Genomic DNA, 54,876 nt, shown 5'->3' with positions numbered 1-54,876 from the left:
TGATGACGGCTGCGCGGGCGCTGGTGAGTTCGGCGAGGAAGCCGACGGCGGCGTTGCCGAGCGCGGGGGAGACCGTCGCCTGCACCAGCCAGAGGCTGCTGACCCGGCCTCGTAGCCCGTCCGGTGTGCCGTGTTGGAGAAGTGCGGAGCGCAGGGTTTCGGAGATCAGATCGCCGAGTCCGGCGAGGGCGAGGAAGACGAGCGCGAGCGGTAGACAGGAGCTCGCGCCGAAGCCGGTCAGCGAGACGCCCCACAGCAGTACGGCCCCGATCAGCGCGTGGCCGCCTGCGCGGGCGGTCCAGCCGCTGGTGGCGGCGCCGACCAGGGCGCCTAGCGCGGGGGCCGCGTACAGCAGGCCGACGACACCGGGCCCGCCGCCGAACTGCTGGTCCGCGAGGACGGGGTAGAGCGCCTGCGGCATGGTGAACACCATGGCGGCGGCATCGATGAGCAGCAGTGCGACGACGAGGCGCTTACCGCGGACGAAGCGCAGCCCGTCGGCGACTGAGGCGAACACCTGCCGGACGCCGTTGCTGGGGCCGTCGGCCTCCGCTGGGTTCGGCTTCTTCGGTGGCGGCAGCGGCCGTACGAAGAAGAGGACGGCGGAGAACACGAGGAACCCGGCCGCGTCGAGGGCGTAGCAGAAGGCCACTCCCGGTCCGGCTATGAGCAGGCCGCCGATGGCGGGACCCAGTAGTGCCGCGAACTGGGTGGAGGCCGCGGTCAACGCCCCCGCGGCGGCCAGGCGTTCGGTGCCGACGAGGGCGGGGATGGCGGCGAGCATGGCCGGTCCGCCGAGCCCGGCGAACAGACCGGTGAGGCCTGTCGCCCCGTAGATGACCCAGAGCCTGGGGTCCGGCAGTAGTGCGTTGACGGCGAGCGCGCCCGCGACGAGCGTCAGCGGGAGGCGGGTGACCAGCATCAGCGCCCGGCGGTCGAAGCGGTCCGCCAGAACGCCGCCGATCAGCAGGCCGACGATGAGTGGCAGCGCCCGCGCCAGGCTGACCAGACCGATCTGCGAGGGCGACCCCGTGGCGTCGTACACCTGCACGGCCACCGCCACGCTGGTCATCAGAGTGCCGAGCAGAGCCCCGAGGAAGCCGCAGTACAGCAGCCGGAAGTCACGGTTCTCGCGGAGGGGGGTGAAGTCCATGACGAGTCCGGCCATGCGCATTGATGTCTCCCGCGGCAGCTGTGGTGGGGAACAGGTGAGGGTCCCCTTACCGAGAGCACCTTGGCGCCCGCCGCTCTTAAAGTCAACATGTGTGAAGTTCAATCGGATGCGGTGGCCGGACTTGCTAGCCTCGGGGCTCTGATGAGCATGAGCAGCGAACCTCCGGCCCGACGCCGGCCCACCCATCGCAAGGGCCGCGCGACCTTGACCCGTGAGTCCATCGGCCGGGCCGCGCTGGACTTCCTCGGTCGCCGGGGTCCGGCCGAGCTGACCATGCGTTCGCTCGCGACCGATCTCGGGGTGTCTCCGCGCGCGATCTACAACTACGTGGAGGACCGACGCGATCTGATCACCGTCGCGGCCGAGATCTTTGAAGCGGACTGGCAGCCCCCGCAACTGGTCCCGACCCCGGACCGCTGGCGCACGGACCTACGCGCGTACTGCGCGGACCTGCGAGCCCACTACCGCCGCCATCCGGGAATGACCAGCCTCGCCCTACGCGAGAACATCACCCTGGCCCGCCATCCCACGATGCTGCGCAATGTCGACGCCCTCATCGGTTTCTACGCGACCGTCGGACTGCCGCTCCCCGATGCCTACCGCGCCTGTATGGAGACGATCCGGCTGGTCGTGGGGTTCGTAGAGTTCCAGGACAGCCTGCACGATCACCCGCCGGCTCATCTGGACCCCGCCGAACACTCCCAGCCGCTCCCCTCATGGCTCCAGCCGGACGGGCCAGGAGGGGACCTGCCCCATCTGACCCGGCTCCAGGAAGACACCCGGCAACCCGATTCCCCCGACACGCTCTTCGCGTTCTCCGTGCAGATCCTGATCGATGGGATCGGAGCACGAGTGGCTGGCGGAGAGTTCTGATCCCGCCCCGGTGTTCCCCCGCGGGGTGAAGTCGAAGCCGCGGGGGGCTGCCCCGCCCGCTTCCGTTCGCGGGGCCGCTGTCGCCCATGCCCTCCGCTGGGCCGTCACGGTCGGTCGATTCCCTCCATGGCGGCGACGGAGTTCCGATGGGAGACGGGAACCGGGAATCAGAGGGCCGCAACAGCGGTACGTTCCCGACTCCTTGGGGCCGGCTCCTCGGGGGCTGAGGCCAAGAAGCTCGATCGCCCGGTAGGGGCCCGTACGCCAAAGGCCCCGACCGATGGAAGTCGGCCAGGGCGGCTGCATGGTTTCGGGCCGGGGGTCAGAGGGCGTTTTCGCCGGGTGTCCGCGGGTGGCGCCCGCACGGATCCGAGCCGCGAGCAGTGAGGGTCGGGGGGAGCGGCATCGGGGGAAACCGCTCCCCCCGTCGTGGGATACCGGCCCCACCAGCCCGGTGCCGCGGAACGGGGGAAACACGCGGCGGTGGGCCCCGCAGTGTGGGGCCGGTCCCTCGCCCGCTGGATTCCTGCCAGATCCCTGCGGGCTCTCCTCCATGGTGCGTCTTCGACGGACGGTAGGGGATCGGCAAAGGGCCCCGATCGCAGGGCCCTTGGTCCATAAAGGCTCGGTTAGACTTCCGCGACTCTCCACGATCACCTGGAGATCGGAGAGCCACAGGGGTCGCAGGGGGCCGCAGGGGTCCGACGGGGAGGCAGGGACTGATGGTGCAGGCGAAGAGGGTAATTCTCTACATTCTTGTCGTCTTCGTGCTGTACACGATCATCACATCCCCTTCCAGGGCTGCTGACCTGGTGGAGATAGGCTTCGAGGGCATGTCGGACGCAGCGAAGGGCGTCGGTGAGTTTATGACCCAGCTGGTCAACTAGAACCCGGCTGGTGAACCAGAACCCCGGCCGCCCTCCGGACCCCTGAGGAGTGCCCCCTTGATCCGCCACCTGGTCCTCTTCAAGCTCAATGAGGGTGTTCAGCGCGATGAGCCGCGGGTGATCGCCGCCGCCGAGGCCTTTGTGAAGCTGGGCGGGCTGGTGCCGGAGCTGGAGTTCTGGGAGTGCGCCTGGAACATCACCGACCGGCCGATCGCCTATGACTTCGCGATCAACTCCGCCGTGATCGACCACGATGCGCTGAAGCGCTATATCGACCATCCGGCGCATCAGGCAGCGGCCGGACAGTGGCGCGAGTTCGCCACGTGGGTGATCGCCGACTACGAGTTCTGAGCCTTGGGCTCTTGCCGCCCCTATCACCTCGGGCGGCTCTCAGCCGTCTCTGATCTGCTCGGGACGACTTTCCCAACCGTCCTCAAACGGCCCCTCGCCCGCATGGGCGAGGGGCTTTTTGAGGTTTAAATCCCAACTTGCCTTCAACACGGCGTTATCTGGTGCTTGCACACAGTGGACATGTCTTGTGATGCTATGACCGCTTTTGACGGATGAATTGACCGTAGTTGACCGCAAAGGGGTGGCGTAACGTGCCGGCCAGTACCGCACCTCAGGCGCTGCCCCAGAACGAGCGCCCTGACGAACCCCCGTCCGTGACCCCTCCGCTCCCCGCCCGTTCCCCGGCGCCAGGGGCGGCCCCTGCGCCGGGCCCGGGTGGAGGCCCCGTCCGGGCGACGACCGCTGCCTCGACCCCTGGACTGTTCGCCGGCTCGGCGGCAGCCCCGCCGATGGCGTCTGGGACCCCCTCCGCGGCGATCTCCGCCGCGGACGGGCCGCTGTTGGTCGAGTCCGAGGACGAGGACGCTCCCCGAGCCCGGCAGAGCAGGGGCGCTGACACCCGGGCGCTCACCCAGGTGCTCTTCGGCGAACTGAAGTGCCTTCAGCCGGGAACCGCGGACCACTCGCGGGTGCGCGGCGCTCTGATCGAGGCCAATCTCCCCCTGGTGCGGTACGCGGCGGCCAGGTTCCGCAGCCGCAACGAGCCGATGGAGGATGTGATCCAGGTCGGCACGATCGGCCTCATCAACGCGATCGACCGTTTCGACCCCGATCGAGGCGTCCAGTTTCCGACGTTTGCGATGCCAACGGTCGTCGGCGAGATCAAACGATACTTCCGGGACAATGTGCGCACCGTCCATGTCCCCCGCCGCCTCCATGAACTGTGGGTGCAGGTCAACGGCGCGACCGAGGACCTGACGACCCTCCACGGCCGCATCCCCACGACCGCCGAGATCGCCGAGCGGTTGAAGATCGGCGAGGACGAGGTCCTCGCCTGCATCGAGGCGGGCCGCTCGTACCACGCGACCTCGCTGGAAGCGGCGCAGGAAGGAGACGGGTTGCCGGGGCTGCTCGACCGTCTCGGCTATGAGGACCCGGCGCTGGCCGGGGTCGAGCACCGGGATCTCGTCAGGCATCTACTCGTACAACTGCCCGAGAGGGAGCAGCGGATTCTGATGCTCCGCTATTACAGCAATCTGACGCAGTCCCAGATCAGCCAGGAACTGGGCGTATCCCAGATGCATGTGTCAAGGCTGTTGGCCCGCAGCTTCGCCCGATTGCGATCCGCAAATAGAATCGAAGCGTAGCTGTAACGGGTACAACCCATTCGGGCGACTTTCGGCCAAATCAATAACCGCACACCCCTTGCTGGCTGCGGGGATTCATCAAACTCATATCGACAAATCGTTTCGACGTGTTGCCGACATGTGACATTCTGCGGGAGACGCGTTTGCCGCAGCCTCGACGCCGGTATCTCAGGTGCAGGCTGCGTTCCTCCGTTGGTCGCGGCCACCGCGACCGTCCGCGACCTCAAGGGGGTGGCATGTCCGCAGAACAGGGCAGCTCGAAGGTGCTTACGCTCACAAAGAGCGCTCCCGCACCTGTCACGCCTGACAGCTCGGAAGTCATCGACACTCGTACGCTCTCCCGTTCGTTGTTCCTGCGCCTACGCGCGCTGGATGACTCGGGAACGGGCGACAGCCCCGAGCGTACGTATGTGCGTGACACGCTCATCGAGCTGAACCTCCCTCTCGTGCGGTACGCAGCGGCCCGGTTCCGCAGCCGCAACGAGCCGATGGAGGACATCGTCCAGGTCGGCACGATCGGCCTGATCAAGGCGATCGACCGCTTCGACTGCGAACGGGGCGTGGAATTCCCCACGTTCGCGATGCCGACGGTCGTGGGTGAGATCAAGCGTTTCTTCCGCGACACCTCGTGGTCGGTGCGTGTGCCGCGCCGGCTTCAGGAGCTGCGACTCGCGCTCACCAAGGCCAGCGACGAGCTGGCGCAGCGTCTGGACCGCTCGCCCACCGTGCCCGAACTGGCCGCCGTACTCGGTGTGTCGGAGGAGGACGTGGTCGACGGCCTCGCCGTGGGCAACGCCTACACCGCCTCCTCGCTGGACTCGCCGTCCCCCGAGGACGACGGCAACGAGGGGTCCCTCGCGGACCGGTTGGGCTACGAGGACACAGCGCTGGAAGGCGTTGAGTACCGCGAGTCCCTGAAGCCGCTCCTCGCCAAACTCCCCCCGAGGGAGCGGCAGATCATCATGCTGCGCTTCTTCGCCAACATGACGCAGTCGCAGATCGGGGAAGAGGTCGGCATCTCGCAGATGCATGTCTCCCGGCTGCTGACGCGCACACTCGCACAGTTGCGAGAAGGCCTGATCTCCGACTGACGCCCTTCCAGGGGTTTGCTAGCTGACGGCCGGCTTTTCTGGGGCCCGTTGGCCAGCAGACCTCTGGAAGTACCACCGGGCGCACAGGGGCTTCTCGTTGGACGGCCGTGTTGGACGACCAGGCGTGAGGCACCTTGCCGCGATGCGGCGTGCGGATCTCCGGCATCGGCTCGGGTGGTGCCCGTGCTCCGGGACTGGGTGGTGTGGCCGTCCGCATGGGCGAGTGAGTCGACTCGGACGGCCCGGCGGGCTCCCAGGGCCGTATCGCATGAGCTCTCGCGGAACGCGCGAGCGAGGTTCTGGGACCAGCACGGGTTCGGCCGGGCGCCCATGGCGTGCCAGTAGCCCCGGTGACACCGGCCAGGGCGTACCCGACGCGGTGCTGGCCCTGACAAGGCGTCCGGGCCCTGACAGAGAGTCCGGGCTCCCCGGCGTACCCGTGAACGGGTGAGATGAGCGGGTCGGCCCCTACCTGATGGCCAGCCAGGCCACCGCCGCGACCACCACGACCGCCGCGACCACACCGATGATCAGTCCCATGCTGGGGCCGGACTTCGGAGCCGCCGCGCGTCGACGGCCACCCTGGGGTGCCGCCTCGTCGACGAACGCGCGGAACATCTGGGTGCTGCCCGCGGGGTCGTAGTTGCCCTCGGGGCCCTGGCCTTGGGGAGCATGCGGGTTGTGTGCCATGGGCCACGACCCTAGCGAATCCCTCGTTTCCCGCCCAACCCCGGGGCGACCGAATTCGAACGGTTGCAGCACTGTGCGGGGCCACTGGATGGGCGAGAGCTGTTGTCCTTGAAGACTCTTGAGGGCTCTGAGGGCCCTTGAGGTGCTTGGGCTTGATGGGAATCAGTGCGATGCGGGCGTGAGTGTGGTCAGGGGTGGCCACCGTACCCAGGGCGAGGAGCTGACGCGCTTGCCCAGGCCAGATGGTGCGGGCCGTGGAATCATCGGAGCCGCTGAGCACGATCCCTGTGGATGACGGTGGGCGGATATGGCTGCTGACTGGGTGTGGGACGACACGCTGTTCCTGGGTGCGGCCAGTTACTACGAGCGCGGAAGGCTCCCCTACGCACCCGGACTCGTGGATGTGCTCACCGGGGCGCTGGGGCTCGATGGGCGTGGACGCCTTCTCGACGTGGGGTGCGGGCCGGGGACCCTCGCTCTGCGGCTGGCCGAGGTGTTCAGCGAGATCGTCGGGGTGGACCCGGACAGCGGGATGATCGCCGAGGCCGAGCGAGGGGCCAGCGAGGCGGGAGTCGCCGGAAAGGCCCGATGGGTGCGGGCCCGGGCCGAGGAACTGCCCGCGGGTCTCGGCACCTTCACCGTGGCGACCTTCGCCCAGTCCTTCCACTGGATGGACCGGGAGCTGGTGGCGATGACCGTACGGGGGATGCTGCGACCCGGCGGGGCGCTGGTGCATATCTCGGATGTGAAGACAGAGGTGAGATCCGTCGCCGGGCTGCCCTACCCGGCCGTGCCCTATGCCGAGATCGACGAGCTGGTCAGGCAGTATCTGGGGCCGGTGCGACGAGCCGGCCAGGGCGTGCTGCTGGCTGGGACCCCCGGTGGTGAGGCCGCGGTGCTCGCCCGAGCGGGTTTCTCCGGCCCGGAGCGCCGTGTCGCTCCCGGCGGGCAGGCATGGGAACGGACATCTGACGACGTGGTCGCCTGGGCGTTCTCGATGTCGTCATCGGCTCCGCATCTGTTCGGAGCCCGCCGGGACGACTTCGAGTCCGACCTTCGCCAGCTGCTGCTGGAGTCTTCCCCGTCGGGCCGGTTCTCCGAGCGCCAGCCGAGTACCGAGGTCTTCATCTGGCGGACTGGGACCGACCCCGTCGAGCGCTGACAGCCAAGGGCCCCACCGCGACATCGACATCACCGACCCCGGATCCGACCGCCGACCCCGCGCCGAGAACGCCTACCTCCGTTCACGACCCAGCACGCCTCCCTCGGTTCACGAGGGATGGGAGGGGCGAGAGGGCCCGGGCCTTTCGAGGGTGGGACTTCTTTGGGCTTCCTTTACTCCTGTAAGCCCGCATTTCATTTGCCTGTAGCAACCAACAGTCTCTATGGTTGCCCTAAGCAACAATCAGGGGAGGGTCGGCGGAGTGGCCGCAGACAGTCATTACGCGGAGTTGGCGCGTGAGCTCAGCGCCATCGGAGCACTGCGGCGAGCACTCGCGCGGACGCTTCCGGTCGACTGCCCTTCCGGGCCCGCCGCGGTGCTCGCCCTGCTTCATCGCAACGGCCAGATGCGCCTCAGCGCCATGGCCGAGTTGCTCGCCGTCGATATGTCGGTGACCAGTAGGCATGTCGCCCACGCCGCTGAGCGCGGCTGGATCGAACGCTGCCCGGACCCCGGTGATCGGAGGTCCCGCATTCTGCGGCTGACCCCGGCGGGCAAGGACGTGATCGATGAACTCGCACGGCGTACGACCGAGATGTTCGCCCGCACGCTCCACGATTGGTCCGATGACGACGTGGGCCAGCTCAACGCCCTGCTCGCCCGGCTGCGGGACTCCTTCGGGGACTGCCGGTCGCTCTCCACGATCCGGCATCCGCGCGATTCCACTGACGCCCTCCCCACACAGCCCCCGGTCCCTCGGACTCCGGACCCGGCCGCGCAGTCTCCGGCCGATCCCCTTGCGGACCCCGACGTGCTGCCCCCGGCCGATCGGCTTCCGGCGGACCCCCTTGCGGACCCGGCCGTGCAGTCTCCGGCCGACCGGCCTCTGGGGTCCGTCGACTTCCCGACCTGCCAGGTACTCGATCACGCCGAGCTCCAGGCTCCTACTCCCCTTCGGGCCTAGTGCCGCTCCGGGCCACCGAGGCCCGGGCCCTTCGCCCTTCCCGCACTTCCATGTGACGGCCACGCCCACGTGACGCAGCAGAAGCAGAGGATGCCCATGGCCACGACCGCACCATCCGGTGTACGAGGAGGTCATAGTCCGGTCGACATACCGCCGATGACCCATCGACAGATCATGGAGGCGCTCTCCGGGCTGCTGCTCGGCATGTTCGTCGCCATTCTGTCGTCCACGGTCGTCACCAACGCCCTGCCGCAGATCATCGGCGACCTCGGCGGAGGGCAGAGCGCGTACACCTGGGTGGTGACGGCGACGCTGCTCTCCATGACGGCGACCACACCGCTCTGGGGCAAACTGGCCGATCTGTTCAGCAAGAAGCTGCTGGTCCAGATATCCCTGTTGATCTACGCGGCGGGTTCCGTACTTGCCGGGCTCGCCCAGAGCACCGAGGCGCTGATCGCCTGCCGAGTCATCCAGGGCGTTGGGGTCGGTGGCCTCTCCGCGCTGGCGCAGATCATCATGGCGGCGATGATCTCCCCCCGGGAGCGTGGCCGGTACAGCGGCTATCTGGGAGCGACCTTCGCGCTGGCGACGGTGGGCGGACCGCTGCTCGGCGGTGTGATCACCGATACCGAGTGGCTCGGCTGGCGCTGGTGCTTCCTGGTCGGTGTGCCGTTTTCGTTGATCGCTCTCTTCGTCCTCCAGAAGACGCTGAGCCTGCCCGTGGTCAAACGCCCCGTGAAGATCGACTGGACGGGAGCGTTCCTGGTCAGTGCGGCGGTCTCGCTGCTGCTGATCTGGGTGACCTTCGCCGGTGATCGGTACGCCTGGCTGTCCTGGCAGACGGCGGCGATGATCGGTGGAGCGCTGGCGTTCGGCCTGGCCTTTGTCTACGTCGAGTCCCGGGCCAGTGAACCGATCATCCCGCTGCGGCTGTTCCGCAACCGCACCATCACCCTCGCCTCGCTGGCATCGCTCTTCGTCGGCGTCTCGATGTTCGCCGGCACGGTGTTCTTCAGCCAGTACTTCCAACTGGCCCGGGGTGAGTCGCCGACCATGTCCGGGGTGATGACCTTCCCGATGATCGGCGGTCTCTTCCTCTCCTCCACACTCTCCGGTCAACTGATCACCAGGACGGGTCGCTGGAAATCCTGGCTCGTCAGCGGTGGAGCGTTGGTCACGGCGGGCCTGGCCCTGCTGGGGACGATCCGGTACGACACCGACTACTGGCTGGTCGCCCTCCATATGACCGTGCTGGGGCTCGGCCTGGGGATGGTGATGCAGAACCTGGTGCTCTGCGTCCAGAACCAGGTGGCACCGCAGGACCTGGGTGCGGCGTCCTCCGTGGTGACCTTCTTCCGCTCGCTGGGCGGCGCGATCGGGGTCTCGGCCCTGGGCGCGATCCTGAGCACCAGAATCACCCACCATGTGGAGACCGGAATCGCCGATCTGGGCCCGCGTGGCGCGGGATTGGGCGAAGGCGGGACCGCGGGGGGCGGCATCCCCGATCTGACGGTGGTGCCCGAGCCGATGCGTACGGTGCTGGAAGGGGCGTACGGGCACGGCGTGGCCGATGTGTTCTTCTACTCGGCGCCGTTCGCGCTGGTGGCGCTGGTGCTGATGATCTTCATCAAGGAAGTCGCGCTGAAGAACCACCAGACGCCCGACCCCGTGGCCAGGAAATCCTGATCCCTGGGGCCCTAAGCCCGTTCCCTGGCCGCCATGGCCTCGATGCCGGCCACCAGGAGCTCAAGTGCGCAGTCAAAGTCCTGGTCCTGTTGCTGCGACACCGTGTTCTCGCTGCGGGTCTCGTTCAGATACGCCATGGTCTCAAAGCTCTCCTTCAACCCCGGCTCCTCGTTGACCGTGACCATCGCCTCGCGGATGAACTCGTCCTGGCTCATCCCCGCGGCGTCGCACCGCTGGATGAAGTGCCCTTCGTGAGTGCCGAATCCATAGATGAACTGGAGTACCGCGGCGAGGGCGCCCCGCTGCCCGCGCGGTGACAACCCCGTGTTGCGCATGACCTGCTGTGTGGACAGGGCGAAGGCGATCGAGTGGGGGCCGATGTTCAGAAACGTTCCGATCAGCGAGGAGGCCCAGGGGTGGCGTACCAGCGCTGCCCGATAGGAGACGGCGAGCGCCCGCAGTTGCTCCCGCCACTCCCCTGGGGTGGAGACATCAGGCGCGCGTACCGTCGCGAACACCGCGTCCAGGGCGAGTTCCAGGAGATCGTCCTTGGTGTCCACGTACCAGTAGACCGACATCGCCGTGACCTCCAGTTCGGCGGCCAGCCGCCGCATCGAGAAGCGGGCGGCCCCTTCCGAGTCGAGCAGTCGTACCGTCGCGTCGACGATCTTGGCGCGGTCGAGCCCTGCGGGCTGGGCCTGTTTGCGGGTGCGGCCCCGCTGTTCATCCAGCCACACACTGGACCGCGCGGGCCCCTTCGCTCGGTCGGCCGCACTCACCATCGCGCCATCCTCCTCGATTGGGTCAGAAGGTCGGATGGGTGGGGAGAAATGCCCTGGTCCATCCGGCTCTCGATGCTATGCCGTGGCCGGGGGTCCGCTGACTCCCGCACCCGGGCGATCTTCCCAGCGGGCTACTGCGCGGCCTTGAGGGAGTCTGCCCGCTCAGCCCGGCGCAGCAGCAGGGCGGCCAGGAGTCCACCGGCCAGCACGGCGACGGCCCCGACCAGTTGGCTGGTCTCCAAACCGGCGGCGAAGGCGTCCGTGATCCGTTCCCGTTCGCCGTCGCTGGTCGCCGCGGCGAGTGCGGCCGGCAGCGAGGCAGCACCCATCACGGTCGGTACCAGCGCGGCGAAGCGGGAGTTGAGCACCGCGCCGAGGATGGCGACGCCCAGGCCGTTGCCGAACTCCGCCAGGGTGCCGTTGATGCCCGCCCCCACGCCTGCTTTCGCCGGTGGGATCGCGCTCATGATCGCGTTGGCCATGGCGGGCATGGAGAACGCGACTCCCGCGCCCATGGCCACCAGCCCGAGCAGCATTCCGCTGTAGTCGTCGCCGAGAAGGGCGACGGCGGTCAGTCCGGATGACACCAGGACCATACCGATGGCGATGGTCGCCGGCGTTCCGATCCGGCGCACCAGCCGTGCGCCGACCCCGGTGAGGTTGAGCGCGACGATGGAGAGCGCGAAGGGCGCTGTGCGCAGCCCGGCGTCCAGCGGTCCGTATCCCAGGACGAACTGGAGGTGCTGGGTGAGCAGGAAGAGGGAGCCACCCATGCCGAACGCGACGAGGATCGCTCCGGCGACCGCCCCGATGAAGCGCTGGTTGCGGAAGAAGTGCATATCGAGCATCGGATACGGAATGCTCAGCTCCCACCGTACGAAGGCGCCCAGCACCAGGACGCCCAGCGCGGCCGAGAGCAGTACGTGGGTGGAGGTCCAGCCGTGCTCGGGGCCGGAGATGATCGCGTACACCACCGCCGTCATCCCGATCGTGGAGAGCACCGCGCCCAGGAGATCGGGGCGGTCGCCCTGCGGGTTCTTGGATTCCGGTACGAGTACGACGGCGGCGAACAGTCCCAGCGCCACCACCGGGAGGTTGATCAGGAAGATCGCGCCCCACCAGAAGTGGTTGAGCATCATTCCGCCGATCAGCGGGCCGGCGGCGAAGCCGAGGGAGTTGACGGTCGCCCAGAGGCCGATGGCCTTGACCCGCTCGGTGTCATCGAAGATGGTGACGACGACCGCGAGGGTGGTGGTCATCAGCAGTGCGCCGCCGATGCCCATGCCCGCCCGGGCGGCGATCAGTTGGTCGGAGGATTGGGCGAGCCCCGCGGCCAGCGAGCCAACGCCGAACAGGGCGAGTCCGGCTATCAGCATCTTCTTGCGGCCATAGCGGTCCGCCGCGTTGCCCGCCGTGAGCAGCAGGCCCGACTGGACCAGCGAGTAGGCGTTGATCATCCATTGGATGTCGGTGGCGGAGGCGTCGAGTTCCCTGGTGAGGGAGGGGATGGCCACGCTCAGAACGGTGTTGTCGAGCAGTACGACGAGCTGGGCGAGGCAGATGACGCCGAGGATCAGCCAGCGTTGGGGGTGCCCCCCGGTGGTGGCCGGGTCGGTCTCGGCGGTGGTGGCCGTCATGCCAGCTCCTTGTACGGTGCCCGATTGTCTCGTACACCGTACAGGTACTGTCCTACGCCGTATAGCTCCGGTGGTCCTACTCCCCGGGCTTGATCAGATAGCCGGCGCCCCGACGGGTGTGGATCATCGGGGTCCGACCCGCGTCGATCTTCTTGCGCAGGTAGGAGACATAGAGCTCCACCACATTGGCCTGGCCGCCGAAGTCGTAGGACCAGACGCGATCGAGGATCTGCGCCTTGCTGAGCACCCGCCGTGGATTGCGCATCAGATACCGCAGCAGCTCGAACTCGGTCGCGGTCAGATGGATGGACTGACCGGCGCGGCTCACCTCGCGGCTGTCCTCATCCAGGAGGAGGTCGCCGACGCAGAGCAGCGACCCCGGGCGCACCGCCGTGGCCCCTGAACGCCGGATCAACCCGCGCAGCCTGGCCACCAGGTCCTCCAGCGCGAAGGGTTTGGCGACGACATCGTCACCGCCGGCGGTGAGGCCGGCGATGCGCTGGGTCGCCGCGTCTCCGGCGGTGAGGAAGAGCATCGGCACACCGGGGATCTCCCGCCGTAGTCGGCCCAGGGCCGAAAGCCCCTCCACATCGGGGAGTAGCGCATCGAGGACCACGGCGTCCGGCCGAAAGTCCCGCACCGAACGGACGGCGTCGGCACCGTCATCGGCGCTGTGTACCTCCCAACCCTCGTAGCGCAGGGCCATCGACAGCAGCTCGCTCAGCGCCGCCTCGCCGTCCACGACGAGAACACGGACGGGTGTGCCGTCCTGCCTGAGCATCTCGGTATGTCTCCGGTGCGAAGTCGTGGTCATGGCGGCCAGCTTGGGCGCCCGCTCTGAGAACGACCTTGCCTCGATCTGTGATTTCTCTGAGAAAACGGTGGCTTTCGCTCCTTGGGCCTCTGCGCTGCCACAGGCCGACCCGGGACCCGGCCCGTGAACGACCGGCGCCGGGCGCCGGAAACCGCGACCCCGGCCCGTCGTCACCAGCCGGTTGCGGCACCCCCCAGCGGCCCCGCCGGGCCGAGCCCGGATGCCCGCGGCACCCGTCAGAAGAGCCCGTCCTGGATGAGGCCGTCCCCGTCGGAGCTGACCGCGCTGGCCATCGGCACGGACACTCCGGCCGTGGGGCCGGCACCGATGAGGGACCATCCGGTCATCAACCGGGTGTCCAGGACGACCAGGCCATCCCCTGCGGTACGCAGATGGAGATCCGGTCCGGCAACGGCGATCAGGGTGCCGGCGACCGCTCCGCCGTCGATGAGCCCGCGGACGAAACCGGTCGGCGCCGGGAGGCCGCCGAGCCCGAACACCGCGGTGTGATCGACGATTTCACAGCCGAGCGGCTCCAGGGTCTCGGTCCAGCGCCCCAGCTCGGTGGCCCGCCGATGCAGTTCCTCGACCTCGGCCGCCCGCTCCCGGGCATTCGTGGGGAGGGTGGCGAGTACGGCGCGTTTGGCGGCGTAGGGAATCCGATCCGGCACTCCCAGCGCACCACGCAGTAGCTCTTCGGCCCGGCGGGCGGCCATCAGCGGGCCGCGCCCGAGCCAGCTGAAGACAACCGCTCCCTGCTCCAGCAGCCGGGCGGAGCCCCGCTCCTCGCCGGTGATGCCGACCTTGACCAGACCAGGGCCGAACCAGGCGAGATAGACGCGATAGGTCCTGGGGTCATCGGCGAGGGTGTCGGCGGCCACCGAATGGGCTCGCTCCAGGCGCCCGCACTCCGCACAGCGCGCCGCGGTGAGATGGGCCGCCACCTCGATCCGCGACGGACAGGGGTTGCCCCGTGCGCCGACGCATCGGCGCACGCCCTCGGCCCGGAAGCCGAGGCTCTTTCCGGCGATCAGGGGGCTCACCCGCCCCCCTTCCCACCGCAGAACAGCCATCCGCGCTCCCTGGGGCCAGCTGAGCCCGGAGCACCGCCACGTCATACCCACCTCCGGGTGTCTGCTGCTCAATCGCGTTGCTGGGAAGTAGTCGTTGGAGCAGTGGTCGTTCGAGCGGTAGGGGGAGTGCGACAGAGAGTAGGCGGAGAGTACCCGACCCCACTGACACCGCCGGGTCTCCCTTCCCCCCCGGCGCTCCCTTCTCCCCCCGGCGCTCCCTTCTCCCGCGCTCCCCGCTCTTCGCTCTCTCCGCGCTCTCCGCTCATTGGGGAGTCCCCTCCCGGCGGATGGACGCCTGGAACACCTGGCGTCCTTCGGGCCGGTCGGCCCCGACACCACCGCACGCCGCAGGGGTCGCACCGTGGGAAGCCGAGGTCAGACAAGCGGCGGGCCCGGGCTCGCCGGTTCCTTCCCTCCCGTGAAACCAGCTCCCCCTTTCGCAACACCGGTTGAGGTAAACCCCGTTGTCAGTGCCGCGCACTACCGTGGGACTCATCCCAACCGCGCTTCTGGCTGCTGCGCGCTACGGACCGAAGCCCCGCCGACGGCAGTGCCGTCGGCGGGGCTTCGCCGGGATGGGCGTAGAGGCGGACGAGCTGATGGGGCGGAGACACAGGAGACGCAGGAGACACAGGAGAGCGGCTAGGCCGCCGCAGCCGTCGGCGAGCCGGGTACGGCGATCGTCACCGGTGTGGTCGACCTGCTGTGACCGACCTGGTCACGGGGGCCCGCGGCTGATTTTCGGGGCCGCTCATCAGGCCACCCACCAGTAGGCGTCCGAGGGCTCGGCGAGAAGTAGCGGAGACCTCGCGAGGATCCTGGCGTCCAACTCCCGCACCAGGACTCGCAGCTCACGAGCCGGTCTCCTGGGTAGCGCCCGCAGGGTGTCCTCCAGCTGATCGCGGGGGAACGCGGTCGGCTCGCAGCACTCCGGTGCCTCGCAGTAGGAGCAGTCCGCGAATGACAGCGGGGCGTACCACTGCCGGGAGCGATGAGCCAGTGCCCACCAGTCGCGGAATGCCGCTGCCGTCTCACCGGGCCGGAAGCGGGTCTGCTCCAGCCGCACGATCTGAGCCATGCAACTGCCGGAGAGCCCGTCGATCACCGAATAGCGGTGCCGGCCTTTCACGCGTACGGGGATGCCGTCCCGCACCACGGATGGGCGCCTACGCGGCATAGCCCTTTCTGAACTCGGTCATAAGCGCACCGTGACACCCCCGTGGTGAGCCTCGCCAGGGTCGTTCCGGAGGCTCCAGAATACCCCCGGGGGTAATTCTGTTACGGTGAAACACATACCCCGGGGGGTAATCTTCGAAAGGATCAGGCCCGTGTTCTTCATCGACACCATCGAGGTCCCTGGCCTCGGAAACCGCAGCTATCTGGCGGGCGGCGCACACAGCGCCGTGGTCGTCGATCCGGCCCGTGATGTCGATCGAGTCCTCGCCGCCGCTACTCGGCGCGGGGTGCGCATCAGCCATGTGGTGGAGACCCATGTTCACAACGACTATGTGACCGGTGGGCTTGAACTGGCCCGGATCACCGGTGCCGAATACCTCGTACCGGCCGATGCGAACGTCTCGTACCAGCGCGTTCCCATAGCCGACGGTGACCAGGTGGAGATCGGCGCCGGCCTGGTTCTGCGTGCCGTCGCCACCCCCGGGCACACTCCGCATCACACCGCGTACGTCCTGGAAGAGGGCGGGCAGCCGGTGGCCGCCTTCACCGGGGGATCGCTGCTGATCGGCACCGTCGGCCGACCCGATCTGGTCGAGCCCAGGCTCACCGAACGGCTCGCCCGCGCCCAGCACGCCTCCGCGCATCGACTCGCCGATGAGCTGCCCGATGACACTGCCGTTCTGCCCACCCATGGCTTCGGCAGCTTCTGCTCGTCCAGCCAGGCCACGGGCGATGCCACCACCATCGGCCGGGAGCGTCAGGCCAACGAAGCGCTGGTCAAGGACGCCGACACCTTTGTCGCCGAACTGCTCGCGGGGCTCGATGACATCCCCGCGTACTACACCCATATGGGCCCCATCAACGCCCGCGGTCCCGCCCCGGTCGATCTTGCCCCGCCCGCGGTCGCGGACGCGGAGGAGATCGCTCGACGACTCGCCGAGGGGGAGTGGGTGGTCGATCTGCGCAGTCGGATCGCGTTCGCCGACGGCCATGTCGCCGGCGCGCTGAACTTCGAGGCCTCGGGGCAGCTCGCCACCTATCTCGCCTGGCTGATCCCGTGGGGCAAGCCCGTCACGCTCCTGGCCGAATCGGCCGAGCAGCTCGCCGATGCCCAGCGTGAGCTGGTACGCGTCGGCGTCGACCGGCCCGCGGCGGCTGCCACCGGGTCCCCCGATGAGTGGGTGCGGGACGGTGAGCAGCCGCGGTCCTTGCGCCGCGCGACCTTCGCCGAGCTCGCCGCCGATATCGCCGCTGACGGCACCGCGGACGAGGGCGGGCGGGTGGTGCTGGATGTACGACGGGACTCCGAGCGTGCCGGCGGATACATCGCCGGTTCGGTCCATATCCCGATACACCAGCTGCGTTCCCGCCTCGCCGAGGTGAAGCCGGGCACGGTCTGGGTGCACTGCGCCGGGGGAATGCGTGCCGCCATCGCCGCATCCCTGCTGGACGCGTCCGGGCGGGAGGTGGTCGCCATCGACGACGGATTCGATGCGGCCCGTACCGCCGGACTGCCCATCCGGGAGGGCTGACGCATGTCCGTCTTCCGGGAACCCCGGCTCCATGTGGCCCAGGCACGGCGCCATACCCACGATGAGACCGGTACCCGCCCGGCCATCCGCACCGCTGATGCCGAGCGGAGGACGCGACCCGAAGACGGTGCGGGTGGCGGCACCCCCACCGAAGGCGACACCGGCCGGATGGCACGGTCCAAGAGGGCCCGGCGGCCCGTTGCGGCCGGGGACACACCGGGCGCCCAGGCGGGTGTACCGGCTGGGTTTGCCGTGGCGGCCGGGGCGGTGATGGCTGACGGGCCGGACGGGATTGCCGGGGCGGCTGCTTCCGCCGTGCTGCTCGATGTTCGCGAGCCCCACGAGTGGGCCGCGGGACATGCGCCCGGCGCCATTCCCCTCTCCCTCTCCGCCCTGGTGGCCGGGTCGCCCCTGCCCAGGGCAGCACGAGGGCGCCCCCTTGTGGTCATCTGCCGGTCCGGCAACCGGTCCCGGGAAGCGGTGGCGCTGCTGATCGCCCGCGGCCTTGACGCCGTCGATGTCATCGGCGGGATGCGTGCCTGGGCGCTCGCCGATCTCCCGGTCATCGACGCACGGGGCCAGGGCGGCTCGATAGCGTGAGCACCCTGCTTCTCGCACTCGTCGCCGGAGGAGTCGTCGGGCTCTGTCTGGGGGCTCTCGGCGGCGGTGGCAGTGTTCTCGCCGTCCCGGCCCTGATCTATCTGCTGGGCTTCAGCCCGCTGGCGGCCACCACCGCGAGCCTGGTCATCGTCACCGCCACCTCGGCCACCGCGCTCTTCGCACACGCCCGCGATGGACAGGTCCGCTGGCGCACGGGTGCGATCGTCGCCGCCGCGGGGCTCCTTCCCGCGGCGCTCGGCGGAGTGCTCGCCGGGCAGCTGCCGCCCGCGCTGCTGACCGCGGCCTTCGCGGTCGTCGCCGCCGGTGCCGCACTGATGCTGCTACGCCCCGCCTCCGCTCGGGAACCGGAGGGCATCCGGGGACGGTGGCCGGTCGCCGCCGGAACCGGTGCCGGGCTCGGGGCGCTGACCGGCGTACTGGGAGTGGGCGGAGGCTTCCTCGCCGTGCCCGCCCTGGTGAAACCGGTCGGGCTGCGGATGCGCGCCGCCATCGGCACCAGTCTGCTGGTGATCACCGTCAACTCGCTCGCCGCGCTGACGACCCGGGCGGGCACCGCCGACGGGCTCGACTGGGCGGTGATAGCGCCCTTCACCGGGGCCGCGGTCCTCGGTGCCTGGGACGGAAAGCGGCTCGCGGCAAAGGCGCAGGGCCGAACGCTTCAGCGGATCTTCGCCTATGTGCTGCTCGCGGTGGGGGCCTTGATGCTGCTGGACAGCCTGCTGTGAACCGAAACCACTTCCCGCGCGGAAGTCCGCTGTCTGAGGCCAGGGGCGCGGCCAGGGCGACGATCGGGCCTAGGCGAGCGAGAGGAAGAGCTTCTCCAACTGCGCCATCATCTGGGCGCGGTCCTCCTCGCTCTTCTGGCCCGACTCGACATCGGCCAGACACTGCTGAAGGCCCGTGGCGATGATGGAGAAGCCCGCGCGATCCAGGGCGCGCGATGCGGCGGAGAGCTGCATCACGACCTCCGCGCAGTCGCGGCCCTCTTCCAGCATCCGGATCACCCCGGAAATCTGGCCCTGCACCCGGCGCAGCCGGTTGAGAACGGCCTTCAGTTCGGCACCAGCGAGATCCAGCTCCACAATGACTCCTTGGTCGATACCCCTAGGGGTATTTTACCCTGTGGGGAGCACAGACGAATTTCTCCGGCAGTTTCCCTCAAGGAACGAAGGACGGCAGTACCCATGAACACCGCCCCAGCACTCGACATCGACCAGGCCCGTACCCGGCTTGATCAGCTGACCGTGATCGACGTCCGCACCCCCGGCGAGTACGCCTCAGGCCATCTGCCCGGCGCGCTCAACATCCCCCTCGACCAGTTGCGTCGCGCGCTGCCCGAGTTGACCGAAACCGCCCGGCGCGGCGAGATCCTGGTCGTCTGCGCCTCCGGCGCCCGTTCGGAGAGTGCCTGCGCGCTGCTCGCCGATCGGGGAATCACCTCGGCGACACTGGTCGGCGGGACCAACGCCTGGGCCGCCCAAGGCCAGGATCTCGCCCGCCCGACGCCAGGCCCGGCCGGCGCCACCCGCGGCGTCTGGGCCATGGAGCGGCAGGTGCGGTTCACCGCGGGCTCGCTGGTGCTGCTCGGGATCGTCCTCGGTCTGCTGCATCCGGCCTGGTTGCTGCTCTCCGCGGGAATCGCCGCCGGACTGGTCTTCTCCGCGCTGACCAACACCTGCGGCATGGCGGTGGTGCTCGGCAAGCTGCCGCACAACCGCCCCAAGGCCGCCGACCTCAGCGCCACCCTGGACCGGCTGCGCCAGGGCTGACGTGCCCTGTCCGCTTTCGGTGATCGTCGGCTTCGGCCCCGTGGTGGTCGGTCTCCCGGCGGTCAGGCGTCTTCCGCCTTCTTCTGCCCCGTCGGTGAAACCGAGTGCCAGGTCCCGGGGTACTCGGGGACCTGGCAGCTGAAGCCCGAGAGCGGCGCAGCGGGGCCGCGTGATGACTCCGTCGATCCTGCCCAGGCCCCCGCGCCCTGCCTACCCGCTGCCACTGCGGTGGCCGCCTTCGGTCGATCTCGCCCAGCTCACGGTCGTACCGCGGTGGCTCTCGGCTGTACGGCGCTCCGCCGCAGGTGCCGCGGCAGCGGTCAGCCGTTGGTGGAACGGCGGGTCGCGAGTCCGTCGAGCACGGAGGCCAGGCCCTGGTTGAACTTGTCCACCCGGGCGCCTCGCACATCCGCACCCCGTATCGCCGCGTACTGTCGCCGGAGCCGGGGGTACGGCTGAACCGCCGCCTCCGCGGCCGGCCACACCTGCTCCGTCCACTCCTGTTCGCCCTGGCCGCTGCGGGCGAGCGTGGTCAACCAGGCCGCCTCCGTCGTCGCCATGCCGACGACAAAGGCAAACACCGTGCTCACAGCGTTGTCAGCCGCGTCGAGCTCAAAGCCGGCCGATTCGAGCACGCCAAGCATGTCATCGGATAGCCGCATCATGTTCGGCCCGAGATAGGCCATCCCCGCCGCCCCGAACAGTGACGCGAGCCAGGGGTGGCGCAGGATCGTCGCCCGCAGACTGTGTGCGACCGCCTCGGTTGCCTCCCGCCACTCCTGCGCTCCGCTCGCGGCCGGGACCTCGATCTCGCCATGGACCTCGTCCACGACCAGTTCGATCAGTTCGTCCTTGTTGGCCACATGCGAGTACATCGAGGTGGCTCCGGCGTTCAACCGCGCGCCGAGCTTCCTCATGCTCAGGGCGTCCACGCCATCGGCGTCGAGTAGTCGGATGGCCTCGGAAACGATCTGCTCTCGGCTCAGCGCGGGCTGGTCCCGGCGCCGCCTCGGCGGGCGGGTCCACACGGATGGATACGCCGTCTGCTCGTCGGCCGGCACGCGGCCTCCTCTCCTACCGTTGCTCACGTCCCGGGGGATCTCTGCGGGCCCAGAGTAGCGCAGGCCTCGCACGACGTACGGCCGTACGAACACTGTGCGGCGAGGGTAGGCGGTGTTCGGTGTTGGAGAACGTCATACGGAGCTGGCCGAGCCACCCGCTCTCAGGAGAGGTCCATGAGGGAGCGTCATACGGCGCGCCGTATGACGAGGGAGACCGGGTCCGGGCCGGAGAGACGGTGGCGGCCCCATCCTCGGGTTCCGCCACCGTCACGGGGGCGAGTGGGAGTGTCCTCAGACCGTGGTCGGCTCCCAGACCGGCAGCCAGACGTCATTGGCCGCACCCGCGCTCGTACAGCTGTACTGGATCAGCCGGTTGCCCTGGCCCGTACCGCCGCGGACATTGAGGCACTTGCCGCTGTGCCGGGCGGCAATCTGGTAGCCGTTGCCCTTCGCGACGAACCGCCATTGCTGATTGGTCCCGGTGCTACAGGTCCACTGGATGACGTCGCTGTCATCGGCCGTGGCCGCGCCCCGCACATCGATGCACTTGCCGCTGTGTACGGCGGCGAGCCGCACATAGCCGCCGCCCATGTCCTCCGTCGTCCAACGGGCGTTGCGGCCGTTGGACGAGGCCCACTGAATGACCTCGGCGCCGTCCGCCTGGGAGGCTCCCCGTACATCGGCGATCTGCCCGGGGTCGGCCGCCAGTCGCAGGGTCAACTGCTGGAGTGGGGGAGGCGCCGCCTGCCGCTGGGCCGCCGTGGCGTCGGACGGGGCGGCCGGGACCGCGGCCAGGGCCGCCGCCGCCATCGCGACACCCACTCCGGCCAGCCATTTTCCGCGTACAGGCATATCCAACTCCCTGTGATTGACGACCTTTAGCGTCGTGATCATTTCGGTGGAGTGAAGGGACCGGCCGTGCGGAACCGTTCCGGCATCGCGGAGGGGTGAAAGAGACCACCGTATGGCCGCTCGGCGGACGCGCCGCGTTGACGCGCACGTCCGGCCACCGCTGCTCCCACGCTCCCAACCACCCCGTCCGGTCGGCTTCATCGGCTGGTTCGGTACGGTGTCCGCGCCACTCGCTCCGTGTTCGAGTGGGGGCTGGAAGGCCCGAAGGCGGGGCCCGAACCACTGAGCGCACTCGCCGGTTACCGACGGGCGGCGGGCGGTGGGGTGGCCTTCGGGGTGGAGCTCCCCGTGTGGGGACCGGGGAAGCTCTCGGTGGGGGATGACGTGGTGGTGTCGGCCTGGGGCGAATCGGAGCTCCAGCCGTCCCGGCGTCCGGGGCGGAGCAGAAGCGGAAGTTCCTGAAGTCGTACCCACCACTGGCCGGGGTCTCGGCGATCAAGGACGACCGGATCATCGTGCTGGACTAGGTGGACTCGTGGAGAGCCCGCGCAATCCCGGTGCGATCGTCAAGCCGGCGAAGGAGTTCGGGGCGTTCGCCCGATAGGGGAGCCCGGCTGACGACCCGATGCCCCGGCCCACCCCGCCCTGGCTTGGGTAACCGCGGTAGATGAATTTTTTACCGACTTACCTGTGTTTGCAGGGGTTTCGATGCCTACCGTTGGCGGGTACATCTGGCGGCGTTGATGTTCGCGGCTTGGAGGCAAAGCACGATGGCGGTACAGGGCAATGTGAAGTGGTTCAACGGCGAGAAAGGCTTTGGGTTTATCTCGCAGGACGAAGGGCCTGATGTCTTCGTCCACTTCTCCGAGATCCAGGGCACCGGATACCGCCAGCTGGAGGAAGCGCAGCGCGTGGAGTTCGAACTCGTCCAGGGCCCCAAGGGGCCGCAGGCCGGCAGCGTACGCGTCATCCAGAGCTGACCGCGCCCCACACCCCCGCACAAGGGTCCCGACGGGGTTAGCCGGGTTTCCCGCCAAGGTCCCGACCGATTCACGGGTCGGGGCCTTCGGCATGCCGCGGCCGTGAAGAGCACGGTGTGAACTGCGGTGATGCCGGTACACCAGTTCCTTTGTACTTACATCGATAGGGACAAACGTGCCAGAGTGGCTGGATGGCGCCTCTGGGGAGTAAGTGATGAGAGAGCTCGCAAAGGGTGGAAACGCATCGGTCGAGGGCTCGCTGCTGACAGTCGAGCTTCAGCGAACCAGCGAACCCGTGGATCTCACCGCACTGCTGATATACGCGGACGGCAAGGTCCGGTCCGACGCGGACATGGTGTTCTTCAACCAGCCCAGCGCTGGAGACGGCGCCGTACGGCATATGGCGGCCGAAGGGGACACCTCCGAGCGGATCATGGTGGAGCCCCTGGGCGTGTCCCCGTCCGTGGAGCGCGTCGTCCTGGTGGGCAGCTGCGATTCGGACGATGCGAACCGTACGTTCGCCCAGGTGGCGGAGTTGTCCATCCGGGTGACCCAGGAGGGCGCGGAGCCCCTGCGGTTCCAGGTCCCGCCGATGACCGATGGGGAGCGCGCAGCCGTACTGCTGGAGCTCTACCGCCGGGGGGACGGCTGGAAGGTGCGGGCGGTCGGCCAGGGGTACAGCTCTGGTCTTGCCGGGGTGGCCACCGACTTCGGCATTGAGGTCGAGGAGGAGCCGGCGGAGGAACCGCCGGCCCAACCGGTCACTCTGATACCGGCCCTCACCATCCCACCCGGCGATCCCTCGGTCGCTGCTACCGCGCCCGGCGGTACCGCGGCACCCGCTGCTCCGGCTGACCAGGGCGGCGCTGCGACGTCTGCGGTTGCCCCTGCCCCCACCGCGGTCTCCGCCCCTGAGCCCGGGGCCCCGCTTCCTTCGCCTCCGATGAGTCTGACCAAACCGCCGCTCGGCCGGCTCAGCCTCGACAAGGGCTCTCAGGCGGTGTTCAGCCTGGACAAGAACGATCGGGGCCTGGAGATCGTCGCCACGCTCGACTGGGACGGCGGCAGCGACCGTCGTCGTGCACGCGGTGCCGACCTCGATTTCTACGCCCTCTTCGTCCCGGCGGCGAAGGCCCTCCAGGGTTTGTCACCGGCCGGAACGCGGGTGCAGTCAGGTCACGCTCCGAAGGGCACCCCCTTCCGCCCGTCGAGCGAGGTCCCCCCGCCCGCCGTTGAAGAGCCGGAGGGACGCAAGAGATGGCGGCGCTTCAAGCAGGCGAACATCCCGAAGAACGCGGATGTCGTCTACTACAAACGCCTGGGGTCGCTGGAGAGCGGACCACACATCCAGCTTGACGGGGATTCCAAGACCCCGGGCCGCGAGACGATCCGGATCACCCGCCCCGATGAGCACGGATACGTACTCTTCTGCGCCTACTCCGCACTCAGCAACGGCTCCGGGTCGTTCCTCAGCTTCGGCGCGAAGGTCGTGATCGATGACGGCCATGGCTCGGTGGTCACGGTCCCGCTGTTCGAGGAGACCGAGACCTCCTACTGGGTGGCGATAGCTCTGGTGGACTTCACCACCCCTGAGGGCGCGGCCATTCGCCACATTGAGGCATACAGCAACGAGGCGACCGAGAAGCGGCCGGTGCTCCATCTCGATGGGACGGTGGAGATGGATGCGGGCCCGGTGGAGTTCAAGAACTTCTGACGAGTCAGGGACTCCTGAGGAGTTCAAGAACTCTTGAGGTCGCGGTGCTTCCGGGGAGTTCCAGGGCTCTGTGAACTCCCCGGGCCGCTATGGCGTGACCACCGGGAAGGCCGGATCCGGTGCGGTGACGCGGGAGAGGAGCCGATCGAGGAGCCCGGGGTCGCCTTCCGTCCGCACACCGGCCAGACCCTTGCCCGCGAGAACGCCGAGCAGTTGGGGTCGGGTGAGGGAGAGGGTGAGTCCGGCGGTGTGTGCCGGCTCCCCGGAGAGCTTCCGATGGGTCAGGGCGCCGTTGTGGAGGGTGAGTCGGTGGCGACTGCGCTCGTCGGTGAAGACCAGATCGATGGTGAGGTCATCGTCCCAGGCACGGGGGCCGTCGATACGGATGGCGATCGAGTCGATGAGCATGTCCGTGGGGAGCGCCATGACCATTTCGGCTCCGGTGGTGTCGATCCGGGCGGGGTTCTCACCATGGCGCAACTCCTGGGCGGCGGTGAGGTAGAAGTTCCGCCAGGTGCCGTTCTCGGCACCCTGGCCGAGCCGGTCGTAGACCTCGGCCAGGGCCTTGCGCGCGGCGGAGGCTCCGGTGGTCCCACCGGCACCTGCTGGGGAATCCGGGGGCGCTGGTTCGGCGAAGACGATGTGGTTGAGTAGCGTCGCCGCGAACCGTAGATCACCCTCGTCGACGTAGGCACGCGCCTTCGCCAGCGCCGCCTCGGCACCCCCCGCCAGTTCCACGTACCGCTTGGCGAGTTCCACGGGCGGATGCTCCCAGAGATGTGCGACATTGCCGTCGAACCAGCCGAGGTAGCGCTGGTAGATCGCCTTCACGTTGTGGGAGAGGGAGCCGTAGTAGCCGCGTGCGTGCCAGGCGCGTTCCAGCGCGGGTGGGAGCTGAAGGGCTTCGGCGATCTCCGGCCCGGTCAATCCGTCGTTCAGTAGCCGCAGGGTCTGGTCGTGCAGATAGGCATAGAGGTCCCGCTGGCTGCTGAGAAAGGCGACGACCTGGTCGTGACCCCAGGTGGGCCAGTGGTGCGAGGCGAAGGCGACGTCGTACTGACCGTCGAAGCGGGCGATGGTCTCATCGAGATAGCGGGCCCAGATACGGGAGTCGCGGACGACGGCACCCCGCAGGGTCAGGATGTTGTGCATGTTGTGCGTCGCGTTCTCCGCCAGACAGAGGGCCCGCCGATCAGGGAAGAGGAAGTTCATCTCGGCGGGGGCTTCGGTGTTGGGCGTGAGTTGGAAGACGATGCGGACGCCGTCCACCGTCTCCTCCTGCCCGGTCTCGGTGATGTCCACGGTCGGTGGGATGAGGGTGATGGTGCCGGTGGATGTCGTCATTCCGAGGCCCGCGCTGATCTGCCCGTCCGGGGCTTTGGGCAGCCGGTCGCCGTACATGAAGACGGCACGGCGGGTCATGGCATTGCCCGCGTAGACGTTCTCGCTGACCGCGTGTTCCAGGAAGCCCGCGGGGGCGATGACCGGTACGTCCGCGTCGGCCCCGGCGGGGAGCACACCACGGCCACCGCCGAAGTGATCGCCGTGTGAGTGGGTGTAGATCAGCCCGGTGACGGGCCGGTCGCCGCGGTGCGCGCGGTAGAGGCCGAGAGCGGCCGACGCGGTCTCCGCTGAGATCAGCGGATCGATGACGATGACACCGCGGTCACCTTCGACGAGGGTCATATTGGAGAGATCGAGACCGCGCACCTGATAGATGCCCTGGGTGACTTCGTACAGGCCCTGGCGGGCGCAGAGCTGGGCCTGCCGCCACAGACTGGGATGGGCGGTATCGGGGCAGTCCGCGGTGAGGAAGGCGTAGGCGTCGTTGTCGTACACGACATCGCCTCGCTCGTCCTTGACCACGGCGGGGGCCAGGGCGGCGATGAACCCGCGGTCGGCGTTCTCGAAATCGTCTGTGTCGTCGAAGTCGAGGGCGGTCGTGTCCGACATGACTGCTCCGTTCCGCGGTGGTCGATGCTTCGTCGGGAGGCGCACTGCACTGCTTGTTTGCCGTTCTGTTCGGCTCCTCCGGCCCTACGACGGCTCTCGCGGCTCTTGACGGGCGTTCCCTCGGCTCCTTCGGCTCCGCTGCGTCTGAGCTGTGTGGGTGGCCGCTGCGTGGGTGGCCTCTGGAAGTGCGGGGCCCGAGCTTGGGGACTCGGGGCGCTCGCCCGGTGGCGCCACGCTGCCCATCTCAGCACCAAGCGACAATGCCCGCATTCCGGGCTCTGCCTTTCGGCCGCTCGGGTGCCGTCGGAGCGGATGCCCCTGGCGCGCCCATCGCTCCCCCGCACCCCACCGGGCGGGGACTTGTCCGCTGCCCCGCGCACCGCACCGGCCGAAGGCATACGCCCGCCTGCTCGGGTGCGGCTCATTCGTCATCTTCGGCTCGACGGCGGCGACTGCCCGCGTTCCCGCTGTTGTGCGGCGATCCATGTCTCCCCGTCCGCGACGGCCCGCTCCACCGGGGCGAACAGTTCGGGTTGCGCCATGACGACGCCGTCCGCGCCCAACTGGTCGCGCAGCCCCGACTGTTCGAGAATGCGCGCCAACGGCGGCTGCACACCGGCGAGGACCAGCCGGCCCCCCGCGTCGGTGATCCGCTGTGCGTACCGGCTGAGGAAGCCCATCACGGCCGATGACGGCACATCCGGCAAAGCCCGCACGACCAGCACCAGAACGGCGTCCCGTGCCCCATCGGGAGAGGGCAGCTGGCTCTCGATGCGGGGCAGCTCGGCGAAGAAGGACGAGCCCGCGTAGTCCAGGACGGTGACCGTCCCCGGGGTGAGGTGCTCCGGCGGGGTGCCGAGCCGCCATCGCCCGCTTTCCGCGCGGTGCAGGGCGACCACCTTTGCCTGACGCGCCGCCTGGGCGCAGTAGAGCAACAGGGAGAGCACCGCGCCGAGCACGATGGCCTGCTGAAGGGGGAGCTGGGTGGTGGCCAGGAAGGTCAGCACCATGGCGGCGAAGGACAGTCGGGAGGTGCGGAGGACCAGCAGGACGTCGTGTCGTCTGCCCCAGATCAGCTCGCCCCCGATCACCAGGATCAGACCGCCGATCACCGGCATCGGGATGTGCTCGGCCAGCGATCCGCAGACCAGGACCACCAGCCCGAGGAAGACACCCGAGAACACCCCGGCCCAGCGGGTGCGGGCGCCCGCGCTGACCGCCACTCCCGTACGGGACAGGGACCCACCGCTGGGCAGCGATTGGAAGAGCCCGCCCAGCAGATTGGCGTAGCCCTGCGAACGGAAGTCGCCGTTCGCGTCGGCGCGCGAGCCGTCCGGGTTGGGCATGGCGGGCGCGATCCCCGCCGCCTGCGCCAGCGCCACCAGTGCGACGGACACCGCTCCACCCACCAGATGCGGCAGTGCGGAGAGATCGGGTGCGGTGAAGGACGGCAGTGATGCCGGAATCCGTGCGATACCGCGGACCAGTTCCACATCCACCGAGAACAGGGCGACACCGACGCTCACCACCACCATGGCCAGCAGAAGGGCCACCGGCTTCAGCCGCTGTACCGCCCGTGCCGCCGCCCACACCACGATGGTGACCGTGGTGACCGCGGTGGCCGCGCCCTGCCAGTCGGGCAGGTGCACCAGCCAGTCGACGAGTTGCCGCAGTTTGTTCTCCCCCCGCGGCTGGTAGCCGGTGGCGTCTTCGAGGACACCGGTGATGATCTGTAGCGCGATTCCGGTGGAGAAGCCGGTCATCACCGCATGGGAGACAAAACTCATCACGGCCCCGAGCCGCAGCGCTCCCAGCAACAACATCACCCCACCGACCAGCATGGTCAGCGTGGCGATATGGCCGGCGTCCCCGGGGTCCAGACCGGCGTCACTGAGGACACTCTGCGAGGTCAGGGCGATGGCACTGGTCAGGGTGGTGACCATCAGGACGGTACGGGAGGTGAGCGAACCAACGATCGCCGGGACCACACCGGCGTACAGCCCGGCCACGGGGTTGAAGCCGGCGATCGAGGCGTAGGCCATTCCCTCGGGGATGGAGAACAGCCCGGTGACGGCTCCGGAGCCGATGTCCGCGGGCGTTGGCTTGCCGAGCCGCGGCGGGCGCATGGGCCGCCGGTCGCGGAGCCTTGCCGGTCGCTGCCCGTGGCTCCCTGGGTCCTTCAGCCCGCGGGTCCGTCGCCGACCCACCCCTGGCCCCCTTCCTCGCCGCCATCCACCGAGATCCGTGGTGTGGTGTCCTCCACCGAGATCCGTGGTGTGGTGCCCGCCGTCCGTATCTCGTTGTCTGCCGCCCTCTACTCGTTCCTCTGCTCATCGGGTCGCGCTCGCTGGGCGGTGTCCGGAGAGTCCGCTGTCCGTTGCCGCGGGGCCTTCCGCTGCTCTGAGCCTGGGGGCGGGCAGCCTGCGGCGCGAGCGGAGGACACCAGGCGAGTGACCGCGGCGCTTCCCCTGATGGACGGGGCGGAGGGCCGGCACGCAGCCCCCTGCGGTGCCAGGCACTCTCTACCCGGGCCGAGGGCTGCTTCAGCGCTGAGCCCGAGCTGAATCAGTACTGCTCTGTACTGCTTCTGCGCTGCTCTGTGCCGCTTCTGTGCCTAGCCCGGTAGGGGGTTGAGGGATCAAGTAAAGAATCCTTGACATGGTGTACGAGAAACCATACATTCCCCATGTCAAGTCTGCTTTACATGGGGCGTTCTCGTGAGGCGCCCCACACACGGCTCTCCCTGGGGCGTGCCGTGGGGAGGAGGGGGAATGGCGCACGAAGAGAAGCGTGCTTGGATCTTGGGAGTCGTCGCGGTCGTCGCGTATGCGGTGTACCTGGCCACCGTTCTCGGAAGGGCCGACAGCGCTCCGCTCGCCGAGGTGTCCTATGCGTCCACCCTGTTGTGGACCGTGGGTGGGGCCATTGTGTCGTCGATCGTGGTCGACATCGTGTGGGGACTGGCCACGGCCAAGGAGAACACCAGGAAGGACCAACGCGACCGGGAGATCAACCGGTTCGGCGAGTACGTCGGACAGTCCTTCGTCATCCTCGGCGCGGTCGCCGCGCTCGGTATGGCGATGGCCGAAGTGGACTACTTCTGGATCGCCAACGCCATCTATCTGGCGTTCGCCCTCTCGGCCGTCCTCGGGTCCATCGCGAAGATCGTCTCGTACCGGCGGGGCTTCCAGCCATGGTGAAACCGACCAGGATCACCAACTCCATTCGGGCCCTGCGATTCGCCCACCAGGAGATGACCCAGGCCGAACTCGCCGATCGCGTCGGGGTGACCCGGCAGACGGTCATCGCCATCGAGAAGGGTCGGTACTCGCCTTCGTTGGAGATGGCGTTCCAGATCGCCCGGGTCTTCGCGGTCCCGCTCGACCAGGTGTTCCAGTACCCGGACGGTGAAGAGGAGTCCGTATGAATGCCCTCATGAAAGCGATCGTGCAGGAGGAGTACGGCTCCGCCGACGTGCTGAAACTCCAGGAGATCGAGCAGCCGACGGCGGGGCCGGGCGAGGTGCTCATCCGTGTCCAGGCCGCCGCCGTGGACGCGGGGGTCTGGCACCTGATGACGGGCCTGCCCTATCTCCTTCGGCTGATGGGCTTCGGCCTGCGGAAACCCAGGGTCCGCGTCCGGGGTAGAGAGGTCTCAGGTCATGTTGTAGCCGTGGGTGACTCAGTGACCCGGTTCCAACCGGGCGATGAGGTGTTCGGCTTCTGTGAAAGTGCCTTCGCCGAGTACGCGAGCGCGCCCGAGGACGGATTTGTCCTCAAGCCGTCGAACCTGTCCCTCCAACACGCGGCGGCCGTACCCATCTCCGCCACCACCGCGCTTCAGGCCCTCCGCGACGCGGGGCGAGTGCGGCCGGGCCAACGGGTCCTGGTCATCGGAGCGGCGGGAGGTGTGGGGACCTTCGCCGTACAACTGGCGAAGGCGTTCGGAGCTGAGGTCACCGGTGTGTGCAGCACGACCAAGACGGAACTGGTCCGTTCGATCGGCGCGGACGCCGTCATCGACTACACCCAGGAGGACTTCGCTGACAGAGCGCACCACTACGACCTGATCCTCGACATCGCGGGCAACCGCTCCCTGTCCCATCTCCGTCGGGCCCTCGCCCCACGAGGAACCCTGGTCATCGTGGGAGGAGAGAGCGAAGGACGCTGGTTCGGCGGCACGGACCGGGTGCTTCGCGCCCTGCTGCTGTCACCCTTCCTACGCCAGCGACTGTGCGGCCTGTTCGCGGCGGAGCGACTCAAAGACCTGCGGACCGTGGTGGAGTTGATCGCGGCGGAGGAGATCTCCCCGGTGATCGACCGTATCCATCCGCTGCACGAACTTCCCCAGGCCATTGAGCACCTGAGAGCAGGCGGCGCCCGCGGCAAGGTCCTCATCACCCCATAACCGGTGATCGCCTTCGAATCACACCGCCGACGCCAACACCCACAACACCCGAGCCGGTCCCCATATCCGTGTCACCACGTCCGTGTCACAACGTCCGCGATACGCACCCGGGCTCACGACACCTCGTCGGAGTGGGGACTCGAACCAAAAAGGGGCCTGCTGGTGGTCAACCAGGAGCGCGCCGGTCCTGCGACGGAATCGGTGTCGACCGTGAGGTGGAGCCGGGTGCCGCTCTCCGAGGCGGGGTAGCTGCGCTGCTCCGTACTGGCGAAGCAGCGGCGAAGGACCTCGGCGACCGCGCGGGCGGTCTCGGGGGAAGCCGCGACGATACGGACCTCGGCGGTTCCCAACGGCGGCAGGATCTCGTTACCCGTCGAGTCCGTCGAGTCCATCGGGACGCTGTTCTCAGTGTTCAAGGCGAAGTCGTCCTCTCGGTTCCGGGCGGGAGTACGGCGCGAAGCACCGGTGGCGTTCGATGCCTTCTTCCCGTTCGGAGTGTGATCCGGACGGGGAGGGACCTGGTTCATGGTCCGGTGCCGCTACGGTCCGCATGAGGGCCGGGGCTCGGGCCGGTATCGCGGCCAGTAGCCGCGTCGGGGTGGGCATGGGACAGCTGGCCATGGTCTGCGGACGCCTGTCGCCGATGGTGGCGACGGCGACTGCGTCTACCGATGCCCGGTCGACGATCGCCGAAGTGGTGGGTGGCGATGCGTGCCTCCTGCTGGGTGTTCACCAGGTGGATCAGAAACACCCCGATGCCGATCAGCGCGAGCAACGCCACAACAGCGACGAGGTTCGTCATGGTCCTCACCTCCCAGTAGAGGCCGAACGCACCGAAGGCCGTGTACCCATCGGTTGCCCGGCGGGTGGAACACACGCTTCGGCCTCGGTCCTCCACGCGTCCTCGCGGGCTTTCCCTCTGCTGACTTCGGCGAAGCTGCCCCGGGTGTCCATGACCACCCTGTGTTGGTGTTCGCCGGGAACGACACCCGCGTGGAAGCAGGCATGCGAGATGCTCCCGGTTCGGCCATTTTACTCCCCCGAGGACGTGTAAGCGGGCTGTGACCAGCCGGTTTCCCCTGTGCTCCCTTGCACTTCCGGTGGGCTACCGCCCTGTCCCGCAGGTGTGGGAGGCACCCGCCTGAGCCCCCGGCCTTCTCGCCGGCTGTTGCCGCCCGCGGGCGGTTGTGAGCGTCCGCAGGACGTTCCTGGGCTGGTGGGAGTGGGCTGTCAGGCGCACGCTGGAAGTGGGTCCGGAGCAGCAGACGCTCTGAACGGGGCCGGACTGGCACGTGCCTCGCCGGACCAGCCGCGCGCAGGCATTCGCCGGACCGGGACCACCAGCTACGTACGCCGGACCCGGACCACCAGCTACGTACAGTCGAAGGGACCTCAAGATGATCCACATGGCCGATATCCGTGACTGGCGCAACCACGATGTGGTCGATGCGGGCGGTCACAAGATTGGGATGCTGGAAGCGATCTACGTGAACACCAGTTCGGATCAACCCGCGATGGCCACGGTCCAGGTCGGACTCCCTGGCCGCCGTCGGCTGGTCTTCGTTCCGCTCGACGACGCGACGGTCGGGCCGGACTATGTGAAGGTCGCCCAAGACAGGTCGCTGGTCAAGAGGTGCCCCTCGATCGGTCCGGATGACGTACTGCCTGCCGGGGATGAACCGGCCGTGTTTGAGCACTACGGAATCGCCTACCAGCCCGGGGCGAACGGTGAGCGGCAGCTGGCCCGTCGATGAACGCCTTGCTTGTTGTCTGACCGCTTGACCGCTTGGCTGACCGCTTGGCCGCTTGAAGTCTGCTGGCTGCCTGTGACCGCTGTGCCTGTGACCACTGGCAGTCACGCTTGCCGGTGCCTACTGGTCCGCCGGTGCCTACTGGTCTGCTGCCGGGGATCAGGCCGCGGTGGCCTTGACCCGGCCCGTTTGCGTCGCTGTGACCAAGGCGGCGTGGTCGTGTTCGTTCTGGTCGGCGTAGCTCTCCGCGAACTCGCTCAGCGCGATATCGAAGGTATTGCCGCTGCCCAGATAACTGGCGATGGCGATGCGATCCCCCGACCGCGCATGAGCCCGGGCCAGTGTCTGTCCGCAGAGCTCGCCGAAGACCTGCATTCCCTTGGGGACCATGACCTGCGGCACCAGAATGCCCTTCCAGTCATGCAACTGGCGTACATAGAAATCCCGTTGACGCCCATCGAGCCCCTTGACCCGGTCCCAACCGAGGAACATATCGCCAACGGCCTGCATAAGTCGCTGACCGGTGACCACGCGCTGCCCCTGGTTGTCGAAAAGGCTCTTCCCGACGTATGCGGCCAGCACCGAATGGTCAGCCTCCTTGGCCTGGAGGATCAACGGGTCCTCATCGTCCTTGCCGAGGAGCAGCAGAATCCAACAACGAGTGCCCACACTGCCCACGCCGACGACCTTGCGGGCAATGTCGACCACCCGGTACTGGCTCAGCAGATGCCTGCGTTCCGCGGAAATGCTCTGGGCGTATCGGTCGACGAGTTCATGGAGCTCCCTGATGAGCCCGTCCCGTTCGGCACCCTGGAGTAGATCATCGATCGGCACGATCAAGGGCGGGTCCGCGACGAAGCGGCGTTCCCCGCCTTGGAGTTCGGTGAGCTTCTCGAATGCCTGAACGCTGTCACGGGTGCGTGCCTTGGCCATGGCCTTGCGCACTCGGCCACGGCCTCTTGTGCTGAGCCGCTGATTCGCCACTGCCTTGAGCTGCTCCATATCTCCACGGGCGTACCAGACTTCGAGGTTCCCCATCTCGGCGAAAGCGCGCATCCGGGCGCGATAGGCGCCCACAGTCGACCGGACGATGCCAGCCCGCACCTTTGCCGAATAGCCGTTCTCCCGCCCGGCGATCACCAGACTGGTGGCAAGCCGCTTGACATCCCATTCCCATGGGCCCGGCAGGGTCTCGTCGAAGTCATTGATGTCGAATACCAACTGCCGCTCCGGCGAGCCGAGCAGTCTGAAGTTCATCAGATGAGCATCGCCACACAGCTGAGCGCTGATGCCGGTGTCAGGGGTCGATGCCAGGTCGCCAGCCATGATCGCGGCGGCACCCCGATAGAAGCGGAACGGGGACTCGATCATCCGCCCGTAGCGGATGGGGATCAGCTCCTGCACCCGTGCGGCCGACTGCTCTTCGATCACGTCCACCGGGTCGACGCGTTCCGGCGCGGGCCCAAAGTCGGCGTGGCTGGATCGCGGCACCTTTTTGCGGGCCGCCCTACCCCGTTCCGCCCGCTCCCGGGGTGAGCGCCATGGCGCCTTCTGCGGTGCGCCTCCAGCGGAGAGCCCGTTTCCCTTGGCCATGAAGCGCACCTTCCGGTCCGAGAGCACGAACCGGGCAGAGCGACCGCTCGACGCACCCGGTTGCCCCACCCATTATCCGGCCGTCTCCGTGTCCCGCACCTTGACGCCAGTCACCGCTGACGGTCGGCACCCGTGGGGGCTACGGCCATCAGCCGGATGCCCGCTCATCGGTACCGGGCACCTTGGCGGTGGTGACGGCGATGCGGTTCCAGGTGTTGATGGTGAAGACCAGGGCCATCAGCCGGGCGAGCTCCCCCTCGTCATAGTGGGCGGCGGCCCCCGCGTAGATGTCGTCAGGGACGCCGCCCTGTCCGATCAGTGTGACGGCTTCGGTGAGGGCGAGGGCCGCGCGCTCCCGTTCCGTGAAGAAGTGCGGTGCGTCCTTCCAGACGGCGACCATGTGCAGCCGTGCTTCGTCCTCGCCGGCCTTGCGAGCGTCCGATGTGTGGATGTGCAGGCAGTAGGCGCAGCCATTGAGCTGGGAGGCACGGATCTGGACAAGCTCAACGAGAGCGGGGTCAAGGCCCTCCCGGGCAGCTGCGTCAAATCCCAGCAAGGCCCTGAAAGCCTTCGGGGCCGCTTTGGCGAAGTTGATGCGGGGGGTCTCCGCGAGCGTGGTGGGTGCGCTGTCAATCGTCATAGCCAGGAATCTACGACTCGATAGACCCCTAGTAGAGTGCAATTCTATGTCGGAATCTTGGGTCAATTCCCCTTGGGTCGATTCTGCGCAACGCATCGGTGCCGACCTCCATCTCCGACTGACGGAGCCCGGTAGCCGTCAGTCCGCGCTCACCCGTGCCCTTCGGGAGGCGGTCAGAGAAGGAAGGCTGGCTCCAGGGACCCGGCTGCCGCCCTACCGCTCGCTCGCCGCCGACCTCGGCATCGCGCGCAACACCGTGGCCTGCGCCTATGCGGAGCTGGTCGCCGAGGGCTGGCTCACCGCACGCCAGGGCTCGGGTACCCGGGTGGCCGAGCGCGCCGCGCCCCCGAAGCCCGTACGCGTACCGAAGAGAGCACCCGCCCCTGCTCGCGGTCCCGCCCATGACCTACGCCCGGGGCAGCCGGACGCCTCCTCCTTCCCCCGTACCGCCTGGCTCGCTGCCTCCCGCCGCGCTCTCAACGCCGCACCCCATGAAGCCTTCGGGCCCGGCGACCCCCAGGGGCGCATCGAACTGCGCACCGCCCTCGCCGAGTATCTGGCCAGAGCCCGAGGAGTGCGCACCAACCCCGACCGGATCGTGATCTGCTCCGGTTTCGCCCATGCGCTCCAGTTGCTCTTCGGCACCGACGGCCCGGGCCGTGGAGTACTGCGCGGGCCGTTGGCCGTTGAGTCATACGGTCTGGGCTTCCACCGCACCCTGCTTCAGCGGGCAGGGGTGCGTACGATCCCGCTGGAAATCGATGAAAAGGGCGCTGATGTACGGGAGGCGTTCTCCCACCCCAGGCTGAGGGCGGCGTTGCTCACCCCGGCCCATCAGTTCCCCACCGGAGGCCCACTGCACCCCAGCCGACGCACCGCGGCGATCGACTGGGCCCGTGAGCGTGGCGGGCTACTCCTGGAAGACGACTACGACGGCGAATTCCGCTACGACCGTGAACCCGTCGGTGCGGTCCAGGGATTGGACCCGGAACGCGTGCTCTATCTCGGCTCGGTGAGCAAGAGCCTCTCGCCGGCGCTCCGCCTGGGTTGGATGATCCTCCCCGAACACCTCATCGCCGCCGCCCTGGACATCAAGGGCGAACGCGAAGCCTGGGCGAGCGCACTGGACCAGCTGACCCTGGCCGAGTTCATCGCCTCCGGGCAGTACGACCGCCATATCCGCCGTATGCGCCAGCACTACCGCCGTCGCCGCGACCAACTCCGCACCACCCTCGCCGAACACGCCCCCCACATCCAGATCACCGGAATCGCGGCAGGCCTGCACGCCGTACTACGTCTGCCCGCGGGCACCGAACCGACCACCCTCAAAGCAGCCTCCTGGCAGGGCCTCGCCCTCGAAGGCCTCAACGCCTTCCGCCACCCCGAAGCCAGCACACCGGCACCGGACGGGCTGGTCGTGGGTTACGCCACCCCACCCGACCACGCGTACGGCGCGGCACTGGAAACCCTGTGCCGAACCCTGCCCCCACCGCGATGACCGGCGAGGTCTGGCTACACGCGGCCGAGTCGCGGTGGCGCAGGCCAGCGGGGCTCAACCGATGTACTCGCAGATCGCACACTTCACCCGTGGCCCGCCCCGAGCGGTGGTCGGTGACTTGACGATGAAGTGCAGTACGAAGGACCGCTGGATGATCGCCCCGGACGGACCGGCTGATCGGTGAGTTGACGCGGACAACGCTGTTGGACCCGCCCGGTGCGCCGACCACGGCAACGCGTTCGGCTGCTCAGCCACCCGCTCCTGGGCAGCACATCAGCCCCGTTGTCCCTGGTCAGGGGGCGACGGATCGGCTGGTGGACCTAGATCGGGTTTCGATCAGACTGGTATGCCTCTGGCGCACGGCGGACCTGTGGGGTTGTGTAGGGCGGGTCCGCATTCTGATCTCGCCCGGTGGCTCGACCTGCGGTTGAGACCTGTGGGCTACACGGGCGATGACCGAAGAAGGGCTCATAGATGAGTGCTCAGAAGTCCGCCCAACCATCGAAGATGGTCGCGTCGCCGGCTGCGGACTGGGGTGTTGAGCTGCGGGAATCGGGCGGCAAGGGTGCCGGTGTGTTCGCCGCGCGGTCCTTTCGGGCAGGCGAACTCGTCCTGGCCGGTGTCATCGGGGCGGAGCTCGATCGCAACGATGCCCACGCCTCTCAGATCGCCTTGGACCGCTTTGTCCGCCACGACGGTCTGATGCCGAGGGTGAACCACTCCTGCGATCCGACCTGCGGAGTCAGACTGAACGAAGCAGGAGCTCACGACCTGTTCGCCCGACTACTCATCTCGTCCGGCCAAGAGATCACCTTCGACTATGCGATGCGCAACTACAGGGTCGAGCACTTCCCCGACAGCTGCCAATGCGGAACGGACCTCTGCCGCGGCAGCATCACCGGCTGGAAGGACCTCCCCGCTGACCGCCGAGACGCCTATCAAGGCTCCATCGCCCCCTACCTCCTCACCGAGCACGCCGACCTGTTCCAGGAAACCCCGGCCCAGAGGCCTGGCCTATGACGGTGGTACGGCCGGAGTCCGAGAGTCCCGGCGGCGAAACTCCGCGGGGCGACGTAGTGAAGGAGGCGGCGTACCAGGTCTGTCATCGATGTGATCGTGAGCCCTGGCCCATCGTGCGGTCGTGATCCGTCACTCTGAACGGCCCTCGTACCGAAGGTGAAGCCCTGCGGCCGGTGCCACCCCGGCCGGTGCTGTGACAGCACCGGCCGGGATCGGCAACGCGGTCGCGGGAGAGTCCTCGTCCCGGAGCCCATGGCTTCGGAGGCACGGCATGCGCGGTGTGGCGGCTCCCGCTTCCCACGACGCGAGGCGCCTGCCCGTGCCGTCGGACGCGCGGCTCACGGCACACGGTCGATTACGGGGTGAGCCGGCTCGGTCACGAGGAGCGGCGGCAGGCGCGGGGGTGGCCAGCGCTTCTCGTCGACTGGGCCCTTCAACATGAGATACGAGATTCGCACTCGTGAGGGGTTGCCCCCAACACGCTTTCCAACTGTGGTGGTGGGGTGGAGGGTGTTGTCCGGGGGCGTTCACCTGCGTTCATGGGCGGCCGGTTGTGAGGTCGGCTTTCGGCTGCGGTCTCATCTGAACGGCCGTGAACGGCGCTGAATGAGAAGGGAACTGAGACGGACGGCGACTGCCCCGACCGGGTGAAATTTACCCGTTCGACCGCGGTGACGCCTTGGGGACTCCTATGGTGCGTCTCGCTCTTGCATCCTCAGCTCACCAAGGAGTCGATACAGCATGGCGACACCGCCGGGTCAGCAGCCTTCCCAGCCGTACGGGCAGCCTCCGACAATCATCATCAACAACAGCAGCAGTTCCTCTGCGGCATCGTCTGCTGGGTTCGTTGGCGGTGCGGGTGTGAGGCGTCGTCATCAGTCGCTGTGGGTCCACTTCTGGCTGTTCATGTTCACGGCAGGCATCGGCAACATCCTCTACGGAATGCACGTGAGCCGCTGGAACCGGGATCGAGGACTCTGACCGGCCAGTCGCGTGACGCTTCTGGCTGAACACATCCCCGAGATGTGCCTTCGCTCTGCCTCCGCACCTGGCCAGTAGGAGTGGCCAGGTGCGAACTTGAACAGCCATCAGCTTGGGAATCAGCAGTCCGGAGGAGCACGACCGATTGTTGACCTGTGTGAGTACTCTCCCTCGACGCGTTAGGGACAGTACTTGGTTGACCGCTGCTGACCGGTGTCCGCTGGCCATTCTGGCCCGACCATGGGACGGAGACCTCTTCTTCCCGAGGCAACTTGGGGAAGTGATCGACCTGAGGCTCTGGACCCTGTGAGCTGCTGCTATCGTCCTTCGATATACGCGGGCGTCCGTCGGCGTCCGACTCCGTTGTCACGCAGTTAGACACTCACCTGGCACGATCCGTGTTTGGCTGGGGCATGGTTCGTGGCGTCGGATTGCTGGGGGATCACGTTCGGCGCCGCTGCCTCGCGGTGCATGGTCCAGTGCTTGGTGAGCCACTTGACGTGTTCTTCGGTGACGTTGACGGCCAGTGTCGCGTTGTGCAGCTTTGCGTAGTCGGGGAATGACTTGAGTTCGTCGAGCAGGTGCAGGGCTTTGGCCTTCGGATTAACAGCGATCAAGCCGAGATCGAAGAGCCTGTGCAGGTCGCGGCGCAATAGTAGTCCGCCACCTTTGTGATGTTTGCCGTTAGCGGCGTAGCTGTACAGGTGGGCTGCTTCCAGTGCCTGAACGGGCGCGGGGCCGGTGAATGCGCACACCTCGCCGAAGATCGCCAACAGTTGCTTGCGGAAAGCCGGTTGTCCCTTTCGGACCCGGATGGTCGCGGTGCCGTGACCACCCTGGATGGCCTGGTGCGCGGTGTCGATGATGTTCAGCGGTAGTGGAACGGCTCCATGCTCAAGGGCTTGCTGGAACTGGCTCCAGTGCAGTTCGCGCAGGCTGTTCTGAGACCGTGGCTTCAGGCACAAGGCCCGAAGTTCGGGTGCGGTCAGGGTGCCCCGGGCCGGAATCCAGCCTGCTTCGTGCCGGCTGCGATAGGTGACGACGGACTTCGTCTTCCAGCCGGCTGTGTCGGACTCATGCTTGCAGTCGCTGTTCCAGCACACAAAGCGGGGAAGCTTCTTCTTTCGCTCAGCCATGTCCGCCTTGTCGCACTTGAGGCAATACGGGGTCCTCTTGGTGGCCTTGCCCAGCATGATGTCCTCGATCACGGACAGACCCAGCAGTTCGGCAGCGTCCCACAACGCGATAACGTCGCCAACCTTCACGGTGGAGTGGTTGGGCACTGTGTCGTCCCAGCTGTAATGGGTCTCAGGGTTGTCGTCATACCCTTCCCCGATTCGCTTGCTCGCGTCCTTCGCCAACATCAGCCAAGCTGCCATGCTTTTCCTTATGCCATGCCAACAGGGGCACCTCGAACCATTCGTGGGCGCGCCGGCTTAGCAGAGATCAACGCTAGCGGCTGCCACTGACACTCCGGCCCAGACTTGAACCGGGGACTCGTCGGCACTTGCCTTCAAAGGTTCAGGCTGAGCGGGAAGGGTGCCAAGGCGAACCCAAGGGCCCTCCGTGGCACATCCCTACCCGGTTGCGAATGGAGTGGGCACCTGCGCCTTCTGATCCGTAGCTCTGCGGTACCACACTGCTGTACTACTTGGTCTCCTCTGCGAGTCTGGGGAACCGCGTCTCGATAGGAAGATCAGCCAACATGCCGATCTTCTGTCCTGCGAAGATCATCACAGACAGGTTCGCTGCTTCCCCCAACACGGTGTCCGCCTGCAAGACAAAGATGAAGGCGTCTTCGGAGGTCGGGAGTGTCCTGGGAAGGGTTACAAGCCCGTGCTCCGCCAACGCCTTGGTGATCTCCGCGTTGAGCTCCGAACTGAGCCGCATCCTCGTAGGCGCCGCGTACTTCTTGATGAATCGCATCGATACGCGCTTGACGCCGTGATCCACTTCTACGGCGTGAGCCAGCACTGTGAAGTCCATGACTGGACCCTATCGAGTAGATAAGAGAATTATCAAGAGAGTTGAGGTCGGTGGAGCGGCTTTGGGTGGGAGCTGCCATGGGGCGAGAGATCGGGGCCCGTAAGCTTCCAGCGAATCGGGCGGTCTGTGGACCTGCCCGCTATGGCACGATGTGGGCCCCGATCTTCGAGGCTCGCCCCATGGTGGCTGCCTAAAGCCCAAGACCGGGAAGTTAGGGTCTGGCGGTTCTGGTCAGGAGTGTGACGGTGGTGGTTACGGTGGTTTTGTGTCCGACGCTGCCTCTGGTCTTGTTGTAGGCGTAGGGCGACAGGGTGCGTTTGACGCAGCGTGGGCTGGTGCGCGAGCGGCGTCGTGGGGCGGCGAGGTTTCGGGTGTGGGTCAGGATGGCGGCCATGCGGGCTGGTCCGGACGCGTCGGCTCTGATCACGGTGTGGCGGGCGGTTCGCAGGGCGATGGTGAAGGACAGTCTGTCTGGGTCGATGCCGGCGGTGGTCGCTGCGTGGGTGATGGCCATGCGGGTGACCTGGAAGACGGTCAGCAGTGCGTAGAGCTCTTGCTCGACACCGTCGACGGTGTGTGAACGCAGGACACGGTCGGCGCCGCGCAGGGTCACTTTCAGCCCGTAGTAGGCGGTCTCGATCTCCCAGCGCTGGTGGTAGAGGGTGGCGAGCTCGCAGGCTGGGTGCTTGTTCGGGTCAAGCAGGGTGGTGACCAGGCGCACGGTGCTGGTGCGGCGGGTGCCGCCGGAATCGGTGACGGTGACTTCGTAGCTGATCACGCGCATGGTGATCGCGGTCAGCCGGGGAGGCAGCGGGGTTATGCGGCCACGGTGCAACCACTTGGCCAGCCGGTCGCCGGAGCGGCGGTCTGCGATAAGGGTCAGGTAGGTGCCGTCCGGCAGCGGGTGGATGACCGGCAGCAGACGCCCGGCCTGCACCCGCCAGAGCAGGTCGGCGCCGGTGTCGGCGGCATCCCGGATCGCTTCGAAGCCGTCGTAACCACGATCTGCCAGCAGGAGCATTCCCGGCTTCAGTGCGGGCAGCAGGTCGTGGGCCTGCGGGAGTTCTTTGTGCCGCAGCGGTCCGAAGACGGCATCGATCACCGCGCGGGTACCGCATTCGACCAGGGCTGTCAGCCGCACCTGGGGATAGCCGGCCGGGCGGGTGGTGCGGACGCCATGCCTGGTGAAATGGGCGATGTTGGCCCCGCTGTCGGCCACCTCCAGACAGGTCCCGTCCCAGGCCACCAGCCGCAGCCCCCGCCAGAACACTCCCATCGTGTCTGCTGTGCCCAGCGGTCCGCGGAGCCGGTCGAAGAGCAGGGCCAGCGGTGCTGTCCCCAGTCGGCGTCGAGCCTGCCGCAACGCCGCCGTCGACGGATCGGGCACCAACGTCCCCGGCAGTCCGGCCGTCAAAGCCGCCCACACTCCGCGGTATCCGCAGTCGGTGAACAACGCCATGGCCAGCACGAAATACACCACTACACGGGCCGGCAGCAGCCGCACCCGCCGTTCCTTCCGGCCCGCAGCATGGACGACCTCGTCCACCAGCGACGGCGGAACCCACCGAGTCAACACCCCTAAATGACCGGGCTTCCACACCCACGACCGGCCCCCCACCACGCTGGCGGTGGCACACTGAACAGACAACGGAGCCCCCTCGAACCGTGACCTCGACACTCACAGTCCGCGCCGGGCTCCGTTCCCACGTCAAGCCGCCGAACCAACCCCGAACAGCCCTAACTTCCAGGTCTTGGCCTAAAGCCGCAGAGCCGACTGCCCCAGCCACATCGGGGTTCACCACCCATCCACCCGCTCTCGGCGCGGCCGGCGGGGCCGGAGCGGGGCGGAGACAGGAGCGGCGGGCCCGGCCGGAGCCGGGCCGCGTGCGGGGAGCGGAGCGAGGCGCCTTGAAACCGTAGAGAAAGTTGTTACTCACTGAGTCCATGGTGGTTCGGTGTACTGGTCTGCGCAGGCTGGGAGGTTGCCAGCCACTCGGTGGGCCAGGTGCAGGAAGTGCACTGGTCTGGCGGTCCATTGGATCGTGGTGGTGGCCTGGGTGACGGTGAAGGCTACCGGTTGGCCTGAGTTGAGGGTCAAGACGGTGTTGAGGTACTCCAGCGTGAGCCAGTCGAGTACCTGTTGGAACGGCTCTGGGTCCAGTGCCGGGACGATGGTGCGTACTGCGGTTCTGATCCAGCGGACTGCCTGCACTGCACTGTCGGTGTTGAGTGAGCCGACCGGTACGGGTGTCATGTTGCTAGTGGTGTGGGTCTGGCATTCGCACCAGTAGCCGGGGGTGACGAGTCGCGCGGTCATCGGGTTGTTCCTGTGGGGCGGGCGGAGAGTACGTACCGTGTGGTGTCGTCGTGGAGGGTGAGGGTGTACATCTCGCCTTCGGCCAAGAATGTTCGGGCGCGCTCATGTTCGGCGTCATTGGTGAGCCAGTGGCGGCCAGGGGCGGCGTAGTGGGGATCGAGCTGGTCGGTGACATCGCGGACCCGGCAGGTGAACCACCGCAAGGCCAACCGTGGGCTGCGGGCCATATAGGAGCCGAGCCAACAGGTGTTGCCACCGGTCGTGGGTTGGGCGGTGGCCTCGCACCAATAGGTGGGGCGGCTTGGTAAGGCGGATACGGGCGTCACCATGGGTGGCCCTCCGGCTGCTGTGTCCGTAGTTCCGCGGTGACGGTGTGGCCGTGGCCGGTGCTGTGGATGGCGACCCGGTCGGCGAGCGTGGTGACCATGTCGAGCCCTCGGCCGCTGACCGCCATGTCATCGGCGCACGTCACCTTCGGGACGGTGCTACTGCTCCCCGCGTCGGCGACCGATACGAGGACTGCGTGCTCGGCGAGCGCGAGTGTGATGTGGAAGGCGCCGTTCTTCTCGCCGCTGGCCGTGTGCCGGATTGCGTTGGCGCTCAGCTCCGTGACGATCACTGCGACGTCTTCCGTGCTCGGGTGGCCGTTGAGGATGTCGCGGGTCCAGCGCCTGGCCCGGCTGACCTCCTCTCGGAATCCTGGACAAGTGAGGCCCCAGACTCGGATTTCACTCATATACTCGTGCATACAAGTTCCTTTATGCTGGTGGGCGGCTATGGACCGATGGTTTGTACTAGATGAGTCGCACGCCGTCGTGGGCTCGAACAGCAGGCGGGGTCATGGTGTCGAGTGCGTCTTGGACTCGGATCGCATACGCCTCGTCGGCCAGCTCGGCCGCCTCGTCGCGAGTGACCCAACGCAAAGCCTTGGTCTCGTCACCAGTGGTCGGCTGGCCCTCGATCGCACGGCAGCGGAAGACGAGCGAGACGATCAGGCCCGTCATGTTCTTGTAGATGCCGGTCAGGGTCGCGGGAAGCTCGATCTTGATGCCGGTCTCTTCCAGCACCTCCCGCTGAAGCGCCTCGGGCAGGGTCTCCCCGGCTTCGACCACTCCGCCGGGCGGCTCCCAGTGCCCGTTGTCGCGTCGCTTGATCAGCAGGGCGCGACCGTGGTCGTCCACGATCACCCCGGCGACGCTCACGGAGTGGGGGCGTTCGGCAGCAGTCACGTTCGGCGTTCCTCGTCCCGGCGGGCTGGCTAGGCTGCTCACCGTAGCAACAGCACTCAGCCTCTTGTCTAGATATCCAAAGGAGTGCACATGTCCGCTCTTGCGTCCGGCCTGCTCGGCTCACTGGACCCGACCAGTGACCGCGCCGTCTTCCGGCAGATCGCCGATCAGCTGCGGGAAGCCATCGACAAGGGGCGATTCGCCGAGGGGGCCAAGCTGCCCTCGGAGTCCGAGTTGGTCGAGCATTTCAGCGTCTCCCGGATGACGGTCCGCAACGCGCTTTCCATCCTCCAGAGTGAGGGCCTGGTCTCGTCCGAACACGGCAAGGGCGTCTTCGTCCGGCCTCGGCCGCCGGTTCGCCGTCTCGCCTCGGACCGATTCGCCCGCCGTCACCGGGAGCAGGGGAAGTCCGCCTTCATCGTGGAGGCCGATGCGGCCGGCAGCCATCCGGAGGTGGACAACCTGGAAGTGAAAGAGGAACGCCCGACCCCCGATATCTCCGCTCGGCTGGGAGCTCCCCGCAAGGTCCTGGCTCGGCGGCGGCGCTATCTGCTCGATGGACGGCCGGTGGAGTTCGCTGTCTCGTATCTGCCGCTCGACCTCGCCCGCGACACTCCGATCGCCCAACCCAACCCGGGGCCTGGCGGCATCTACGCCCGACTGGAAGAACTCGGCCACACCCTCGACCACTTCGAGGAAGAGATCAAGGCCCGGATGCCCTCGCCGCAGGAGGTCAGGACGCTGCGGCTCGCCGCTGGTGTGCCTGTCTTCCATCTCATCCGTACCGCCTTCGACACCAAGGGACGGGCGGTGGAAGTCTGCGACACGGTCATGGCGGCGGACGCGTACGTACTGAACTACCAACTGCCCGCCACCTAACCGGCCTGCGCGCACGGGATGCTGACGGACCCTCGGGGAATCGATCGCGGCGAACTCGTACACACGAAAACGCCAACTCGTATAGACGAGTGGTCAAGAGGTATGGCACTCTGGGTCTCGTTCCTGCTGAACCCTGTATCCCGATGCATCTTGTCTAGACGACTAGATGCATTGAGGTGAACCTCTGAGGAGACATCCCGTGCGTTCCATCCGTGTTGACACCTCCACCGCGACGATCCTGCTGACCGAGATTCCTGAGCCCAAAGTCCGCGACCGGCAGACCGGTGAGATCGCCAAGGATGCCGAGACCGGTGAGGCGTTGATGAAGGTCGGCGTCGTCTACATCGACGAAGGCGAGTCCGCTCTGGTCCACGTCACCGTTCCCGAAAGCGGCATCACGCAGGGGCTGACCCTGGGCGGGCTCGTCTCGCTGCCCGGTCTGGTCGCCCGCCCGTGGGAGTCGGTGTTCAATGGCCAGGCACGGCACGGCATCGCCTACCGAGCCGCCGCGCTGACCGCCGGTGCGACGGTCGGTGCCGGTGTCTGAGATGCCCGGTCTGCTGACGCTCGCCCTCCTGGGCTGCCTCGTCGTCGCACTGGGCGGTGGGGCGGTCTGGGCCAAGGCATGGTACCCCGCCGTGTACTGGGTGGCCGTGGGTCTGCCGTTCTCAGTCGTCCGGGTCCTCATCTCGTACGGGTCGGTCATGGACTCCTGCGGCCTGGCGGTCGCTCCGTCCCGGCTGCGGGTCTTGGTCGTCACCGCGGCAACCCGGCGAGAGGTCCGGCCGGTGCCACCCCGGCGCGTCGGTGAGGCCGTACGGCGCGGCCACGTACCCACCAACTCGGCGGAGATCGCCAAAGCTCCTCGGCTCGAAGAGGAGGACATCGAGCCGTACACCATCGAAGAGGTTCAAAGCCTCCTGGTCGAAGCCTCGAAGCTCCGCAACAGTGCCCGATGGGTCGTCGCCCTGGCGATCGGCCTTCGCCAAGGGGAAGCGCTCGGCCTCCACTGGGAAGACGTGGATCTGGCCGCGGGCTATGTCCGTATCCGTAAGAACCGGCTCCGGCCGAAGTACCGCCATGGCTGCTCCTCTGAGCCGTGCGGACGGAAGGCTGGCTACTGCCCGCGTCGTGAGCAGACCCGGCGGGAACACAAGTCGACCAAGTCCCGTGCCGGGCGTCGTACGGTCGGCCTGCCCGATCCGCTGATCAAGCTCCTGCGTCACCACCAGGAGGAACAGGTGGCGGAGCGGTGGCGGCCGGCGGTGACTGGGAAGGCAAGGGTTACGTCTTCGCCTGGGAGCCCGGGGGAGCGGCCAGGATGCGCGCTCGGTACATGCATGTCACCGGGCCGATGCCGCGGAAGGTCGCGCAGCAGATCGGCGATGCGCTCTGGGAGCCGTCCAAGGGCAACTGAGACGGAAAGTGAGACGGAGAAACGTTGAAGGCTCCCACCTTGCGGTGGGAGCCTTCAACGTTAGTGCCCGGTGAGGCACTGGCGGAGGATACGAGATTCGAACTCGTGAGGGGTTGCCCCCAACACGCTTTCCAATTCTGCATGGCTCTGTTCGTACCAGTTCGTGCGCGTCCACCCGGCAGGTCACGGACGGCGATGCCGGGTGGATGAACGACCGCGTACGGCCGCGAACGAGACTATGGATGAGACTGCGCCGGTGGCCCTGGAGTGTCCGGGGAGGGTCTACCGCTTCTTGCGGATCTTGCGCTTCTTCGCCTTGGCTTCCTTCTCCTTGCGCTGTGCGACTCCGTAGGCCGACCAGGGGCCTTGGTGCTTCGCGCAACGCGAGGTGCCGACCACTGCGAGGTTCCGGCACGATGTGCCGGCTTTGGTGCGTGCGCCGCACCTGGACTGAGATGCCACTCCATACCCCCTGTCGAGAGGCCAGTAACTTCAGACCCGGGGAGGCTTCTACATGGGGCCTGCGCTGGGGGAGGCGTATACGCGACGCACGGAAGCACGGCTCTGGAAGGCACCGTAGAGACGGTCAGAAGGTGCAACCGTCACCCTCAGGGCGAGGGGCTGCCCGGGCCGCGTCGCGTCGGCTTTCAAGACCGCTCCACATTCAGGCGCGCTTAGGCGCCTGACCTGTGCCCGAGGCCCCCGAGTCCCTCCGGTCGGCCAGCTCTGGCCCACACATGGCCCATGAGCGCCGCACAGGAGCCAACGCATGATCCGTAAACGGCAGATCTGCCGGACAGGTCGGGCGCTGTGCCAGCCATCCGGAGACACGGGGGCCTCCATTGACCGCACCCCCCTCCCGGACGGTCCGAACATGCTCAAATCCCTGATTCAGGTAGTACCGCTGAAGTGCACCGTTGGTGCTCCAGGCATCGAGCCGGAGCCACATGGCGCCTAGACGGTGAGCCCGGTCGCCTGCCCAGTCAAGCAACTCTCCGCCGAGGTTCCGCCCAGAGTGGGTGCGGGCAACGGTCAACTTGTTCACGAACATCGATGGCGTCGCCAGCTCATCGGCTGTCCACAGCCCTTCCTCAGCTTCCTCGGTCAGAGTGATGGTGGCTGCCGTGATATCTCCGTCCCTCACCATGAAGACGGTCCCAGATTCGATCGTCTTCAAGAGTCGGTCCGCCGGGTACGGCCTGCTCCATTGGTCAGAGCCAAGCTCACTCAGCCACGCGGCGGCCTCCTCTCGGAAGCCAAGCAGGCAGGTGAGGTCGCCTGGAGTCGCGGTTTCTATGATCACGGTCGCTCGTCCCCATTTCGGTCGGGCAAGGTGCCGATCTCGTAGTTCATGCGGTTGAGGTCGCCCCGGAAAGTGGTGATCGTGCATCGGATCACCCGGTCGTCCGCATACCCCGTGCGTGTCCAAAGCAGCACAGGCACGCCCGCTCCCACATCGAGCAGGCGCGACTCATCTGGCGTCGGCATCCGGGTCGCGATCTCATCGAAGTAACCGGCCTGCTCGATCCCTGCCGCCGCCAGATACCGGGTCGTCCCCTCCGCAATGTCACCCGGCTCGGCAAGACGGGGAGCCTGCTTGGCGAGCCAATCCGGGTAGTACGTCGCCTGTGTGGACCACGGAACGTCATCCACAAAGCGATGGCAGAACCGCAGGACCGTGGTCGACCCGAGAGCCACCTTGAGACGGTCCGCAACGTACGCGGTGGCCGGCGTCATCTCGACACGGAACGTCTGGCTAGGCCGACGACCTGCGTTCGTGACGTCCGTGCTGTAGGCGTCGCCGTTCTGCGGGAAGGTCAGGTTCTCGAAGCGAGAGGCATTCAGTTCGAAGACCTCGTGCTTGCGCACCTCATAGCCAAGCCCTTGGCTAGAAGAGATCAAACCCTCACTGACCAGCGCATTCAGGCCTGAGCGGACGGTATTGCGGGACGCCTCGAATCGGGTCGAGAGTTCACTCTCGGACGGCAGGCGAGACCCCGGCGGATAGGCGCCATTGTCGATCTCGCGACGGAGGGCGTCAGCCACCTGTCGGTACTTCGGCTGCTTGTTCATGGCTCCATCATGGCCCACTCGCTCAACTTGTTGGTACATGCGGTCCCCAATCTCTTGACGACTCACTGCCTGTGGGTGCAACATCACTGCATCAGCTTGTACCAACAAGTTGAGCAAGAGGATTTATTCCTCTTAAGCCCTTCTTTGGGCTGTTCAACCGCATGACCGCAGAGCGCCCGGCGGGTCCCGTGAGGACGGGATTCCCCTGTGACCAGGGGTTTACCGCGCCCACCGGGGAGGATCTGGCTTTTCTTTGAGAACTGAACAGCGTGTGTGAACGAACGACGGGGTGGAAGTCCCTGTCCCTGTGGCGGCCGGGTAAGGGCCGTCGGCGGCGCACTTTGCTCGTGTGTCAGCTCTGGAGAACACCCGTGGGGATCATCCCTCCATCCCCGGAGGTCAGCCTCTCGTGTGCCACCTGATGCATGGCCGCCCTGCTGGCGTTAGAGCAGTGACGATGACGCACCCGATTTCGCGGACTCGGGACCAGCCGCCGTGGCAACGGCAGCCGGTGAACGTCCGGTCCCTCCTACCTGGGAGTTGTCGTGATCCGACGACATACAGGGGCGCTGCGGCGTTTGACCCGCGCTGCCGGCCACGCCCACCGCGTTGCTTGACCCGCCGCGTGATCCGTCTGGGAGCTCCCTGGACGGATCGCGCGGTTCGACCTTTCCGCAGCTCATGTTCTGCGGCGGTTGCCTCCCCTGCCCGTCCGGCGCTTTGCGCTGTACGGGCGGGGCTGAGGGGAGCCGGAGAGCCGCTCCAACGGCGCGATCCCGGTGCTGGAACACCGGGACCGCTTCGGGCCGTACCCACCTACTAGGGAGAACCACGACCCATGAACCACATTACTTTCCACGATGCCGCGATCGCGTTCGAGCCGTGGCTAGAGCCCACCCCGGCCGAGCTGGACGCGATCGAGCGGGAGACGCCGCTCACCACCGCGCGCATCGAGCTACTCGATGCGCAGATCAGCGTCCTTGATCGACCGGTCACCGAGCTGGATGAGCGGCGTATCCGTCGTGCTCGCCGCCGGGTGCTGGCCGCCCGCACCGCACTGACCAACCACGCCGCCACCGCCGTGAGCCCCACTGGGGGTGCGGCATGAAACTCCCCCGCCCGCTGGCCCGGTTGCTCGGTCTGCGCCCTGAGGCTCCTGCCCCTGCCCCGGACTCCACGCTTGATGACTGGTGGGGCGGGTCGTGGATGTGGGAGCCGGGAGACCTCGACGAGATCGAGGAGAGCGACCAGTGAACCGCCACGCCAAGACGTTGCTCGTGCTGGCCCTGGTCGCGGTCGTGGGCATGGCGTTTCGGGTGTCGTGGAACGCGCTGCGGGATGTCGCCACGGCGACGGGTGCCGACGCCACGGCAGCACTGTTGTATCCGTTCGTGGTCGATGGACTGATGGCACTGGCCCTGGTCGCCGCACTCGTACTCACCGGCCCGGATCGGGACTTCGCGCTGCGGGTACTTGCCGCCTACACGGTCGCGTCGCTGGTCCTCAACTACGTCCACGGCCTCCACGGCCCGACCGGCAGCGGGGTGGTCGACTGGAGTCGACTGGCCGGATGGGACCCCGCCCACTGGGCCCTGGTCCTACTCGCCACGTCCCTGCCGGTCGGGTCGATCTACTTCGGGTCGGACCTGGTCGCCAAGGTTCTGCACCACGAGCAGCGGTCAGACCCGACCGCAGACCGGAATGAATCAGTGGAAATCGATTGGGAGGATCGGTCGGGGTCTGAGCTGCAAGAGTCGACCCGGACCGCCGCCCCTACGGTGGCCGCGCTGCCCGTGGGCCAGTCGACTGAGCGGACCGCCCCAACCGAATCAGCCGACCCGGGCCTTGAACGGGTGGACCCGGTCGGGGTGGAGTCGACTCCCGCAGCACGGTCGACTGGCCCCGTCCCACAGTCGGCCCGATCGAGCCGCCCGAACCGCACCCCCGACGAACTGCTGAATGAAGCCCGATCGGCTACGGCTCACTGGTCCGACTCGGAGTTGACCGGGGAAGCAATCCGCCGGGCGGTCCGTACGTCGTCGGCGAACGGCCGGACCCTACGCGACGCACTGCGGGCAGAACGGGCAACCCGCGGTGAGTCTGGGGTGGTGGCCGCATGACCCCCGCCGAGTGCCACGACCCGACCGGCGCCCGCCACGGCATCCCCACCTTATCTCTGGCGCATGGCCCCCGAAGGGCTGGCGACACGTCGCCAACTCCGTGCCATGGGGCTCCGGCCCGGGGGCCAGGACATCGCGGCGCAGACCCTGCGTCCACGGCGCCGCCGGGGCCCGTTGACCGCCTACCTGTACCGCATCGACCGCGCGCTCCCCGTGCGTCCGATGACGGCCCGCCGCTGGGGCGCACTCGCTCTCGCGATGCTCGCCCGCCGCACCTGCCCCCAGTGTCAGCGCGATGCCGGATACGTCATCCCCCCCACGCTCGGCATGTGCGTGCCCTGCGACACCACCCACCAGCAAACACCCTGATCAAGGATGGTCACTGATGGAGTCCCTGCCCGAACCGGCCCGGGTGCGGCTGCCGGACGGTAGCCAGGTCTACGCCTACATCAACCCCACCGACCTCCCCACCACTCACCAGCAACCGCCGCAGATCGTTCACCAGCACATCCACCAAGCCCCACCCGACCGCACCGTGCAGCGCGTCGCGCTCGGCTCCGGAATCGGCGCCGGAGCAGTCGGAGCATCCGTCTACTTCGGTCCGCTGCTGGTCGCCGCCCTCACCTCCATGGCCATCTCGCTCGCCGTGACGGCCCTGATCATCATCGCGATCACCTGGGGCCTGGTCACCGTCGTGCGATCCGTGGGCGGTCCGGATGGCAAGGCCGCCGCCAAGAACATCACCCAAGCCCGCCGTCGTGGCTGACAGGAGTTGGACGTGGCGTTCAAGGGTGGTGACCGGGTGCTGATCGTCTCGTGTGAGGACGACCCCCGCGCCAAGGGACGGACGGGTCGGATTGTGGATGAGGTTCCGCCCGGTCCGCTGACGGCCGGTCGGTGGACCGTTCACCGGGTCGGCCCGCTGATCGGCACGGTCCTGTGCCACACACACGAACTACGGCGAGCCTGACGGTTGCCTGCCCTGCCCGTCTCGCACGGGCGGGGTTGGGGAGCCGGGACAGCCCCGGCGCCAGAAAGGCGCCATGACCAGCCACGAATACCGGGCACGCGCCGAACAACTGCTCACCCCTCTGCCCGGACGTCCGATGCCGTCGCTTGATGCCGTACGGCTCGCGGACGTGTACGCACGACTCGCCCTCTCCGCCTCCCTCGACGCCACCGCAGCGAAAGAGGCCCGTCGATGAACCGCGACGAACCGAAACTGACCACCGCCGAGAAGGCGCGGGTCGGATGGCTGATCGCCCGCATGGCCAAGCGCGGTATCGCCGACCCGGACCGACAGCGCGGCACGGTCGATCTCTCTGACCTTGAGCGTCGGGTGGATCGGGTCATCGACGGGGCCCGCAAGCGGCAGGAACAGACCGCGAAGAAAGCCCAGTAGCTCTGCCCGGGGTGACCGCCCGCTCTCGCCAAAGATGCGCGGTCACCCCGGCCCATCAGTCCCGAATCAGACCTCAGGAGGCTTCCAGCATGACGGACAACGCCAACGTCGTTCCTCTCTTCAAGACCCCACCTGACGCTCCGCCCATGCCGTCCAACCCGCCGGAATCCGTCCCGGCCCCGGTCGATGCGGCCGAGCGAGCGGGCAGGGTGCGGCGGTCGGTCCGGTCCGTTCGGCGGGTTGCCACCCATGACCGCACCCGCACCGCGGTTGCGTTGGTTGCCCGCCATGGTGCCTACACCATCGGTGGCACCCGGATCGTTGCCAGGCGTGCTTGGGACGGCCGTACGACTGCCCGGTATGAGCGGATGATGCGGGGCGCTGAGTTGGCTGGTCAGTACGAACAAGCCGCTGAGTGGGAGCAGCGGGCAGCAGTATTCAGGGCTGCCCGGCATCAGCGGCGTATGGACTTGCTGGCAGCCCCTCAGCGTGCGGCCAAAGCCGCCCTGTGGGGCACCGGGCTAGGTGTCGGTGGTCTGCTCGCTCTGGGTACGACCATGGCGATCGCTACTGAGGATGTATCGATGGTGATCGCTCCGACCATGGGCGTGATCGAGTTGGTTCACTGGGTCGCGGTGATCGTTTCCGTGGTGTGGGGCCCTTTGGTCGCGTTCGGCCCGTGGCTCGCTCTGGTCGCGTTGTGGGCGGTGGGTCGGTCGCGTGGGGCGGCTCCTGCCTGGTCCATGCCCCCAAGCGCCAGTGGCCAGGGGGATGTTGTCCCCGATGAGGGCGCGATCTTGGACGCGCTGCGGCATTTGGGTATCGGGCCGTTGAACAAGGCGGTCAAGGAGGGGTGGCAGCCTCGTTGGGTGTCCGGGACCGGCCGGTTGGGCAACGGATGGCACACCCAACTCCAACTCCCTCTGGGCGTCACAGTGGAGATGGTCAACGGCAAAAAGACGGTGCTGGCACACAATCTGTTGCGGAAGCCGGTGGAGGTCTGGCCCACCGAACCGCACGACCAGCCCGGTGTCTTGGACCTGTGGGTGGCTGATCAGGGGTCCCTGTCCGGGACAGTGCCGGACTGGCCGCTGCTGGTAGATGGTGAGGCCGACTACTTCAAGGGCGTGCCGCTGGGTGTGTCCCAGCGTGGTGAGCCGGTGTTCGGCAAGCTCATGGCCGCCAACTACATGGTCGGCGGGATCATGGGATCGGGTAAATCGTCCCTGGTCGTTGGTCTTCTCCTGGGTGCCATGCTCGATCGGCTGGTAGAGATCGAGGTCTACGTCATGGCCTACAACGTCGACTACGACGTCATGAAGCCGCGGCTACGGACCCTGGTCAAGGGCGACGAAGACGAACAGATCGAGGCCGCCCTGATCGCGCTGCGGGGACTGCGGGATGAGGTCACGCAGCGCGGGAAGCTCCTCGACTCGTTGGGCGGGGAAGAGGTCGCCCTCACCCGGAAGATCGCTGAACGGGATGTGCGGATGCGGCCCAAGGTGGTCGTCTTCGACGAGTGCCACGAACTCTTCATGCACAAGAAGCACGGCCCCGAAGCGGCTGAACTGGCGGTCAAGGTGATGAAGAAGGCTCGGAAGGTCGGCATCACGCTGATCTGGGTCACCGTCTCACCGACCGCTGACAGCATCCCGAAAGACGTCACCCGCAACACCTCCCACCGGGTGGCGTTCGCGGTCGGTGACCACGTCGCCAACGACGGCCTACTCGGCACCGGGAAGCACAAAGCGGGGATCACCGCCACCACCCTCAACCCCGCCGAGAACGTCGGTACTGCCCTCACCGTGGGGTTCACCAAGAACCCGTTCGAACTGGTCCGCGCCTACTACGTCCGCAAAGACTCCAAGACCGACCAGATCACCCCCGTGGTCACCCGCGCCCGCGCTCTGCGAGAAGGCATCACCGTGGCCCCGGTAGCGGACACCGGGCCGGTCGACCACCTAGCGAACATCGTCACCGTCCTCGGAGACAAGCCCACCATGCGGTCAACCGAAGTACTGGCCGCCCTCATCGCCACCTGGCCGGCCCTGTATGGCAAGTGGACGTTCGCCGACCTGACCGGCGCCCTGGCCGAGGTCGGGGCCGAGCCACGCAAGCTCGGCGGAATCATGACCGTCCGACTCTCCCGAGTCCTGGAAGGCATCGAAGAACGCGCCACCGGCACCGGCGAAAGTAACGCTTCGTAAGGGGAGGCGGTAGGGGAGGTGGGGAGTTCTCCCCTACCGCCTCCCCTAGCCCCCCTCCCCGCCCCTGATCAGCGCATACCCCGGATTGGGGAGGCAGGGGAGGCGCCCCAGACACATCCCGTGGGCCCCGGTTTTCGCACTCTTCCAGGCCTCAGCTTGCCTCCCTCCCCGTCACAACCAGTTAAGGAGACCTCAATGGTCGACACCGTCACCGTGACGTGGCAGGTACACGGAAAACCAGACGTCCGCGATCTCGGCAAGAGCATCATCACGCCCCAGACCGTGCGGCTCATCTACCGGCTCGACAGTCCCGGGCCCATCAACGGGATCTATCCCGTCCGTGCCGAAGTGACCGGCCCCGCCCGCAGCGCACAGACAAACAAGCCCTACAGCGACGGCATCCGCCACCTCACCGAGTTCTTCGACCGCGACCAACCACAGCACTGGCCCACCTGGCTGATCCAGCTCGGAGCCGAACACCGCCCCCAGCAGCACCACGCCTGACCCCCACACAACCGAGGACGGCCCCTCACTCACGCCAATGAACCGGGGCCGCCCTCGATCTCCCAGCCCACTACAGACCTCAGGAGGCCTCCAGCATGACCCATGACCGCACCACCGCGCTGCTGAACGCAGCGCTGAACGCCGCTGAACGTGACTGGCCGGTGTTCCCTCTACGCCCCGGAGACAAGCGCCCCGCCGGACACCCCGAACGCAACTGCCCCCGCATGGGCCGGTGCACCGACGGGCACCGCACCCCAGAGCAGCGCGCCACTCTCGACGCCACCAGCATCCGAGCTTGCTGGGAATCAGCCCCGTACAACGTCGGCGTTGCCACCGGCCCGGCCCACCTCGTGGTCGTGGACCTTGACATCCCCAAGGACGCTGCCGACACGGCACCGGCTGAATGGGCGGGGATGGCCGATGGTCTGGACGTGTTCGCCGCACTCTGCGAGCGCGCTGGCGAGCGTCTGCCGACCGAGACGTACACCGTGCGCACCCGCCGTGGCGGACAGCACCTGTACTTCACCGCGCCTGCTGAAAAGCGGCTACGTGGGAGCGCAGGACGTCTGGGGTGGAAGGTCGACACGCGAGCCTGGGGCGGGTACGTGGTCGCTGCCGGCAGCGCCGTGGGCACAGGGTGTTGGGCGACGCTGAAAATGCCGACGGAAGCGGCATTGAAGATGCCGATGAGTGAGGATGCGGA

58 protein-coding genes and 5 pseudogenes (1 of these 63 only partly in view) are annotated in these 54,876 nt (G+C 67.5%); 37 read left to right on the top strand and 26 right to left on the bottom strand.

Annotated elements, in window-relative coordinates:
- On the bottom strand, positions 1–1,168 hold the 5' portion of the coding sequence (locus tag NBG84_RS24340) for an MFS transporter (protein ID WP_250921713.1). Its footprint begins 119 nt before the window's first position; only the first 1,168 of its 1,287 coding nucleotides appear in the window; the start codon lies at positions 1,166–1,168; its stop codon lies beyond the left edge, outside the window.
- A gap of 147 nt (positions 1,169–1,315) precedes the next feature.
- On the opposite strand from NBG84_RS24340, the gene NBG84_RS24335 reads away from it, so the two are divergent.
- The 5 genes from NBG84_RS24335 to NBG84_RS24315 all read left to right on the top strand — a co-directional run bounded on the left by NBG84_RS24335 (position 1,316) and on the right by NBG84_RS24315 (position 5,683).
- A complete protein-coding gene (locus NBG84_RS24335; protein WP_250921712.1) occupies positions 1,316–2,047 on the top strand; it encodes a TetR/AcrR family transcriptional regulator in 732 nt (243 codons plus the stop codon).
- A gap of 722 nt (positions 2,048–2,769) precedes the next feature.
- Positions 2,770–2,934, top strand: a complete 165-nt coding sequence (locus tag NBG84_RS24330; protein WP_250921711.1) for a hypothetical protein — start codon at positions 2,770–2,772, stop codon at positions 2,932–2,934.
- Between the two features lie 57 nt (positions 2,935–2,991).
- The gene (locus NBG84_RS24325) at positions 2,992–3,285 is read left to right on the top strand and encodes a Dabb family protein (RefSeq protein WP_250921710.1); all 294 of its coding nucleotides are present in this window, start codon (positions 2,992–2,994) and stop codon (positions 3,283–3,285) included.
- 278 nt (positions 3,286–3,563) lie between these two features.
- Complete coding sequence (locus NBG84_RS24320; protein ID WP_425608692.1) at positions 3,564–4,592, top strand: RNA polymerase sigma factor SigF; 1,029 nt, start codon at positions 3,564–3,566, stop codon at positions 4,590–4,592.
- A 236-nt stretch (positions 4,593–4,828) separates the two neighbouring features.
- The gene (locus NBG84_RS24315) at positions 4,829–5,683 is read left to right on the top strand and encodes an RNA polymerase sigma factor SigF (RefSeq protein WP_250921708.1); all 855 of its coding nucleotides are present in this window, start codon (positions 4,829–4,831) and stop codon (positions 5,681–5,683) included.
- Positions 5,684–6,151: 468 nt separating this feature from the next.
- On the opposite strand, the gene NBG84_RS24310 is transcribed toward NBG84_RS24315, so the two are convergent.
- On the bottom strand, positions 6,152–6,373 hold the full coding sequence (locus NBG84_RS24310; RefSeq protein ID WP_250921707.1) for a hypothetical protein: 222 nt from the start codon (positions 6,371–6,373) through the stop codon (positions 6,152–6,154).
- Positions 6,374–6,680: 307 nt separating this feature from the next.
- Here NBG84_RS24310 and NBG84_RS24305 point away from each other — a divergent pair, with 307 nt between their 5' ends.
- The 3 genes and pseudogenes from NBG84_RS24305 to NBG84_RS24295 all read left to right on the top strand — a co-directional run.
- Positions 6,681–7,535: a class I SAM-dependent methyltransferase gene (locus NBG84_RS24305; protein ID WP_250921706.1), complete on the top strand. Its 855-nt coding sequence runs from the start codon at positions 6,681–6,683 to the stop codon at positions 7,533–7,535.
- A gap of 262 nt (positions 7,536–7,797) precedes the next feature.
- Positions 7,798–8,226, top strand: a pseudogene (locus tag NBG84_RS24300) (MarR family winged helix-turn-helix transcriptional regulator); the annotation flags it as partial.
- A 429-nt stretch (positions 8,227–8,655) separates the two neighbouring features.
- Positions 8,656–10,146, top strand: a pseudogene (locus tag NBG84_RS24295) (MDR family MFS transporter); the annotation flags it as partial.
- Positions 10,147–10,196: 50 nt separating this feature from the next.
- Here the strand turns inward: NBG84_RS24295 and NBG84_RS24290 are convergent.
- The 5 genes from NBG84_RS24290 to NBG84_RS24270 form a co-directional block, all read right to left on the bottom strand.
- Positions 10,197–10,967: a TetR/AcrR family transcriptional regulator gene (locus tag NBG84_RS24290; protein ID WP_250921704.1), complete on the bottom strand. Its 771-nt coding sequence runs from the start codon at positions 10,965–10,967 to the stop codon at positions 10,197–10,199.
- 131 nt (positions 10,968–11,098) lie between these two features.
- Positions 11,099–12,604 carry an MFS transporter gene (locus NBG84_RS24285; protein WP_250921703.1) on the bottom strand — a complete coding sequence of 502 codons (1,506 nt, stop codon included), beginning with the start codon at positions 12,602–12,604 and terminating at the stop codon, positions 11,099–11,101.
- A gap of 76 nt (positions 12,605–12,680) precedes the next feature.
- On the bottom strand, positions 12,681–13,418 hold the full coding sequence (locus tag NBG84_RS24280; protein WP_285367546.1) for a response regulator transcription factor: 738 nt from the start codon (positions 13,416–13,418) through the stop codon (positions 12,681–12,683).
- A gap of 236 nt (positions 13,419–13,654) precedes the next feature.
- On the bottom strand, positions 13,655–14,536 hold the full coding sequence (locus NBG84_RS24275; RefSeq protein WP_425608688.1) for a DUF2797 domain-containing protein: 882 nt from the start codon (positions 14,534–14,536) through the stop codon (positions 13,655–13,657).
- Positions 14,537–15,245: 709 nt separating this feature from the next.
- Positions 15,246–15,668, bottom strand: coding sequence for a hypothetical protein (locus NBG84_RS24270; protein WP_250921701.1), 423 nt, complete (start codon positions 15,666–15,668; stop codon positions 15,246–15,248).
- Positions 15,669–15,819: 151 nt separating this feature from the next.
- Here NBG84_RS24270 and NBG84_RS24265 point away from each other — a divergent pair, with 151 nt between their 5' ends.
- From NBG84_RS24265 to NBG84_RS24255, 3 genes are all read left to right on the top strand, one after another.
- Positions 15,820–17,199 (top strand): MBL fold metallo-hydrolase, encoded by a 1,380-nt coding sequence (locus NBG84_RS24265; RefSeq protein WP_250921700.1) that lies wholly within the window; start codon positions 15,820–15,822, stop codon positions 17,197–17,199.
- Between the two features lie 270 nt (positions 17,200–17,469).
- Entirely contained in the window at positions 17,470–17,799 is a 330-nt protein-coding gene (locus NBG84_RS24260; RefSeq protein ID WP_250921829.1) for a rhodanese-like domain-containing protein, read from the top strand.
- On the top strand, positions 17,796–18,545 hold the full coding sequence (locus NBG84_RS24255; RefSeq protein ID WP_250921699.1) for a sulfite exporter TauE/SafE family protein: 750 nt from the start codon (positions 17,796–17,798) through the stop codon (positions 18,543–18,545). The genes NBG84_RS24260 and NBG84_RS24255 overlap by 4 nt, the downstream gene beginning before the upstream one ends.
- A 69-nt stretch (positions 18,546–18,614) precedes the next feature.
- On the opposite strand, the gene NBG84_RS24250 is transcribed toward NBG84_RS24255, so the two are convergent.
- On the bottom strand, positions 18,615–18,902 hold the full coding sequence (locus NBG84_RS24250) for a metal-sensitive transcriptional regulator (RefSeq protein WP_250921698.1): 288 nt from the start codon (positions 18,900–18,902) through the stop codon (positions 18,615–18,617).
- A 102-nt stretch (positions 18,903–19,004) separates the two neighbouring features.
- Here NBG84_RS24250 and NBG84_RS24245 point away from each other — a divergent pair, with 102 nt between their 5' ends.
- On the top strand, positions 19,005–19,589 hold the full coding sequence (locus NBG84_RS24245) for a rhodanese-like domain-containing protein (protein WP_250921697.1): 585 nt from the start codon (positions 19,005–19,007) through the stop codon (positions 19,587–19,589).
- 320 nt (positions 19,590–19,909) lie between these two features.
- Here NBG84_RS24245 and NBG84_RS24240 read toward each other — a convergent pair whose 3' ends face one another.
- Entirely contained in the window at positions 19,910–20,650 is a 741-nt protein-coding gene (locus NBG84_RS24240) for a TetR/AcrR family transcriptional regulator (RefSeq protein ID WP_250921696.1), read from the bottom strand.
- A gap of 291 nt (positions 20,651–20,941) precedes the next feature.
- The gene (locus NBG84_RS24235; RefSeq protein WP_250921695.1) at positions 20,942–21,502 is read right to left on the bottom strand and encodes an RICIN domain-containing protein; all 561 of its coding nucleotides are present in this window, start codon (positions 21,500–21,502) and stop codon (positions 20,942–20,944) included.
- A gap of 258 nt (positions 21,503–21,760) precedes the next feature.
- Between NBG84_RS24235 and NBG84_RS24230 the strand changes: the two are divergent.
- The 4 genes and pseudogenes from NBG84_RS24230 to NBG84_RS24215 form a co-directional block, all read left to right on the top strand.
- Positions 21,761–21,964, top strand: a pseudogene (locus NBG84_RS24230) (hypothetical protein); the annotation flags it as partial.
- Positions 21,934–22,106, top strand: a pseudogene (locus NBG84_RS24225) (ABC transporter substrate-binding protein); the annotation flags it as partial. The pseudogenes NBG84_RS24230 and NBG84_RS24225, both read left to right, overlap by 31 nt.
- A gap of 166 nt (positions 22,107–22,272) precedes the next feature.
- Positions 22,273–22,482, top strand: a complete 210-nt coding sequence (locus tag NBG84_RS24220) for a cold-shock protein (protein ID WP_250921694.1) — start codon at positions 22,273–22,275, stop codon at positions 22,480–22,482.
- A 214-nt stretch (positions 22,483–22,696) separates the two neighbouring features.
- The gene (locus NBG84_RS24215; RefSeq protein WP_250921693.1) at positions 22,697–24,196 is read left to right on the top strand and encodes a TerD family protein; all 1,500 of its coding nucleotides are present in this window, start codon (positions 22,697–22,699) and stop codon (positions 24,194–24,196) included.
- A gap of 87 nt (positions 24,197–24,283) precedes the next feature.
- Here the strand turns inward: NBG84_RS24215 and NBG84_RS24210 are convergent, their stop codons facing one another.
- Together NBG84_RS24210 and NBG84_RS24205 are read right to left on the bottom strand one after the other, a co-directional pair.
- Positions 24,284–26,149, bottom strand: coding sequence for an alkyl/aryl-sulfatase (locus NBG84_RS24210; protein ID WP_250921692.1), 1,866 nt, complete (start codon positions 26,147–26,149; stop codon positions 24,284–24,286).
- A 428-nt stretch (positions 26,150–26,577) separates the two neighbouring features.
- Positions 26,578–28,275: a SulP family inorganic anion transporter gene (locus NBG84_RS24205; RefSeq protein WP_250921691.1), complete on the bottom strand. Its 1,698-nt coding sequence runs from the start codon at positions 28,273–28,275 to the stop codon at positions 26,578–26,580.
- Between the two features lie 645 nt (positions 28,276–28,920).
- Between NBG84_RS24205 and NBG84_RS24200 the strand changes: the two genes are divergently transcribed.
- The 3 genes from NBG84_RS24200 to NBG84_RS24190 are packed head-to-tail and all read left to right on the top strand — an operon-like array spanning position 28,921 to position 30,556.
- Positions 28,921–29,349, top strand: a complete 429-nt coding sequence (locus NBG84_RS24200) for a hypothetical protein (RefSeq protein ID WP_250921690.1) — start codon at positions 28,921–28,923, stop codon at positions 29,347–29,349.
- Positions 29,343–29,576 (top strand): helix-turn-helix transcriptional regulator, encoded by a 234-nt coding sequence (locus NBG84_RS24195; protein WP_250921689.1) that lies wholly within the window; start codon positions 29,343–29,345, stop codon positions 29,574–29,576. Before NBG84_RS24200 ends, NBG84_RS24195 begins: the two co-directional genes overlap by 7 nt.
- Before the next feature lie 8 nt (positions 29,577–29,584).
- Entirely contained in the window at positions 29,585–30,556 is a 972-nt protein-coding gene (locus tag NBG84_RS24190) for an NAD(P)-dependent alcohol dehydrogenase (RefSeq protein WP_425608691.1), read from the top strand.
- Between the two features lie 113 nt (positions 30,557–30,669).
- Here the strand turns inward: NBG84_RS24190 and NBG84_RS24185 are convergent, their stop codons facing one another.
- Both NBG84_RS24185 and NBG84_RS24180 read right to left on the bottom strand, forming a co-directional pair.
- Complete coding sequence (locus tag NBG84_RS24185) at positions 30,670–30,948, bottom strand: hypothetical protein (RefSeq protein WP_250921828.1); 279 nt, start codon at positions 30,946–30,948, stop codon at positions 30,670–30,672.
- Between the two features lie 131 nt (positions 30,949–31,079).
- A complete protein-coding gene (locus NBG84_RS24180) occupies positions 31,080–31,358 on the bottom strand; it encodes a hypothetical protein (protein WP_250921687.1) in 279 nt (92 codons plus the stop codon).
- A 595-nt stretch (positions 31,359–31,953) separates the two neighbouring features.
- Here NBG84_RS24180 and NBG84_RS24175 point away from each other — a divergent pair.
- Positions 31,954–32,310, top strand: coding sequence for a PRC-barrel domain-containing protein (locus NBG84_RS24175; protein WP_250921686.1), 357 nt, complete (start codon positions 31,954–31,956; stop codon positions 32,308–32,310).
- A 156-nt stretch (positions 32,311–32,466) separates the two neighbouring features.
- Here the strand turns inward: NBG84_RS24175 and NBG84_RS24170 are convergent, their stop codons facing one another.
- Both NBG84_RS24170 and NBG84_RS24165 read right to left on the bottom strand, forming a co-directional pair.
- Complete coding sequence (locus NBG84_RS24170; RefSeq protein ID WP_250921685.1) at positions 32,467–33,900, bottom strand: DUF2252 domain-containing protein; 1,434 nt, start codon at positions 33,898–33,900, stop codon at positions 32,467–32,469.
- A gap of 148 nt (positions 33,901–34,048) precedes the next feature.
- Complete coding sequence (locus NBG84_RS24165; RefSeq protein WP_250921684.1) at positions 34,049–34,540, bottom strand: carboxymuconolactone decarboxylase family protein; 492 nt, start codon at positions 34,538–34,540, stop codon at positions 34,049–34,051.
- A gap of 46 nt (positions 34,541–34,586) precedes the next feature.
- Between NBG84_RS24165 and pdxR the strand changes: the two genes are divergently transcribed.
- The 3 genes from pdxR to NBG84_RS24150 all read left to right on the top strand — a co-directional run bounded on the left by pdxR (position 34,587) and on the right by NBG84_RS24150 (position 38,039).
- The gene (pdxR, locus tag NBG84_RS24160; protein ID WP_250921683.1) at positions 34,587–36,038 is read left to right on the top strand and encodes a MocR-like pyridoxine biosynthesis transcription factor PdxR; all 1,452 of its coding nucleotides are present in this window, start codon (positions 34,587–34,589) and stop codon (positions 36,036–36,038) included.
- Positions 36,039–36,512: 474 nt separating this feature from the next.
- Entirely contained in the window at positions 36,513–37,058 is a 546-nt protein-coding gene (locus NBG84_RS24155; RefSeq protein ID WP_250921682.1) for an SET domain-containing protein-lysine N-methyltransferase, read from the top strand.
- Between the two features lie 741 nt (positions 37,059–37,799).
- Positions 37,800–38,039, top strand: a complete 240-nt coding sequence (locus NBG84_RS24150; protein WP_250921681.1) for a DUF8108 domain-containing protein — start codon at positions 37,800–37,802, stop codon at positions 38,037–38,039.
- Between the two features lie 374 nt (positions 38,040–38,413).
- On the opposite strand, the gene NBG84_RS24145 is transcribed toward NBG84_RS24150, so the two are convergent.
- The 7 genes from NBG84_RS24145 to NBG84_RS24115 all read right to left on the bottom strand — a co-directional run bounded on the left by NBG84_RS24145 (position 38,414) and on the right by NBG84_RS24115 (position 43,544).
- Positions 38,414–39,418, bottom strand: coding sequence for an HNH endonuclease (locus NBG84_RS24145; protein ID WP_250921680.1), 1,005 nt, complete (start codon positions 39,416–39,418; stop codon positions 38,414–38,416).
- Positions 39,419–39,686: 268 nt separating this feature from the next.
- The gene (locus NBG84_RS24140) at positions 39,687–40,025 is read right to left on the bottom strand and encodes a hypothetical protein (protein ID WP_250921679.1); all 339 of its coding nucleotides are present in this window, start codon (positions 40,023–40,025) and stop codon (positions 39,687–39,689) included.
- A 211-nt stretch (positions 40,026–40,236) separates the two neighbouring features.
- Positions 40,237–41,601: an IS4 family transposase gene (locus NBG84_RS24135; protein WP_308312107.1), complete on the bottom strand. Its 1,365-nt coding sequence runs from the start codon at positions 41,599–41,601 to the stop codon at positions 40,237–40,239.
- Between the two features lie 357 nt (positions 41,602–41,958).
- Positions 41,959–42,342, bottom strand: a complete 384-nt coding sequence (locus NBG84_RS24130) for a hypothetical protein (RefSeq protein ID WP_250921678.1) — start codon at positions 42,340–42,342, stop codon at positions 41,959–41,961.
- A complete protein-coding gene (locus NBG84_RS24125; protein WP_250921677.1) occupies positions 42,339–42,671 on the bottom strand; it encodes a hypothetical protein in 333 nt (110 codons plus the stop codon). The genes NBG84_RS24130 and NBG84_RS24125 overlap by 4 nt, the downstream gene beginning before the upstream one ends.
- Positions 42,665–43,090 (bottom strand): ATP-binding protein, encoded by a 426-nt coding sequence (locus NBG84_RS24120; RefSeq protein ID WP_250921676.1) that lies wholly within the window; start codon positions 43,088–43,090, stop codon positions 42,665–42,667. Before NBG84_RS24120 ends, NBG84_RS24125 begins: the two co-directional genes overlap by 7 nt.
- Positions 43,091–43,136: 46 nt before the next feature.
- Positions 43,137–43,544 carry an NUDIX hydrolase gene (locus NBG84_RS24115; protein ID WP_250921826.1) on the bottom strand — a complete coding sequence of 136 codons (408 nt, stop codon included), beginning with the start codon at positions 43,542–43,544 and terminating at the stop codon, positions 43,137–43,139.
- Positions 43,545–43,661: 117 nt separating this feature from the next.
- Here NBG84_RS24115 and NBG84_RS24110 point away from each other — a divergent pair, with 117 nt between their 5' ends.
- The 3 genes and pseudogenes from NBG84_RS24110 to NBG84_RS41785 form a co-directional block, all read left to right on the top strand.
- Positions 43,662–44,450: a GntR family transcriptional regulator gene (locus NBG84_RS24110; protein ID WP_250921675.1), complete on the top strand. Its 789-nt coding sequence runs from the start codon at positions 43,662–43,664 to the stop codon at positions 44,448–44,450.
- 199 nt (positions 44,451–44,649) lie between these two features.
- Complete coding sequence (locus NBG84_RS24105) at positions 44,650–44,997, top strand: SCO3933 family regulatory protein (protein ID WP_250921674.1); 348 nt, start codon at positions 44,650–44,652, stop codon at positions 44,995–44,997.
- Positions 44,998–45,211: 214 nt separating this feature from the next.
- Positions 45,212–45,867, top strand: a pseudogene (locus NBG84_RS41785) (site-specific integrase); the annotation flags it as partial.
- A 282-nt stretch (positions 45,868–46,149) separates the two neighbouring features.
- Here NBG84_RS41785 and NBG84_RS24090 read toward each other — a convergent pair.
- From NBG84_RS24090 to NBG84_RS24080, 3 genes are all read right to left on the bottom strand, one after another.
- Positions 46,150–46,329, bottom strand: coding sequence for a hypothetical protein (locus NBG84_RS24090; RefSeq protein ID WP_250921673.1), 180 nt, complete (start codon positions 46,327–46,329; stop codon positions 46,150–46,152).
- A gap of 202 nt (positions 46,330–46,531) precedes the next feature.
- Positions 46,532–47,170 (bottom strand): GNAT family N-acetyltransferase, encoded by a 639-nt coding sequence (locus NBG84_RS24085; protein ID WP_250921672.1) that lies wholly within the window; start codon positions 47,168–47,170, stop codon positions 46,532–46,534.
- Positions 47,167–47,940 (bottom strand): GntR family transcriptional regulator, encoded by a 774-nt coding sequence (locus NBG84_RS24080; protein WP_250921671.1) that lies wholly within the window; start codon positions 47,938–47,940, stop codon positions 47,167–47,169. Before NBG84_RS24080 ends, NBG84_RS24085 begins: the two co-directional genes overlap by 4 nt.
- A gap of 838 nt (positions 47,941–48,778) precedes the next feature.
- Between NBG84_RS24080 and NBG84_RS24075 the strand changes: the two genes are divergently transcribed.
- The 11 genes from NBG84_RS24075 to NBG84_RS24025 all read left to right on the top strand — a co-directional run.
- Positions 48,779–49,048 (top strand): DUF6284 family protein, encoded by a 270-nt coding sequence (locus tag NBG84_RS24075; protein WP_250921670.1) that lies wholly within the window; start codon positions 48,779–48,781, stop codon positions 49,046–49,048.
- Positions 49,045–49,194: a hypothetical protein gene (locus NBG84_RS24070; protein ID WP_250921669.1), complete on the top strand. Its 150-nt coding sequence runs from the start codon at positions 49,045–49,047 to the stop codon at positions 49,192–49,194. Before NBG84_RS24075 ends, NBG84_RS24070 begins: the two co-directional genes overlap by 4 nt.
- Complete coding sequence (locus NBG84_RS24065) at positions 49,191–50,060, top strand: DUF2637 domain-containing protein (protein WP_250921668.1); 870 nt, start codon at positions 49,191–49,193, stop codon at positions 50,058–50,060. The genes NBG84_RS24070 and NBG84_RS24065 overlap by 4 nt, the downstream gene beginning before the upstream one ends.
- A gap of 63 nt (positions 50,061–50,123) precedes the next feature.
- Positions 50,124–50,429: an RRQRL motif-containing zinc-binding protein gene (locus NBG84_RS24060; protein ID WP_250921667.1), complete on the top strand. Its 306-nt coding sequence runs from the start codon at positions 50,124–50,126 to the stop codon at positions 50,427–50,429.
- A 16-nt stretch (positions 50,430–50,445) separates the two neighbouring features.
- Positions 50,446–50,826, top strand: coding sequence for a DUF6251 family protein (locus NBG84_RS24055; RefSeq protein ID WP_250921666.1), 381 nt, complete (start codon positions 50,446–50,448; stop codon positions 50,824–50,826).
- 12 nt (positions 50,827–50,838) lie between these two features.
- Positions 50,839–51,030 carry a hypothetical protein gene (locus NBG84_RS24050; RefSeq protein WP_250921665.1) on the top strand — a complete coding sequence of 64 codons (192 nt, stop codon included), beginning with the start codon at positions 50,839–50,841 and terminating at the stop codon, positions 51,028–51,030.
- 73 nt (positions 51,031–51,103) lie between these two features.
- Complete coding sequence (locus tag NBG84_RS24045) at positions 51,104–51,265, top strand: hypothetical protein (RefSeq protein ID WP_250921664.1); 162 nt, start codon at positions 51,104–51,106, stop codon at positions 51,263–51,265.
- Positions 51,262–51,462 carry a DUF6257 family protein gene (locus tag NBG84_RS24040; protein ID WP_250921663.1) on the top strand — a complete coding sequence of 67 codons (201 nt, stop codon included), beginning with the start codon at positions 51,262–51,264 and terminating at the stop codon, positions 51,460–51,462. Before NBG84_RS24045 ends, NBG84_RS24040 begins: the two co-directional genes overlap by 4 nt.
- 89 nt (positions 51,463–51,551) lie before the next feature.
- Positions 51,552–53,669 carry a zonular occludens toxin domain-containing protein gene (locus tag NBG84_RS24035; protein WP_250921662.1) on the top strand — a complete coding sequence of 706 codons (2,118 nt, stop codon included), beginning with the start codon at positions 51,552–51,554 and terminating at the stop codon, positions 53,667–53,669.
- Between the two features lie 195 nt (positions 53,670–53,864).
- Positions 53,865–54,173, top strand: a complete 309-nt coding sequence (locus NBG84_RS24030) for a hypothetical protein (RefSeq protein WP_250921661.1) — start codon at positions 53,865–53,867, stop codon at positions 54,171–54,173.
- A 95-nt stretch (positions 54,174–54,268) separates the two neighbouring features.
- A partial coding sequence (locus NBG84_RS24025) for a bifunctional DNA primase/polymerase (protein ID WP_250921660.1) occupies positions 54,269–54,876 on the top strand: 608 nt, incomplete at its 3' end.

Origin of the sequence: Streptomyces albipurpureus (genome assembly GCF_023701525.1) — a bacterium.
GTDB lineage: Bacteria > Actinomycetota > Actinomycetes > Streptomycetales > Streptomycetaceae > Streptomyces > Streptomyces albipurpureus.
The sequence above is the reverse complement of the archived record's forward strand: the minus strand, read 5'-3'. Positions and strand labels throughout refer to the sequence as shown.

Coding starts and splice junctions, on each gene's coding strand:
- NBG84_RS24290 (WP_250921704.1), bottom strand. CDS start 10,967: ATGGTGAGTGCGGCCGACCGAGCGAAGGGGCCCGCGCGGTCCAGTGTG.
- NBG84_RS24150 (WP_250921681.1), top strand. CDS start 37,800: ATGGCGACACCGCCGGGTCAGCAGCCTTCCCAGCCGTACGGGCAGCCT.
- NBG84_RS24330 (WP_250921711.1), top strand. CDS start 2,770: ATGGTGCAGGCGAAGAGGGTAATTCTCTACATTCTTGTCGTCTTCGTG.
- NBG84_RS24175 (WP_250921686.1), top strand. CDS start 31,954: ATGATCCACATGGCCGATATCCGTGACTGGCGCAACCACGATGTGGTC.
- NBG84_RS24170 (WP_250921685.1), bottom strand. CDS start 33,900: ATGGCCAAGGGAAACGGGCTCTCCGCTGGAGGCGCACCGCAGAAGGCG.
- NBG84_RS24335 (WP_250921712.1), top strand. CDS start 1,316: ATGAGCATGAGCAGCGAACCTCCGGCCCGACGCCGGCCCACCCATCGC.
- NBG84_RS24210 (WP_250921692.1), bottom strand. CDS start 26,149: ATGTCGGACACGACCGCCCTCGACTTCGACGACACAGACGATTTCGAG.
- NBG84_RS24055 (WP_250921666.1), top strand. CDS start 50,446: ATGGAGTCCCTGCCCGAACCGGCCCGGGTGCGGCTGCCGGACGGTAGC.
- NBG84_RS24180 (WP_250921687.1), bottom strand. CDS start 31,358: ATGACGAACCTCGTCGCTGTTGTGGCGTTGCTCGCGCTGATCGGCATC.
- NBG84_RS24080 (WP_250921671.1), bottom strand. CDS start 47,940: ATGAACAAGCAGCCGAAGTACCGACAGGTGGCTGACGCCCTCCGTCGC.
- NBG84_RS24215 (WP_250921693.1), top strand. CDS start 22,697: ATGAGAGAGCTCGCAAAGGGTGGAAACGCATCGGTCGAGGGCTCGCTG.
- NBG84_RS24310 (WP_250921707.1), bottom strand. CDS start 6,373: ATGGCACACAACCCGCATGCTCCCCAAGGCCAGGGCCCCGAGGGCAAC.
- NBG84_RS24190 (WP_425608691.1), top strand. CDS start 29,585: ATGAAAGCGATCGTGCAGGAGGAGTACGGCTCCGCCGACGTGCTGAAA.
- NBG84_RS24305 (WP_250921706.1), top strand. CDS start 6,681: ATGGCTGCTGACTGGGTGTGGGACGACACGCTGTTCCTGGGTGCGGCC.
- NBG84_RS24285 (WP_250921703.1), bottom strand. CDS start 12,604: ATGACGGCCACCACCGCCGAGACCGACCCGGCCACCACCGGGGGGCAC.
- NBG84_RS24035 (WP_250921662.1), top strand. CDS start 51,552: ATGACGGACAACGCCAACGTCGTTCCTCTCTTCAAGACCCCACCTGAC.
- NBG84_RS24220 (WP_250921694.1), top strand. CDS start 22,273: ATGGCGGTACAGGGCAATGTGAAGTGGTTCAACGGCGAGAAAGGCTTT.
- NBG84_RS24040 (WP_250921663.1), top strand. CDS start 51,262: ATGAACCGCGACGAACCGAAACTGACCACCGCCGAGAAGGCGCGGGTC.
- NBG84_RS24315 (WP_250921708.1), top strand. CDS start 4,829: ATGTCCGCAGAACAGGGCAGCTCGAAGGTGCTTACGCTCACAAAGAGC.
- NBG84_RS24075 (WP_250921670.1), top strand. CDS start 48,779: ATGAACCACATTACTTTCCACGATGCCGCGATCGCGTTCGAGCCGTGG.
- NBG84_RS24140 (WP_250921679.1), bottom strand. CDS start 40,025: ATGGACTTCACAGTGCTGGCTCACGCCGTAGAAGTGGATCACGGCGTC.
- NBG84_RS24060 (WP_250921667.1), top strand. CDS start 50,124: ATGGCCCCCGAAGGGCTGGCGACACGTCGCCAACTCCGTGCCATGGGG.
- NBG84_RS24145 (WP_250921680.1), bottom strand. CDS start 39,418: ATGGCAGCTTGGCTGATGTTGGCGAAGGACGCGAGCAAGCGAATCGGG.
- NBG84_RS24260 (WP_250921829.1), top strand. CDS start 17,470: ATGGCTGACGGGCCGGACGGGATTGCCGGGGCGGCTGCTTCCGCCGTG.
- NBG84_RS24205 (WP_250921691.1), bottom strand. CDS start 28,275: ATGCGCCCGCCGCGGCTCGGCAAGCCAACGCCCGCGGACATCGGCTCC.
- NBG84_RS24155 (WP_250921682.1), top strand. CDS start 36,513: ATGAGTGCTCAGAAGTCCGCCCAACCATCGAAGATGGTCGCGTCGCCG.
- NBG84_RS24165 (WP_250921684.1), bottom strand. CDS start 34,540: ATGACGATTGACAGCGCACCCACCACGCTCGCGGAGACCCCCCGCATC.
- NBG84_RS24045 (WP_250921664.1), top strand. CDS start 51,104: ATGACCAGCCACGAATACCGGGCACGCGCCGAACAACTGCTCACCCCT.
- NBG84_RS24235 (WP_250921695.1), bottom strand. CDS start 21,502: ATGCCTGTACGCGGAAAATGGCTGGCCGGAGTGGGTGTCGCGATGGCG.
- NBG84_RS24245 (WP_250921697.1), top strand. CDS start 19,005: ATGAACACCGCCCCAGCACTCGACATCGACCAGGCCCGTACCCGGCTT.
- NBG84_RS24070 (WP_250921669.1), top strand. CDS start 49,045: ATGAAACTCCCCCGCCCGCTGGCCCGGTTGCTCGGTCTGCGCCCTGAG.
- NBG84_RS24110 (WP_250921675.1), top strand. CDS start 43,662: ATGTCCGCTCTTGCGTCCGGCCTGCTCGGCTCACTGGACCCGACCAGT.
- NBG84_RS24200 (WP_250921690.1), top strand. CDS start 28,921: ATGGCGCACGAAGAGAAGCGTGCTTGGATCTTGGGAGTCGTCGCGGTC.
- NBG84_RS24270 (WP_250921701.1), bottom strand. CDS start 15,668: ATGCCGCGTAGGCGCCCATCCGTGGTGCGGGACGGCATCCCCGTACGC.
- NBG84_RS24195 (WP_250921689.1), top strand. CDS start 29,343: ATGGTGAAACCGACCAGGATCACCAACTCCATTCGGGCCCTGCGATTC.
- NBG84_RS24125 (WP_250921677.1), bottom strand. CDS start 42,671: ATGGTGACGCCCGTATCCGCCTTACCAAGCCGCCCCACCTATTGGTGC.
- NBG84_RS24130 (WP_250921678.1), bottom strand. CDS start 42,342: ATGACCGCGCGACTCGTCACCCCCGGCTACTGGTGCGAATGCCAGACC.
- NBG84_RS24280 (WP_285367546.1), bottom strand. CDS start 13,418: ATGACCACGACTTCGCACCGGAGACATACCGAGATGCTCAGGCAGGAC.
- NBG84_RS24120 (WP_250921676.1), bottom strand. CDS start 43,090: ATGCACGAGTATATGAGTGAAATCCGAGTCTGGGGCCTCACTTGTCCA.
- NBG84_RS24030 (WP_250921661.1), top strand. CDS start 53,865: ATGGTCGACACCGTCACCGTGACGTGGCAGGTACACGGAAAACCAGAC.
- pdxR (WP_250921683.1), top strand. CDS start 34,587: ATGTCGGAATCTTGGGTCAATTCCCCTTGGGTCGATTCTGCGCAACGC.
- NBG84_RS24185 (WP_250921828.1), bottom strand. CDS start 30,948: ATGGACTCGACGGACTCGACGGGTAACGAGATCCTGCCGCCGTTGGGA.
- NBG84_RS24275 (WP_425608688.1), bottom strand. CDS start 14,536: ATGACGTGGCGGTGCTCCGGGCTCAGCTGGCCCCAGGGAGCGCGGATG.